Raw genomic sequence first — 57,671 nt, forward strand, 5'->3', positions numbered from 1 at the left:
GGGAGGGTCGGTCCCGGTGAATACCGGGATCAACTCCCACACTCTTTAAAAGGGTTCCAGAAATTGGAACCCTTTTTTGTTGTAACTTTATTGCAACGATTTGTTCCGCCCATGTATTACGTCTACATTTTATATTCCAAAATCAGAGATCGCTACTATGTAGGCTTTACCGGTAATTTGCTGGCGGAACGCGTAAGAAAGCATAATTCAAATCACAAAGGTTTTACTGGAAACTCTCCGGATTGGAAGATCGTTTACTACGAGATGTTCCCTGATAAAACTTCTGCAATGAAACGGGAGCGCGAAATCAAAATGAAAAAATCCAGAAACTTTATTCAGCAACTAATCTCCAACAGTGGTTCAGAGCATCCCGGCCTGTAAGCCGGGAGGGTCGGTCCCGGTGAATACCGGGATCAACTCCCACACTCTTTAAAAGGGTTCCAGCAATTGGAACCCTTTTTTGTTGTAACCTTATTGCATCGATTTGTTCTGCCCATGTATTACGTCTACATTTTATATTCCGAAATCAGAGACCGCTATTATGTCGGCTTTACCGGTAATTCGCTGGCGGAACGCCTAAGAAAGCATAATTCAAATCACAAAGGTTTCACGAGTATATCCCCCGACTGGAAGATCGTTTATACGAAGTCTTTGCCGATAAACAATCTGCCATCAAACGAACCCCGCAATTTTGCACAAGTTGTTGCAAAATTTCACTAGTTTGATTTTCAGCCGCTTTTGACAAATGTCCTATTTGGGCAACGGGCTGTTGTCCAAATAATCGAGCGATTTGTTATATGAGTGCCTCAGTTTCTCAGATTAATTAAATTGACAACAACTTTTACCATCATTTCCATCTCTTCCGGTTTGCTTTCTGCAATCATCAGCGTAAGTGCCACCAGGGCATTATCCGCGATCCGGCGGGAGCCGTCTTCTTTATAAAGCAATTTATTTTTCTCCAGGAACCAGACAAATAGAAATGCGGCAATTCTTTTGTTCCCATCACTAAAGGAGTGATCTTTTACCACGAAATACAACAGATGGGCCGCCTTTTCTTCCACGCTCCGATACAGTTCTTCTCCATCAAACGTCTGATAAATTGCAGCCAGTGATCCCCCAAAGGATTCATCCTTTTCATTGCCAAATAAGGAACTACCTCCAATTTTCTTCCGAAGACCGTTGATGGCAGACATGGCTTCTTCAAAATTGATGCGAAAAAACTCATCCTTCGTTGTTTCTTTTATTTCCAATATCTGGTGATCGTATTTATCCAGCACATCCAGCGCATAAGTATAATCCGTAATTACTTTAAGCAGGCCGCTGGCCTGATCTGAATTAAGGGGTTGGTTTTCGAGAACATTACCCAAGAGTCTAACAGTTTGTTTTAGCTGTTCCAGCTGTTGGCTTTGTTCTTTCAGTCGTTTTTCGTTAACGGCATAGCCTTTAACCAGGTATTCTTTTAGTACTTTATTGGCCCAGATACGGAATTGGGTACCTTTTGGGGATTTTACCCTGTAGCCGACTGAAATAATAACATCTAGGCTAAAAAAAGCAACAGGCCGATCCGAATTTGCAATGTGCAAATTTTGCACATTGCTTTCTCTGCTTAATTCCTGCTCCCTAAAAACATTATTTATATGTTTGGTAATCACAGATCGCTCACGATCGAATAATTGAGCAATTTGTTCCCGGCTAAGCCAAATTGTTTCTTTTTCTAATCTGACATCAATGGACGTTTGTCCATCCTGGGCCTGATAAATGACTATTTCTCCTGTTTCCATAGTTGAATTTAAAGTATTTCAGTAAAAGAATATGTGCTTTGGGAAAATGGTTTTAAAAGTAGACTGAGCATTATCCAAAATCCACCAGTGCTTTCATTCTTTCCTTTTTAGTTTGCTTGTCAAAATCGGCTAAATAATTCCCGGTTGTTTTTGTATCGGAATGGCCGAGACTTTCGGAAATAAATTCAACGTTAGCACTGCTCGCTAACAGGATTTTGAAAAAGGAATACCCATACCGAATTCCGTTGCAATCAGCTTCACGTGCTTATTTGCAACACGACTATAATACTGCACTTTATCTTTAAACAAAGCAGGATCATCTTCCATACACTAAAAAGGGTCCCGGAAACTGGAACCCTTTTTTATTGCAACGATTTGTTCTGCACATGTATTACGTCTACGACAGAAACTAGGTATTGTAAAACATCGTTTGCGAGCTGTATCACATTACCCGCAAACGATGTTAAATAAATGAATGCTACTAATTCAATACCTCAACATCCTGTGGATTTAATACAACAATCTCTGTTGGAGTTATATTTGTCAGATTGTCATTGACAGGGCAACGGTTTTCTACCGCCCTGATCCAGTCTTTTAATACTTCAGGAGAAACTTTTGCATAAGGTTTTAGTGTTACCTGAATTTTCTTAAATCCGGCCCGATCTTCAAAAGACTTTCCAAAAAGCCTGTCGGGGTTGATATCTCCGGTAACTTCAATTTCAAGCCTGTCTAACTTAAATCCCAACTCCCCTGCCAATAAATGGCCCATGACATTCAAACATCCGGCATAGCTGGCTAATAAATATTCTACGGGATTTGCACCCTGATCGGTACCACCCAATGTAGGCGGTTCGTCTATCACGAGCCTAAAGTTCCTGGCTTCTGCTACAAATTTAGTAGGATTCTTACTGACTCCTTTTACGATAAAATTTAAATCTGACATGTTTTATTTATTTAATTAAAATGAATAATGACTTATTTATTACTTAGTATATGTTGTAGGCCCTTTTAATATATATTTAGTTATTACCACATTCTCGCAGGGAGAAAAGGTCTGCATTGCCGGGTCCACTTACTGGCCTGCAGGTTGTGTATAATACGTCTACAAAAGGGGATTGCTCATATTGCTGTTTAAATATGAAAATTAAATTCAGCGTGAACAGAATCTATTTCCTTTTCAGAAAAAGGCTAGAAAATTTTTGGGGGATGATATGGTATAAACGATGCCTTACGGCATACAACAGTTGTGTGCACATTTAACAATGTCTACACAGACATGTTGAAATATAGTTATTGGGCGTGTCACTAACATTACCCTACAAATATAGTAGGATAATGTCAATTCTGAAAATTTTATTTTTTTTTACATCGTCGTCCGCCTAAACTACCACCATTAAAAGAGGTGGATTTAAGGTTGAAGTATCAACAGTCGATTCCAGTCTGGCAGTATCAAACGGCAACTTTTGTAAATTCCGTTCCACCTTCAAGACCTTTTTACCATCGAACGTTTCAACGGACGCTACAACATTTACCAACTCGAAGCACCTTCCCTGAAACTCAACAACCTGAGCGGTACTATTACTCTGAAGACTAATCGCAATAAAGGCCAACAAAGCAGTTCTTTCTGAAGAATGCCCCGGGGCCTTATTTTCTGCCTTGATACCCATCACGCTGACATGTGCGCCGGCCTTGTTTGCATATATTTTTATTGTATCATATAATCCTAACCTACGCAAGAGAATTCCAAAGGCTCATCCATTGATATTATTTGATAGAACAAGAGACTTTAATTACAGATAATGGTAAAATAACGGGTTGTCCAACTAAAAATAAAAACCTTGAAAAGGATTTTTCGCCAAGTTCCCATTCACCCAACTAACAGCATTTTTCTACCCCGTATCAAAAGCCAGAAAATCAGCACAACTTCCCAATGAATGTGAACGCGCTAAAACTAAATGAATAGCCGGCAAAGAGTATCTTGCCGAATCCTCCCGCCATTGTTTGCAGTCAGCCTGGCCAAAGCTAAGACGAGCCATCAGAAATTTGCATCGATCGGGTTGAGAAAAGTTATAAAACTAACAACTTTCCCGTGAATTCCATTTCAAGGCGAAGCCGAAAAGTAGTTATTTAATAAGAACCTAATACCGGGAATTTGCCATTTGTTAAAAATTTTTAAGCAAATTGTTGCGTTTGGTCATCAATTCCCGTTATAGGCAATATAGCCCTGCTAATTTTTTGAAATTTTTAAATTAAGCACAACCATGAAAATGATGCAATCTAAACCCGGAGCCTTCTCCGTTTCCCTGCTAGCCATGCTGACGCTTTTCACGCTGGCCTCTTGTCTCAAAGAAGAGACGCCCACTCCTGTAGCCTATCTGAATGTCGTACATGCGTCGGCAACAACGCCGGCGCTGGACTTCTCCCTCGATCAAAACAGGAAGGATTACAACAATTTTATCTACAAGACTTACACCGGTTATATAAATGCATATCCCGGAAACAGGCTCTTTAAGGCCTACAGGAAAGGAGAAAGCAACGCGCTAGTCAGCGCAAGTATCCAACTGTCAGAAAACGCCTCCTACTCGGTGTTCGTTGTCGACACAGCCAGTAAAACAGAAGCTGTGTTGGTTAGAGATAGTTCTCGGTCTGCAAGCGGCGACTCGGCAAGAGTCCGGTTTGCAAATATGAGCCCTGACGTTGCGGCGCTCGACTTCTACATTCAAGGACAGGCAGCCCCGCTGGCTACTAATGTACCGTACAAACAAGCCGGCAACTTTTTTAGCCTGAAAGCGGCCAACGACGTCATTCTTGAAGTGAAGCGTTCCGGTCATCCTGAAATTCTGGCCACCTCAGATAAGAAGAGCCTGCTAGCTGGCAATTTCTATACCATTTTTAGCTCCGGATATTCCTCATTGACCAATGATGCAAAACTGTATATCGGGGTGATGAGGCACTAAATCGTGATTCTTTTTCCCAAATAAATGTACCTATGAAACAGGATGGCCCCCTTGGGGGCCATTTTTTTATTTATACCTCAACCATATATTTTTTAGACATCCGTTCAAAAAACCTTTTCCTAACATAACTTTGTAATCACCCTGGTTTACAGGATTCAACCGAACGATGCAAAGCGATTACATCATCCTAAAAATATACTGGCGTGAAATTCAGATCATTGTACATTACGATGGCCATGCTGTCCTTGTTTGCCATCATCCTCCTAAACCTTCAGGGCTGTAAGGACAGAAAAAAGTCAACTACTAACGAAAAAGAAAGTGCCGTTGATACCACAACGTTGGACGGAAAATTATGGCTAAAGGCAAGTGCAGTCTTCCCCATCCTGCCCGACACAATGCCGGGAACATTCACCGATACCAAACAAAAAGTCGATTTGGGCAAGAAGCTTTATTTTGAAAAAGCACTTTCGATCAACAATCAGCAAGCCTGCAATAGTTGCCACCCGATAGACCGGGGATTTGCGGGAGCCGATCACGATATCACCGGCGTCGGCGCGCTGGGAAAATCGGGTAAACGCAACGACCCTTCCACGTTGAACGCCGGATTCCAGTTTGCGCAGTTTTGGGATGGCAGAGCCGGCACTTTGGAAGAACAGGCCACCAAACCTATCCTGAATCCGATTGAAATGGGCATGCCCGATAAAACAGCTGTAGAAAAAAAACTCAGGGCAATGCCCGACTATGTAGCATCCTTCAAGGCCGCATTCCCCGACCAAGAAGATCCTTTGAATTTTGACAACCTCGGCAGGGCTATTGCCGCCTTCGAACGTACCCTTGTATCCCGCGGCAAGATTGACCGATTCCTAAAAGGAGATTTGAGTGCAATGAATACCAGTGAAAAAGAAGGATTGAAAGTTTTTATTGAGACCGGATGCATTCAGTGCCATATGGGTCCCAATTTTGGCGGATTGATCTACCAGAAAATGGGACTATTCCATCCCTATGAAAACATTGAGGACCTCGGCCGTTTCGCAGTTACGGGAAATGAAGGAGATAAGTACCAGTTCAAAGTGCCTATGCTGAGAAATGTTTTGCTGACAGGACCCTATTTTCATGATGGGAGAACTGCGGATGTTGAAGTTGCCATTGAAAAAATGGCCTACATGCAGTTAAACAAAAAGCTGACTCCAAATGAAGTCAAAAGTATAAAGAATTTTCTCGGGGCTTTGTCCGATGAGAAAATCGTTTCTCAATAGACAAACTAACAATTGTCTTTAGAGTAGTTTGCAAGACTTGTGATGAGCAGTAATAAAAAAAAAGAAACCGCCTGGAAAATACCGGCGGCTTCTTCTATCCTATTTATGAAACCTCAATAGCATCAACATGCTACTGAATATCATTTGACGGGAACCGTCTGCGGATTCCGTTGAATATTTGAATTTGAAGCAAAATTTCTGCATTGCCCCCGGCCATAGCCCGGGCAATTTCCATTTCGCATGCCCTGTCCCCGGTTTACCCCGGCCTGGCCCCCGGCCTGACCGCGGTTTGCCCGCCCAACATTCTGCCCTTTACTATAGGGACAATTAGCTGTCCCGAGGTTATCGCAAACTCCATCATTATTGGCGTCTACATATCCCGGGCAATTTTTATTCAGCCCCTGCCGCTGACCCTGGCCCCTTCCCTGCTGCGCGTAACCAGTTGTATAAACCAGCCCCAGCACAAATAAAATCAAAAACGTCTTTTTCATTATATATTATTTTTAGTATTTAAAAAATCATGGCATATCAGTTCGCCCGTGACGCCCCATCCCCCGGCCGCGACCAAAGCCTCCGCCTTGAGGACCTCCCGGCAGCACTTCCTGCTCAAACAGGGGCCTGAAAGCGACTTCAAAATTGCTCATTTGATCGGGTCTGCAGACAGCCTTAATCCTCAAATAAAACCGAAATGCCTCCTGCTTCAGCCGTCCGTGCGCATCGCCTATGCCAAATGATAACCCATTGAGTTTCGCGGTATCGGCAAAGGGTTTATTCAATTCAATGAGCATTTCACGCTTTAATGAATCGATGACATGAATAATTCTCAGAGCTCCCGGTCGGAATATCCGGTTCGCCTCCCTGAATTTTTCAATCTGCTGATTATCAAAATTCAGGTTTTGCCGCAAATATCGCCCGTTGATCACAGTCCCCTTCTCATTCACGATCACCGCATCTTCCTCCAGTTTCTTCTCCTGCCAGTTATGGTAAATGATCACAATAATGGTTGTAACGTTCAGCAAAGCTAACAGCACGATTACCCAAACCAGTATCCTGTTACTACCCATCATTTATTCAGTCCCAATTTGACGATAAAAGCTCAAATTCTCTATGACCACATCATTTGCCCAAATGGCCGCTTTTTCCCGGCTGATGTGATAAGAACTACCAAGAGCAATGCCTCCTAATATGACTCCTGCGATACCCGCAGCCATCGCCCATTTTTGCCAGCCCTGCGGCTCCTGATGAACCCTCCCCTGCGGGATGTCCCCGAGCTTCGACATAATCCGCGAAACTAGCAGAGGATCGGGCTCCTGCTGTCGGTTTCGGGAAATATAACCGGACAGTATCTCGTCATCCCAGGGATTTATCATAGCTCTTTATTTGTTTAGACACCTCAATTCAAACTTTCCTACGTTTTTTCAGCTCTTTTTTTAAATGTGCTTTGGCTCTGAGTATTAGTTGTTCAACGGCGCCTTCAGAAGTACTCATTATTTCAGCAATTTCCTTTTGAGAAAACCCTTCAAATTTTGAAAGTATGAACGCAACCCGTTGTTTTTCGGGCAGCTTGTCCAGCGCTTGCTCCACTATCCCGTCCTCCTCAGCTTCTTCAAGTTTTTGTCCGGCATTTTTCTCGGCAGAGGAAAATTGAAAAAATGCTGACAAATCACCCATTAACTGCTCCCTCCTTTTCTTTCTGACAACATTGAGAGCTGTGTTGACGGTGATCCGGTAAAGCCAGGTTGAAAATGCCGATTTGCCTGAAAAGCCGGGCAGGGAATTGTAAGCTTTTAAAAAGCAGTCCTGGGTAATCTCTTCAGCTTCTTCCCGCTGGTGAACAAATCCTAGTACCGTCCGGAATACGCGGGGCGAATACTTCTCAACGATCAGCCTGAAGTTCCTTTGATTGCCATCCAAAATAGATCGTATCAGTTCATCATCCGTCATCGACTGTTATTGAGACCGGAAGCAGGACCGTGGCTTGCCGGGCACTAAAAATAAAAACTGATATGTGCCACAATATTCCGCCCCGCCCTCGGAAGTTTTATGACGTCCAGGTGTTCGTAATAATACTGGTTAAAAATATTCAGTCCAGTGAGACTTACCACCAGCCTTTGATCCTGCCAGGAAAAAGCTTTGATGATACCCGTGTTGATAACATTAAAAGCAGGCGTTGATGACTCCCCGTAGAATGCACTCACCCGGCTCTGACCTGCGGCATACACAGATTCCAGAAAAAATGTCCAATCGTTTTTGGCCTGCCATTCGGCTTTTTGGGTTGAGTGAAAGGGACTCATAAGTGGCACCGGGTTGCCATTGTTATCCGTTCCCTGCTGGTAAGTGTTAATGCTGCTCAGGCTCAGGCTTTTTACCGGATCGAAACGGGCAATCAGCTCGCCGCCCCAGATATTAGCGGAAGACAGATTCTGATACCGCTTTACTCCGTCTGCTCCCATCGTCGAGGTCATATCCCCCACCACCCCGCCGGCAATATAATTTCGAAAAAAATAACCAAAGGCTTTCAAATTTGCGTAAAAACCGGATGAATTAAAGCGGATAGATCCCTCTGTATTAAAAGCACTTTCCTTCTTAAGCGCGGGATTACCAATATACTCATAGTTATCAACACGGTTAAGGAGATATACGGAATAAAGTTCTTTCAATGTAGGAGAACGCATGGATCTGGATAGTTTTGCGGAAATCTGCCAATCAGCAGACAGGTCCCAGACAGGCTGAATGTAGGCATTCCATAAAAAATGATCCCGACTGATCGATCCACTATAAATCCCCGACAATTGGTCTTTGCCGGCCAGCGAGTAAATGGATGATTGATCAGTCCCTGCACTGGCCCCCGCCAACAGATTAAATTGATCCCTGATATGAATGTTGTCTGCTACAGACAATCCTGTCGAAAACCTTTGTGCATCGGGGATAGTCAGCATAAACATTTCCGCCCCTCCCCCTTTGAGGTACATCGTCATTTCGGCATGCCAGCGGTTCAGAAAACTCTCGATTTTAACCTGGAACCTATGATGCGTGTGCCGGTATTCTGCTTTACTGAAGAACCCGGCCGTCAGCGCCTGTCCCGGCATGTCCATGTGCATCGGAATCTGGTCCAGCGGCCTCTTGGTATCGTCCATGGCATGATCAATATAGTTGAAATAAAATTTTGATTCGATACCTGAAAGTGCGGAACCAGGGCTCTTGTATTGGTGCCCAAGCGAGACGATCTGCGCTTTGGCATACTTCACGTCCATGGTCAAAGCTGGGTAACCAATATTGTAGCCGTTATCTGTGATATAGTCACCTATAAGTGAATTTTTATCATTCCACTTGTATTTTGCACTCAGGCCGGCGTTCCATTTTTCATACTGGGAATACAGGATCCTGGCATCTTCATCCACAGAAAATCCCGTTTCTTTTGACCAGGTCCCGAAGCTGCTCAGTAAGTCCTGTTTGGCACCCCCTGGCTTGTAATTACCTGCTTTTCTGTAAATCCCATTCAGGTATAAGGCAAATTTTTTGCCACTATACTGCCAATTGGCCAGAAATTGCCTGGCACTACCATTGGTTTCAAATCCGCTTCCGACGGAAGTCTGAAAGGTTTTCACCATACCTGGTTCAGGTTCCTTCAGCATAAAATTCATGGATCCGCCGATAGTAGCAGCGCCTGCCTCGAACCCCGGACCGGTATTTAGCTTAATACTTTTCAGATTGTTCGGTTCAATATAGGATGATGCCGGATCCATTCGATCGGTACAGGCCCCAAAGATTCGCATACCGTTTATTTGCACATTGATCTGACCATCGCTCATTCCCCTGATGACTGGCTCTTGTGCAAATGCACCCCTGCTAATGATCCCCGCTCCCGGCAGAGATTCGATCAGCCGTTCAGTCCTGACCTGTCCGTCTTTCCGTCTCGTGTTATTGTGCCGGGACTGACTGTCGAAATATGCCTGAATCTCTACAACTTCCAGGTCTTTTACTTTCAGGGTGTCCTGTACAGGTAATTCCTGCGCACATGCCGGCGCGGCAAAAAGCAGGCAAAGCGTCAATTTTAAAAAGCTTCCCACAATACCATTATTTTAGTTGTAAGCCAAGAGCGGTCAGTTCTCTGAATCCTGACCCCTCTGGCTTCAGTACAGTCAAAACAAAATATCGATCATCGCGTGATCCGCGAAAGTGGATCCATCACCACTCAAGGTGAGATCAAGCCGCCAGTCACCAGTCATCGTAAAATTCACTTTCCCTTTATAATGTCCTTTTGAAGTAAACACCGGGTTCACGTTATTAGGTGAACTGTGTCCCATGGAAGGCATGGTTGGAACAAAACTCAGGTTCATACCATCAACAGCCGGAAAATCCATCATGGTATTCTTTTTATAAACGGCCACTTCCAGGTCGTTGATACCGACTTTTTGCTCGGGCTTCTGCGGATGCACTAACACGACAAAATAGGGAACTCCCTGCTGATTTTTGATCTTGCCTATCAATTTAATACTTGAAGGTGTATTTTTCACGACCACCGGAATTTCCTTCATATAAGTCTGGTTGTTATAAGTAACCGTCGCCTTTACAGACCACCCCATCATGCCATCCGTAGCCATTGAAAATGCTGCTGCGCCGGCGTAAAACTTGTCTGTAGACGAATACACGGGCTGCTCAATCGGACAACTGTGCTTCATCGTGATCATGTCCATCACGGGTAAAAGGCTGATGGACGCGTTTGTGACATCCTGCCTGGAATTGGTGTCAATCAGGGTAATATAAAGCGGATTGTATCCAACAAACAGGGAGTCATATTCCGCATACAGCGTGAGTTTAACAGGAGTTCCCGACAGTACCGTCTCGGCAATTTTCTTTTTCTTCAAAACAGGATCAACAGGTGCCGGCACTTCATTTTTTACGCAGGCAGAAAGGATAGCCAATAAAAAAATTATTATTGGGAAATGTCTTTTGAACATAATGTTGAATTTAAATTTCGGAATGGATAAGCAACCGGCATACTCAAACCGTACCCTGGGTTACGGGCGCCATTGATCAACACAAGGATGACGTTGCGGCTCTACCGGATTTTTGAAACAGGGAAAACAGACAGGTATATGGTCAGAGACAGGGGGGCCGGAATACTGGTGCGTGGATGCCTGCAGGAACATCTTCGGGCCTGCCTTCAATATGGCGGCTCAGTGCTATCAGGCGAAATTGGTTTTCAAGGGTTGCAAAGTCATTCTGATCAGACAAAGAGACTTCATTCTTTAGAGAATTGATTCTTTCAGGATTCTGCTGATCTTTTTTTTCTTCTTCCTGCAATTTCTTCATTAGCTGACATTGCCCGTTGCAATGAAGTTTTGGTCTGGCCTTGTTGATACATTTTTCCGCATAGCTGGCAGTTCGGGCGTAATAATCGGCAATATAGAAACTTTTCCCAAACGACTGCGCCAGGAAGGCTGCCAGAAAAACAACTGCAGTTATGTATTTGTATATAAGACCCTTTTTCAATATTTGGAGGCAAAGGTATTCAATAAACCGAAACAAATCTCCCTAATAAAAAATAAATGATTATTGCAGACTGATTTGACCAACCCAGACAAACAAAAAGCTAATGAAGCCCGACAAACGAGCGTGTTAAGCTACTGTTAAGCTTGCCTCCGGTATTGATGATAAAAAAAATAGCATGTAACTTAACTGGGAATTTGAAGTGAAACGGGCTAAATCCACAATAGCAATCAGATAATTGAATCGAAATTGTTATGAGATCCAATTTTGACAATACCAGGTTTTTGGAAGCAAAACAAATCGATCCATATTACTTCGCAATCGCCAGGGAAAAAGCGTCACTTGGAGCACATGTCATTTTCTAAAACTTTACTTTTATGAAAAACGGTCAGATTTCCGCATTCACCAGCAGTATGAGTTCTTATATTGATCAATTGCTACCCGGACTGGAAGAGATTTACAAAGACATACACCAGAACCCCGAGTTATCCATGCAGGAGTTCAGGACGGCAAAAATTGCAGCCGATCACCTGACCAGTTTTCAGTATGAGGTTACCACAAATGTTGGTGTGACCGGCGTTGTGGGTGTCATGAAGAATGGAGAGGGGCCCACCGTGATGTTACGCGCGGATATGGATGCGCTTCCCGTAAAGGAAGACACCGGGCTTCCGTACGCAAGCAAAAAAACAGGTCGTGATGAAGATGGTGTGGAAGTAGGTATTTCCCATACCTGTGGCCACGACCTGCACGTCACGTGGATGATTGGTGTAGCAAAGTTGTTTTCGGAACACAGGGATCAATGGAAGGGGACCCTGTTAGTTGTGTTCCAGCCGGGTGAAGAAGTTGGCCGGGGCGCTCAAAGTATGATCGACGACGGAATGATGAAGCGTTTCCCCAAACCGGAAATTATCCTGGGACAACACGTGATGGTTGGCCGAGCGGGTACCGTCGGTTACCGGAGCGGAGCGATACTCTCTGCGGGCAACAGTCTCAAAGTAAAAATTTTCGGCCGTGGGGCGCATGGTTCATCGCCTCAAACATCGATAGATCCTGTAATCATGGCCGCCGCCTCAGCCCTGCGTTTACAAACAATCGTTTCGCGGGAAATCGCACCCATTGAAAATGCTGTGCTGACAATCGGTGCATTGCAGGCCGGCACCAAAGAAAATATCATTCCTGAAGATGCCACGCTGAAGCTGAACATACGTACTTTTAATGATGGTGTCAAAGACCATATTCTTTCCGCGGTAAAACGTATTTGCTGCGCTGAGTGTGCCGCCTCAAATGCGCCGAGAGATCCGGAATTTACAACACTGGACAGCTACCCGCTGACCGAAAACGACGTCGCAGCAACCAACAGAGTTGCCGAAGCTTTTCACGAGGTTTTTGGAGACTCCGCGCATGAAACTCAACCGGCCTCGGCCAGTGAGGACTTCAGTGTTTTCGGCAGAAGCTGGAATGTACCCTATGTCTTTTGGTTTGTTGGCGGAACTGACCCGAAAATCTATGACGATGCAATAAAAAACAATAAGCTTAATTCAATTCCCAGCAACCATTCACCCAAATTTGCGCCGGTACTCAACCCAACCCTGAAGACAGGTTTTCAGGCAATGGTCACTGCTGCGGCAGCCTGGCTGGAATAATTCTCACCTATTACTATCTTTGACCAATGGGCGAACTGCACACGATTTACTATATACTGGACCTTACCGGGACATTTGCTTTTGCCATTAGTGGAGCAACAGCAGCCAGACAGCGTGGACTTGATTTGTTTGGCATCTGTGCCATCGCCTTTGTGGTGGCCTGTGGTGGAGGAATCATTCGCGATCTTTGCATCGGGGCAATTCCCCCAGCAGGCTTATCTGTTTGGTATTACCTGGCTATCGCGATGTTCGCCGCCGGTCTGACAATAGGCTTTTACCCAATTGTACAACTCCTCAACCATCCGGTACTCCTGTTTGACGCTGCGGGATTATCCATGTTCGCGGTTTCCGGAGCTCAGAAAGCGCTTTCATTCGGACACAACAACGAAGCTGCAATACTACTGGGAATTACAACCGCCGTCGGCGGAGGCGTTATGCGCGATATGCTGCTCAGCCGTGTACCCGTAATTTTGGAAAAAGAAATTTATGCTTCAGCAGCCCTCATCGGCGCATCGATCGTAGTTCTGGGAAGTTATTGGGATTGGCTCTCAAACGACTGGGTCGCCATTATTGCTCTGGTCGTAAGCTTTTCCCTGCGAATGCTTGCGCTCCGGCATCACTGGAACCTGCCCACTTTTTCAAAAGAGACAGACCAGTAGACCTGTGACAACCAGGCTTATATTACAATTGCTCGTAATTCAACATTTATCATTCCTTTCTACCCGCAGGCGGATAACGTCTAGTCTAACGTCTATTTAGCATCTAACTTCTCCATCTCCACCACCCAAAGGCCTCTTAACTGGTTTATGTCATATCCTGTAGCTTCGTCTTTCGGATACAGGTCACGCAATCTCACCCTCACAGCAGGGTTGATTTGTTTACGGGGTCCATGACAATTCAAACACAGGGAATTGGTGATTATGGGATAATATGCCCGGATCTTCCCTTGTTGTGAAGCTAGCACAGGCTGAGGTTTTTTGCCGGCGGTTATTGCAGATTGCATGTCTGTAATATAACCCTGCTCATCGGATCCGGCGCGGTTCCCGGGGTTTCTCGGCTTATCCGAAACTCTCCAAATGTGAACCGAATAGTGAGCAGACATACTGTCTGTAAGTGGGACTGCCATCACGTTACAAAACGAAATGGCATTTAAAACACCACGTGTTTTCATTGCTTCGGTGAGGTTCCTGGTCAACACAGCACCGGTCTCTGAAGCGTACCTGGCCCCGGTTTCCAGATAGATCCGACGGGAAACCGAATCTATCCGGACATCACCCGAAACCTCCCTGTCCGCTTTTTTCTTACCCGTATTTAATCCACAGGCGGACAAAAAGGTCAAAACCAGTAACACTATAACCCCGCTCTTTTTCATTCTGCGACCCTATCATTTAGAAACTGCCAATAATGGCATTGAAGTTACAATATATTTGTAACAACTGAAATAAATCAGGATATCAGGTATTGCATGTCAGCAAGACCACCCCCGTTATATACTTCATTCACACCAGATTGTTTCAGCAACCCCACAGCAGCCATACTTCTGCCACCAGACAAACAATAGACCACGATAGGCTTTTGCATTTCATCTATTTCATCCAGTCGCTGTTTTATTTCCTGCAGGGGCACATTGATTGCCCCCGGGAAGTGTCCGTCGTTGAATTCCTGGTTAGTCCTTACATCCAACAATGTGTTCTGTCCGTTTTTTACGATTTCTTTTAGATTATTCATCTTTTTTTTATACTTTATTTTATTAATAAATAGCTTTGGTTCTTTTCTTTTGTATTTCTTTTTCTATGTGGGTGATGTTCCAAAGTGAGAATCCACCTGAAAGATTAATCACGTTCGCATAACCATGCTGTTTCAAAATTCTTTGTGCCAGGTATCCCCTTAACCCAATCTCACAAAAAATGTAAAGGGTCTTGTCTTTAGGTAACTCAAATAGCCTGAGCCGGAGTTCATCAAGCGGAATATTCTTTGCCCCCGGGATTGTCTTGACAACGTGTTCCTGTGGTGTGCGAACATCCACCAGAATACCATTCTTATCATTAATATACCTGTCAAAAAAATCATCCCAGTAAGCCACTTTTAAAAGACCCCCAATCAGGTTTTCTGCGGTGAACCCGGCCATATTCACCGGATCTTTAGCAGAAGAGAAAGGTGGAGCATAGGCGTGCTCCAGCTCTGTAAGGTCGTAGATTGTCCGACCCTGCTGAACCATGGTCGCCAACAAATCGATCCGCTTGTCCACCCCCTCCATGCCGGCTACCTGAGCGCCCAGCAGTCGTCCGTCTTCCGGCGAAAAGACCAGTTGAATAGTCATTTGTTTCGCATCGGGGTAATAAGTGGCGTGGGAAGCCGAACGGGTAGTGGACACCTGGTGAGGAATCTCAAAATGTTTGAGATGTTTTGAAGCCATCCCCGTAGTAGCCACCGTGTAATCAAATACTTTTACGATCGCTGTATTAATCGATCCTTTGTAACGTTTTTTATTGCCCAGGACGATATTATCGGCACAGATCCTGCCCTGTTTATTTGCCGGACCTGCCAGAAACGTATTAGCTGGCCGGCCCGTGATGGGGTTTTCAAATTCAATAGCATCACCAACGGCGTAGATTTCCGGATCTGAGGTCTGCAAATATTCATTCACCCAGATTCCTTTGGATTTACCTATCGTTAATCCTGCTTCAGCGGCAAGCCGGGTATCAGGCCTTACACCTATGGATAATATGACGATATCCGCATCTTCCGATTCCCCATTGGTAAATTTCACACGAACGCCTTCACCCGAGGATTCAAACCCGCTGACGGTTGTGCTTAATAATAACTGTACACCTTTTGAGCGAATATGCTGCTGAACAATAGCAGCTACCGGGAAATCCACCGGCGCCATCACCTGGTCGGCCATTTCCACGATCGTTACCTGGTGACCCAAATTGTGAAGGTTTTCTGCCATTTCCAATCCGATGAAGCCTCCACCAATCACCACAGCTTTTCCCTTCTTCATCCTGTTGGCCTGTTCCTTAATCGCATCGGTATCCGGAACATTTCTGAGTGTAAATATCCCTGGCAGATCAATGCCCGGCAACGGCGGGCGGAGAGGCTCTGCACCAGGCGATAAAATAAGTTTATCATAACTCTCATCATACTCTTCCCAGGTAATGGTATTTCTCGCCCTGACCAATTTGTTGTCGCGATCAATACTCAGTACTTCGGTATTCGTCCGCACATCAATGTGAAAGCGGTTTCTGAAACCTGCCGCAGATTGCACGAACAGTTTACTTCTCTCCCGGATCACATCTCCGATATAATAGGGAAGACCGCAATTAGCGTAAGAAACATATGCTCCTTTTTCAAACATGACAATTTCAGCATGTTCATCCATTCGTCTGAGACGGGCTGCAGCACTGGCTCCGCCGGCTACAGCTCCAACAATCACAACTTTCATCTTTTAAAATTTAGGTACAAAAGAACAAACAGGTATAAAAATTATACGTGATTTTAGTTACAGTTAGTTTCGATCGCACAAAAAAAGTGCGGAATGACCCGCACCTTAAAACATCCGGCAAAATTCTTTATGAAGGATCTACTTAACTTCTTCATAGGAGATCTCTTCCACATTCTCACTATTGGCTGGCCTGCTGCGTTGCGGGACGCCGCACCCTCCTGCACCGCAACAACCTGTATTTGTAAGGCTCTGGAATATAAACAAACCCCCGAACAGACCTATCGCCCAACTATGGATCTGAAAGGACTGCCCTAACATCATTATTCCCAGGATAAGTCTGATAACCCTCAAAAAACTCCAATCTTTCAGCAATACCTTATACATAATCAGTTTATTTGAACACGAATGTATCTAACTTGGGCGGAGGCTAAAGTGATAAATGTCACAAAAAATGTTATAACAAGATGTATCTGTTCCCTGCAAAAGGTAACGTATTGTCAAACAATCATCGTCAGCTCTCAACATCATTCGCGCAGTAACCCATCCAGAAAATCTTTAAATTTCTGGCTCCCATAATCTGCAATTCCTTCATGATGATACACGGGTCTGCCCTGCTTATCCAAGACTAGTGTCGTCGGCAGCGAACCGCCAAACCACTCCTCGGGAAAAGGCCCCTGGGGCGCGTAAACCGGGAGTTCAAAATTTCTGTCTTTCATGAACGCGCCGGACTTTGCCAGGTTTCCATCCGCATCTACCAGTAAAAAGAGTATCCCCGAATTATTTTTGTAATTTTTATAAAGTGTATTTATGGAGGGCATTTCAGCAATACACGGGGGGCACCAGGTCGCCCAGAAGTTGATGAATACAACTTTCCCATCCATTGTATGTCCGTCAACTACTTCGCCTTCTGAATTATTAAGTCTGATCTTCCAATCGCTGACGGCAGTTGCCTTATCGGCTTTAACCTCGCCAGGCACACCGGGTTGAAACAAGCCCGCCGACATAAACACCTGCAAAACCTTCGCCTTAAATTCGGGGAAGACAAGGATGCTGAGTGTAAAAACTACCAGGATCCCTGAAATGATATTGGAAACAGTAAAATACTTCTTTTTGGGAATTGGATTGTCCATAATTTTCGATTGGATGGCCGCAAATTATCCAACCCGCGGATGCGAAACGGTGTCTAAAGTCACAGCGAACTACCTTTCGTTTTTTCAATAAACTTCCTGTTCAGAGCAATTTCGCCCCTTTGTTCCAGCTTCTTCAACAGTCGGGATACCACCTCGCGGGATGTATTCAGATCATTCGCTATCTCCTGATGCGTAAGTTCTATTTTATTGGAGTGAAGACTTGTGAATTGATTTTTCAGGTAAGATTCCAGCCGTTCGTCCATACTTTTGAATACAACGTTGTCAAAAACCTCCAGCAATTCTTCAAACCTGGACCGGTAGGTCTCGATCACAAAATTATACCAATCCTGGTGGTACTTCATGAGCTCATCCGTGTACTGAACGGGGATCATGATCACTACCGTATCCTCAACTGCCTTGGCTGTAACCTCACTGGTTTTTTGTCTGGAAGCGCAGAGCATGGAGAGCGCACATGCATTGCCGGGTTCGAGGTAGTACATGAATGCCTCATCGCCATATTCACTTTCCCGATAGAGTTTGATCCGTCCTTCCACCACCAGCATCGTATGTTTCAGATATTGCCCGGCCTGGATCAGGATCTCACCCCTTGAAATCTGTTTCATGAGGCTGACCCTGGCAATGAACTGTTTAAGCTCTTCGCCAAACATAAAAAACTTCTTGTTTAACAGATCCAGTATTTCCTTATTCGCCAGTTGTTCAAGGGTATTCATTGCAGTTTACAATTTGACAGAATTCTCAAGTTACGAAATTATTTCTTCCTGAAAAAAAGTCTGACGGGAACGCCGCTAAATTCAAAATTCTTCCGAAGCTGATTCTCGAGATAGTTTTTGTAGGGCGTTTTGATGTCATCCGGAAAATTACAGAAAAATGCGAAAGAGGGTGTTTCGGTGGGCAACTGCGTCACAAATTTTATTTTGATGGAATGACCTCTCACCACCGGGGCATGATGTGCTTCCACCGCTTTTAGCATCACCTCATTTAGTTTGCTGGTGGGCACCTTCCGGGACCGGTTGGCATATACGTCCAGCGCCATTTCTATGGCTTTGTAAATCCTGGTTTTTTCCAGAGCCGAAATAAAAATCACCGGAACATCGCTGAAGGGAGCCAGCCTTTGTTTCAATTCCGCTTCATAATCCCGGCTGGTATTGGTTTGTTTATTTTCTATCAGGTCCCATTTATTCACGAGGATCAGGATCCCCTTCCCCTTTCTGGCCGCGAGGCTGAAAATATTCAGGTCCTGCGCCGTGATCCCTTTCTCAGCATCCAAAAGCAGCAGGCAAACATCAGATTCGTCCAACGCTTTTATGGCGCGAATGACAGAATAGAATTCAAGATCTTCGTGGACGCGACTCTTGCGCCGGATCCCCGCGGTGTCGATTAGTATAAACTCTTTCTGAAATAAATTGTAGTGGGTATGGATGGTATCCCTGGTTGTTCCGGCGATGTCGCTAACGATAGTGCGCTCCTGCCCTACCAATGCATTCAACAGTGAGGATTTCCCCACATTAGGCTGGCCGATAATAGCAAATTTTGGCAAAGTTTCCTGTGAGGCCAATGCATTCGACTTTTCCTCTGAGATCAGTCCCGCTACCGCATCCAGCAGTTCCCCCGTTCCACTTCCACTGGCGGAAGCAATAAAATAGATATGTTCAAATCCCAGACTGTAGAACTCGGCAGCTTCCAGCATCCGGTCGTGGTTATCAACTTTGTTTACCACCAGGAAAACCGGCTTGGTACTTTTACGAAGCACCTTCGCCATAGAGTCGTCCAGATCAGTCAGACCGGTCGTGGCATCTACCATGAACAGGATGGCGTCGGCCTCATCCACAGCAATCAGCACCTGCTTGGCGATCTCCCGCTCAAAAACATCATCGCTGCCATGTACAAAACCTCCGGTATCAATTACGTTAAATGTTTTACCGTTCCAATCACTGATGCCGTACTGTCTGTCGCGCGTAACACCGCTTACATCATCAACGATGGCCTTTCTCTGTTCCAGCAAGCGGTTAAAGAGTGTACTCTTTCCTACGTTAGGCCTGCCTGTGATTGCTAGTGTGAAACCCATATCCTATTGCTGGTTTATATTTAAAAATCCAAATGAAGCTGTATCACTTCAAATTATAAAAAACATTAATTTAAAATCTCTTTAGTCCGGTTGTGATCTGTTCTTTAGAATTGCAGCGACGCTTTCGAATCTGAAATATCGATAATTTTCTCAATACCCATATTCACGTAACTGCATTTCATTTTCGCGCCATTTCGGTTTTACTTTGACAAATAATTCCAGGAAGACTTTCTGACCTATGAAGGCCTCAATATCTTTCCTGGCTGCTGTACCGATTTTCTTGACCATGCTCCCCTTCTCACCGATCAGGATCATTTTCTGCGTTTCTCTGTGGACGATGATATCGGCTACAATTTTTACCAGGGTTAGCTTCTCCTTGTATTCTCTGATCAAAACTGCTGTATGGTAGGGTACTTCGTCTTCGGAAAGCTCGTAGATCTTCTCCCTGATAATTTCTGAAACGAAAAATTTTACGGGCAGATCACTGATATCATCACCATCGTAAAAAGGAGCTCCTTCAGGCAAAAACTCAAGGATCGGCCGGATAAAATCTTCTGCCAGAACCCCCTTCAGCGCAGAAATTGAAATAGCCTTTTTGCAGTAAGACTTTTCTGAGAAGAACGCCTCAGCCTCCTTCACTCGCTCAGGCCTGGCTTTATCGGCCTTATTGATCACGACAATCGCAGGCACCTTCAGCTTTAGCGCGGCAAAGATCGCATCATTTTCCTCCCAGTCGTCCTGAATGTCAACAATCAGCAGCGCTACATCGGCATCTTCCAGCGCCGATTTAACCGCCTGCATCATTTTTTCGTGCAATTTGTATTTAGGTTCAATGATCCCCGGGGTATCTGAAAATATAATCTGGTAACCATCACCGGTGAGAATGGCTTTGATCCGGTGGCGGGTGGTCTGCACTTTTGGCGATACAATAGCCAGTTTTTCTCCCATCAGTGCGTTGAGAAGCGTACTTTTGCCCGCATTAGGCCTGCCAAATATGTTTACAAAACCAGATTTCATGTCGTACCAGAGCCTTACCGGCCGAAAACTGCAAAGGTACGCCAAGATTCCGGTATTTTTGAAATGCTGATGAGCCGGGGCAAAGTTATCCAAAGGCCGGTTCTGACCGTCAATCAGCGGACCACGGCGAACAAGTGATATATTTACACTCTTTTTGACGCATGCGCGGAACAGTCGGTGCTTTCGGGCCAACATATTCAAGGGATTTTTGAAGATAAACATATGCATCCAAAAACTTACTTCGGTTCATTCCTCGGCTTACTATTGTTTTTATCCTGTTCGGAACCAGGCAGGATGAAAGCCTCCACCAAAAACAGTGCAACTCCCAATATAGTCCTTATTCTCGCAGATGATCTTGGTTATTCGGATTTGGGTTGTTACGGCGGAGAAATCAGGACGCCTAATCTGGACGGGCTGGCAGCTAACGGAATCCGATACACGAACTTCTACAATACTTCCCGCTGCTGCCCCACGCGCGCCGCGCTGCTTACGGGGGTTTATAATCATAATGCAGGTATCGGCAAAATGACTACCGATGACGGTCTCCCCGGATACAGGGGCTTCCTGACCAACAACACGGTGACACTGGCCGAAGTACTGAAAAATGCGGGATACAGTACGGGAATGGTTGGTAAATGGCATGTAAGCAATACCATCGAGCAGCCCACGCGCGATGCACAAATGCGTTGGCTGAACCATCAGGAATCCCATCCCCTTTTCTCTCCTATCGAACAATACCCCACAAACCGCGGCTTTGAAAAATATTTTGGTAATATCTGGGGCGTGGTCGACTTTTTTGATCCTTTCAGCCTGGTTAGTGGAACCACACCTATTAATAGCGTCTCCAGGGATTATTATCATACAAATGCTATCAGCGACACGGCAGTAAAATATATCGATGAATTCAGCAGGGACAACAAACCATTCTTCCTTTACGTAGCTGAAACGGCTCCTCACTGGCCTTTACACGCCCTGCCGGAAGATATTAAAAAATACGAGAATACCTACCAGGTTGGATGGGATGCAATCCGGGAAGCACGTTATAAAAAGATGATTGATCTCGGACTTATCGACCCAGCCACCACAAAACTTTCTCCTCGTATCCTGGATGATCTGTCGTGGCAGGACAATCCGGATAAAGTGTGGGACGCCCGTGCAATGGCGGTTCACGCGGCAATGGTGGACAGGATGGATCAGGGCATCGGCAGGATCATAGAGGCTTTAAAAAGAAACGGGCAACTGGATAATACGCTGATCATTTTTTTAAGCGATAATGGTGCAAGCCCGGAAAATGCCATGGCCTACGGCCCCGGTTTCGACAGGCCAGGTGCCACGAGGGACGGAAAACAAATCGCCTATCCCGTTCAAAAAAAGGTGCTGCCCGGACCTCAGACCACTTTCGCGTCGATTGGGGAACGATGGGCAAATGTCGCCAACACTCCCTACCGGTTTGCAAAGGCATCATCTTACGAAGGAGGCATCCGTACGCCTATGATTGCGTACTGGCCAAGGGGGATCAAAACTAGAGGTACTATCTCCCGTGCCATGGGTCATGTCATGGATTTCATGGCCACATTTGTACAATTGGCAAATACTTCCTATCCGGCAACTTTCAATGGGAACCCAGTGCCGCCCACCCAGGGGCTAAGCCTCGTACCATCTTTTTTGAATACAAATGCCAGTGGGCACACCGTCTTATACAATGAGCATTTCGGCGCTAAATACGTACGTGATGGCCAATGGAAGCTGGTTGCGCAACCTAACCAACCCTGGAAATTATACAAGATCAGTGATGACGAGACCGAACTGAACGATATGACCGGAAATTATCCCAATGAGGCCAAAAGACTCGAGCAATCCTGGGATCAATGGGCAAAAAACAACCGGGTTTTCCCTAAAGTGAAATAGAACCACATGTACAAAATGTCCATTCCGGATCACGCCGACCCTCCGGGCAGGTCACCACGGGGACAGACAAAAAAAGAAGATCGGCGACCCGTTGCCACGAAAAGCTATAATACATCGATTTTCTATAATTTTGCGCTTAATGGCTAAGGTGTTTTATAAAATATTACTCGTCATTGTAGCTATTTCTTTCTTTATGTCCGCAGAAGAGATTAACCCCTTCAACGGACACGACACCTTTTTTGACCAGTACGACACTTATGTCAGGACGGAGCAGATCTCCCTCGACTTCCATGGATTTGCCACGGACGTCAACGACATCGACAGTATGACTTTTTACACGTCTGCTTATTTCCTTCTCCCTGGACAATATGAACCTGCTAGGACAAATGAACCAGTCGAAAATATACCTTTTTACCCCCCAAAACGCTTCCTTCTAAATGCGGTTCTACGGATTTAGATGCGATTGATTATCTGCAGGCAATGGGTAATAGTATCTCACATAGAGAATCATTCACCACTCATTCCCCTCATCACGAGGTCAAATTATATCATCCAATCCTTGGACCTGTGTCTTCAATTACGATCTATAATAAACAACCAGCGCATTACTTTCGGGCTACCGATATAAATCAACCTCGTTTTAAGATCAGGCAAGGCAAAGAAACGTGAGGGTGACCGTTGACCGATCCGAAAGAGCCGTATTTCTCCAACGTTGGTTATTCGGAATCCATCTTCTGATTACCGGCTCAGGCCATGGCTTCTCTACCCGGGACCAGTTAAAATTGCTAGGTAAAATAAATTCAGCTCCCAGCTACCAAATTATTGGCACACCTGGGTGAAAATAATAGTTGATTTTAAAACATAATAACTATGAACGTCTTTGACAGGATCATTCATTTCTCCGTTTACCACAAAGTTATCATTGGATTTCTAACGCTTGCGCTAATCGTCTGGGGCATTTATTCAGCCATGCATCTACCCCTGGATGCACAACCCGATATCACCAACAACCAGGTTCAGATCATTACGAACGCTCCGGCGCTCGGGGCCCAGGAAGTGGAGCAATACATCACTGCCCCCATCGAACTGGCATTAGCCAATGTACCGAAAGTTATTGAAAGGCGTTCCATTTCAAGATCTGGTTTGTCGGTGGTGACCGTTGTATTCCACGACAAGGCCGATATCTACTGGGCGAGACAGCAGGTTGCTGAACATCTGAAAGAAGCGGAATCTATCATCCCGGCAGGATCGGGCTCACCGACTATGTCACCAATTTCTACAGGTCTCGGCGAGATTTATCAATACGTGATCAAACCGAAGCCGGGCTTTGAAGGGAAATATAATCCAACAGAACTTCGGACCATCCAGGATTGGGTGGTTGCGCGGCAATTGGCAGGCGTGCCGGGGGTTGCTGAAATCAATGGCTGGGGAGGTTTTGTGAAACAATACGAGGTAGCGGTGGACAATGAGAAACTTAATGCGATGGGCGTTACTATTCCTGAGCTCTTCAAGGCGTTACAGAATAATAATGAGAATGCAGGCGGTTCATATATTGAACAGCAGGACAACGCTTACTTCATCCGAGGCCTGGGTCAGGTTCAATCCCTCACCGATATCGAAAAAATCGTCATAAAGAATGTGCAGGGAATTCCGGTCCTGGTCCGCGATGTATCAACAGTACAATATGGATCTGCCACACGTTACGGCGCGGTAACCCTTGACGGAAAAGGAGAAGCAGTAGCCGGTATGGTGCTGATGCTGAAAGGTGAGAATTTCAATGAAGTTATCAAGAGCGTGAAGACCAGGATGGAACAGGTGCAACACTCCTTGCCTGAGGGGCTAACCATTGAACCGTTTATTGTCAGAACGGACCTGGTAGGCCGGGCCATAAGTACGGTGAAACACAATTTAGTCGAAGGGGCACTCATCGTGATCTTTATTCTTGTGCTCCTTTTAGGTAATCTACGGGCTGGTTTGATCGTCGCATCAGTTATTCCTTTGTCGATGCTGTTTGCTATTTCAATGATGTACCAGTTTGACATATCAGGCAATCTCATGAGCCTGGGGGCGATTGATTTTGGATTGATTGTAGACGGAGCTGTGATTATTGTTGAAGCCTCCCTGCATCACCTGGTCCACGGAACAAACAAACTTAAATTGACCAAAGCTGAAATGGATCAGGAGGTGTATCATTCGGCATCAAAAATCAGGACTTCTGCGGCCTTTGGCGAAATCATTATCCTAATAGTTTATCTGCCCATACTGGCGCTGACGGGTATTGAGGGAAAAATGTTCCGACCCATGGCAATGACCGTCTCCTTCGCCATACTCGGCGCGTTTATACTTTCGCTTACCTATGTGCCAATGATCAGTGCCTTGTTCTTAAACCGCAATATCAACCGCAAACAAGGTATTGCAGATAAGATCATGAAGCGAATTCAAAACTTGTACTTGCCGGTACTGAATCAAGCGCTAAAAATCAAATGGACGGTAGTAGTCCTGTCTGTCATGTTATTACTTATCGCTATATTCATTTTCCGCAGAATGGGGGGCGAATTTATACCCACACTTGAAGAAGGTGACTTTGCCGTGGAGTTGAGGCTGGGACAAGGGACTTCACTTTCCAGAACTATTGAAATTTTCTCTAAAACCGAAAACCTGCTTAAACAACGTATCCCTGAAATTAAAACGGTCGTGACAAAAGTCGGAACCGCGGAAATTCCCACAGATCCCATGCCTATTGAGGGAGGGGATATGATGTTGGCGATGAAACCAAAAGAGGAATGGACCACGGCGTCCACGCAGGCAGAAATGATAGAAAAAATAGAGGAGACGCTCAAGGCTATCCCGGGTCTTTCCGGTGAAGTTTCACAACCGATGCAAATGCGTTTCAATGAACTGATTTCAGGAGTTAAGCAGGATGTCGCGGTAAAAGTGTTTGGCGAAAATATTGACGAATTGGTGAAGCAGTCCAACAAAATTGCTTCTCTTATCGCTAAAGTGGATGGTGTAACCAATCCCTACGTCGAAAAAGTAAACGGCATCCCCCAGATCCTGGTAACCTATGACCGCGACAAGATCGCGCAATACGGATTAAACATTTCCGATGTGAACATGATACTAAAAACAGCATATGCCGGAAATGTGGCGGGGGTCGTATTTGAGGGCGAAAAACGTTTTGATATGGTTATTCGTCTCCGGAAGGACTTAAGAAATAACATGAGTGAAATTCACAATTTGTATATTCCGCTGCCTGATGGGGGGAAAATACCGCTTGGCGAGGTGACCAATGTCACTCTACGAAACGCACCCGTACAGGTTTCCAGAGAAAACGGAAAGCGCAGGATCTACGTGGGCTTCAATGTAAGGGGGCGGGATGTGGAAAGTGTGGTTAAAGAAATTCAGGCGTTGATTAGTCAGCACATCAAACTTCCACCAGAATACTACATCACTTATGGGGGTCAGTTTGAAAATCTTCTGGCGGCAAAAAAGCGCCTGTCGATTGCAGTCCCGGCGGCACTCTTACTTATTATGTTCCTATTATATTTCACGTTCAACTCCGTAAAACAAAGCCTTTTAATTTTTACAGCAGTGCCAATGGCTGCTATCGGTGGAGTCTTTGCATTATTATTGAGGGGCATGCCATTCAGTATTTCGGCCGGTATAGGATTTATTGCATTATTTGGTGTGGCTGTGCTAAATGGCATCGTCTTGATCAGCCAGTTCAACCATTTGGAGGAGGAAGGTATCAGTGACATCTATGAGCGAGTCCGTAAGGGGACATCAATCCGCTTGCGCCCCGTGATACTTACTGCTTCGGTGGCGTCCCTTGGCTTCCTGCCCATGGCGTTATCAACCTCAGCAGGTGCGGAGGTTCAGAAGCCACTGGCCACGGTTGTGATTGGGGGGCTGATTACAGCCACCTTTCTGACACTGATCGTATTGCCTGTGTTATACATCCTTTTCTCGGGCAGGCAAAAACGAACAAGGTTAAATAAAACAGTCAGCCTGCCTATACTCCTGTTGGTCTTTGCAAGTGCAATGCTAACCAGCAATCAGAGTTACGGCCAGGCAAGAACGATTACACTACAGTAAGCTGTCAATACGGCTCTACAGAACAACCTTCAGGTTAAAGGTAGCAATCTTTCTGTCCGCCAGCAGACCGAGCTGCAGAAAACCGCTCTCGACATTGGCAAGACGGAGTTCAGCCTCCAAAACACCCCCTCAAACAGTGCGGAACCGGGCAACAACGTAACCGTTCTTCAACCTTTCGCCTTCCCGACTGTGTACAAAAACAATTCAAAATTGTTGCACAACGAAACGCTGCTTTCGGAAAGGCAACGGGATTTGTTGGTTTTCGATATCACCAGACAAGTGAAGCTGGCCTATACTCAATTCCAATTCTCTTTTGAAAGGATCAAACTGCTGAAGGAACTGGACAGCGTCTATGCAAAGTTCAGGCAGCGCGCGGAACTCCGGCAGCAAACCGGGGAAACATCGAACCTCGAGAAATATGCTGCACAAAGCAGATACTCCGAGATACAATTACAGATCAGACAGGGATTGATTGATAAAAATTCTGCGCAACTCGCCATGCAACAATTATTAAACACCAGAGATGACCTGGTCCCTGCTGACACGGTCCTCATTAAAATTGCTCCGGATTTCATGATAGATACTACCCTTTCCACACACCCTCAGACTAAATTCTATAATCAACAGGTCAGTGTGGCCAACGCAGCATTTCAACTGGAAAAAAGCCGGATGCTGCCGGATTTTAACATAGGAACCACGGCCTATCCGATGCGCGGTGTCTCTTCAGCTACAGGCAACCTGGGTGTCCAGGTCGGAATGAACTTTCCATTGTTTTATGGGGCGCAAAAAGCCAGGATACGTGCCGCGAGAACCAACACGCTTCTGATGGAAACGCAGGCACAATCAGCAAAGCTAAATCTGCAGACCCAATACAGTACGCAGTACAACGAATACCTAAAACAAAAAGAGGGACTGGATTATTATGAGCAGGTCGGTAATAAACAGGCGAATGAAATCATTCGAATTTCACAAATTAGTTACAAGCTGGGTGAAATTGGGTATATAGAATATATTCAAAATTTAACGATGGCCTTCGATACGAAGATGAAGTATCTGGAGTCGCTGAATAATTATAATCAGGCTATCATTCGACTGAATTATATTAACACGGGCAATAATTAATTAAATAAATGAACAGATTTTCATTTTATCCGCAACAAATTTTTATCTTTTGCAGGCACTGCAAAACCTGGATTGAATTTACTTTTCCCAGACCAGCAGGCTTACCAAACTAAAACAACATAAAATAAAACACATGCGTATATCAACTAAAATACAGGTATCATTCACGCTTGTTTTCGTCATATTCACCCTACTCTTCTCTTCCTGTGGGCAGTCAAAAACGAAGAAAGCAGGTCCGGTGGAAACGACAGTCTCCGATACCACGAAAAAAGACGAAGGTATTGCTGAGATCACTGCGGAGCAGATGGCTGCGGTTGGGATCGAGTTGGGAAAAATTGAAGAAAGAAATATCGCAAGCGCGATAAAAGCAAATGGTCAGCTAGCCGTACCGCCACAAAACAAAGCTGTTGTCAATGCGCTGGTCGGCGGTGTGATCAGGAGAATTACAGTCGTTGAAGGTCAGGAGATCCGAAAAGGACAGGTGGTGGCGACCATCGAAAATCCAGACTTTGTAAAACTGCAGCAAGACTACCTGACCTCAAAAGACAACCTGGTATTTCTGTCGCAGGAGTACCAACGTCAGAAGACATTAAAGGATGCCGATGCGGGCATTGGGAAAGTGTACCAGCAAGCATCAGCCAATTATGCGGCAGAACAATCAAAACTCAGGACGCTGGAAGCGCAACTCAGGCAGATTCATGTAAATCCCGCGACCGTTAGCCGCGGCACGCTGGCCACGCTGGTCCCGGTTCTCGCTCCGATAAGCGGTACTGTCGGAAAAATCCGGTTAAGCGTGGGAACCTATACCGATGCGGCGAGCCCGATAATGGATATCGTAAATAACAGCACGGTGTATGCCGATTTGCAAGTATTTGAAAATGATATCCCCAGGGTAAGAAAAGGACAGAGAGTAGTATTGGCGCTTAGTAACCAGCCGGAAAAGGAACTTACCGGGACGGTTTATGGGATTGGAAAATCCTTGGACCCGTCGAGTAAATCGGTGGCGCTGCATGCAACGGTAAACAATGTAGCAAAATTAAGCCTTGTTGCGGGGCAGTATGTCAATGCTCTCATAGAGACGGCCAGACAAGTTGTCCCTGCCGTTCCTGAAGATGCTATCGTCAAAGCCAATGACAAAACTTATATCTATGTTTTTGAGGGGACGGAAACGGAGCCAGTAAAAAATGATCCGGTAAAGGACGGACCTGAGGCAAGAAAATTCCGGGAAAAATATCGTTTCAAAATGACAGAGATCGTGACCGGTTCAAGGGAACTGGGTTTCGTAGGAATCAAACTACTCTCAGAATTGAAGCCCAATGCGAAAATAGTTACCAGAGGCGCCTTTTATATCTATTCCAGTATGCAAAATATTGAAACGGATGATTTGTAGGACAGCCTCCGCACAAATATAAGTGTGCAATTCAAACCCATTCGGTAGTTCAGCAAAGGCCGATAATTAATCTTTTAGAAACACATCACCTGATCGATCAGTTTGTTGGCCCGGATATTCACCTGGGGAATAACCATTTGGATATTGTGATCACGCAAATAACCAGATTCTTTTATATTAAATCCCCTGGCTATGACCATATCGATATTCCGGGATGCAAGTGTTTTTGCGGCCTGGTAGCCGGAATCGTCATTTTTTGCATTTTCAGTATTCTCAATAAACAACTGCTCTTTTGTCCTGGTATCACAGATGCAAAACCAGTTTGCTTTCCCGAAATGAGACTCCACAGAGGACTCCAGGTCTTTATCCAAACAGGCAATTGCAACCCTCATAATTGTTTAATTTAATTTTTGTAAAGAGATTTGACAAAACGGGCAAATCGCTCCCGAAGACGAAGTGATGGTAAAAGTGATTCCGCAGCTTCTGCACTCATACCAATTGGCCACATTGATATTATTTTCGCCAAAATAGATTTCGTGACCTTCGATAAATGCCTTTGCAATTTTGTTCATTACACTCTTGTGCATTCTGCGTAGATACTTCTCTGAAATATTTAACATATGTGCCGCCTCTTTTTCAGAAAAGTGTGCTGACTCGCAAAGGGCCAGCACTTCGTATTCTCTGTACGAAATAACAACGTCGTCAGTCCTCCTGTTGCTCTGCATTCCCAGCGGCCGGAAACCGTTAAAGGCCGGGAACCTTTGTACATAACCATCTTTTTTGAAATATGTCATGATTCAAACTGTTTTAGCGACGTGACCGGGCGGAACAGGTGCGAGACTGATATTCGTCCGCCGCTTATATTTCCTCCACTTCGACAACCTTGGCCCAGATTTCGGCATATTGTATGACCAGGTATTTCTTATCTTCAAATTCGATTTCATTTCCGTTAAACGGATTGTAAATAACCAAATCGCCAATCGCTACTTCCGCATTAGCAATATTGCTCATGCCGGCCACCCGCGCAATATTCTTCTTTTCCCTCGCGGTTTCAGGTATGATGATACCGCCGGCTGTGGTCTGCTCCCGGACGTCATCAGTTATGTCTAAAAGTAAATTCTGGTTTACGGGTTGTATTTCTTTCATTTGTCTATTATTAAAACACAGTTAAAAATATTATCCTTTTATTGCGAGTAATTCATTGATCCTGGCCTTGTTAAAACCGACGATAATCTCACCGTCAATTTCTGTCTGGGGCACTCCCATCTGGCCGCTTCGCCTCACTAACTGTTCAGCAGCCTGCTGATCCCTTGAAATGTCGATGTCCGTAAACATAATCCGGTTTTGCCTGAGGTAACCTTTTAACGCGTTACACCAGGTGCAGGTTGGTGAAGTATAAATGGTGACATTCTTTTGACTTTTTTGCTGATTTTTGGCTTCCTGGAAGTAAACCGATTCTTCAAACAGGTTCTTATAAACGGTTTCTTCACTGCATCCCTTATAAAGATTTTTGATCTTGTCGTTGTTAAATTCTATCAGCGTGGGTACCGAGGTAATGCCATAAGCTGAGTGAATATCGCGGACTTCAGTGACGTCAGCTTCATACAAATTCAGGCTGCTGACTGTCTCAGATGCTTTTTCGAGATTTTTATGAGCACAGTCACTGATCTTGCCTCCTTTTTTATAGAGCAGTAAAAATGCTTTTTCCTTATTTGAGATTTCAGCCAATAATTGCGATAATGATTCTACTTTTTTCATCGGGATACTTTTAGTTTTAGGCGTTCACAAGGCAAATGTAACCTGTCCGGAAGGCGGCATATCGTAACTTTGATCACATTCAACTTGCAGGAATTGTCCTTCGGTCGGGTCTCAGGGTCAAAAGTCTGCCAAAAGGTTTTGCGGGAACCGAAAAAAGTTGTATATTTGCACCGCGAGGTAGAGCAGCGGTAGCTCGTCGGGCTCATAACCCGAAGGTCGGTGGTTCGAACCCACCCTTCGCAACCAGTAAGGGATGATTCTCAGGAGTCATCCTTTTTTGTTTGCCTCTATTCGACTCCAGCCCGGGAAGCAAGCTGATTTCAAATGATTGGCTACCAAAGTTTTCAGAAAAAAGCTCAAATAAGTCTATTTTGGCGCTGAGCATAACGCAGATTTATAAAAAAAATTGAATCTTTTGTTTACATTTGGTCCGGTGCCAAATGATAAAATACGATATTTAGTTCAACGGATTGCTGAGTCGGATGAAAATGAATCTTTCGACGAACTCTTTCGGCATTTTTTTCCCGGTATGTTGTCTTATGGTAAATTGCTAGTGAATGATGAATCTATTGTAAAGGATTTGATTCAGGATATCTTTCTGAAATTATGGATTAATCGGCGAACATTAGCTACAATAAGCAATCTACCGGGGTATCTTTATGTGTCATTGAAACATAATTCAGCTAATTATCTCAAAATCCAAAGAAAACGCATCTCATCTGATTCGGAAGCGTTGGGCGAATCATTTTCGATAAGCTCCACAGATCCTGAAGAATTAGTTATAGAAAAAGAAGAACAAAAGAAAATTGAAGACACCATAAATTCCTTGCCTAAAAAATGCAGAATGATTTTTAGGCTGATTAAAGAGGAAGGCTTAAAATATAAAGAAGTAGCCGGACTTCTGGATATATCGGTAAAAACGGTAGAGGCCCACATGACATTCGCCTATAGCCGAATTGTTGAATGTTTCGAAGAGCTATATCCATCCAAAACCACTACCCCCTTTTTACGCAAAAAAACTGGCAGCAAATAAAAAAAACAAAAACTAAGGGTTTTTAGGATTTCTGCACTCTTACTGAAGAACACTACGGTCACATGAGCAGGAGCCATTTCATTGAATTGTTGCGAAAAAACGAATCTGGGATCATTTCTCTTCAGGAGCAACAAGAACTATTAGAACTCATTAGTGAGAACGAGCAATTTAAAACCATTTTGGACTCTTTGAGGCTTTTAAAGGGTAAAACGTCATACTTTAACCAGGATGACTTGGAAGCGACGGAAGAGGAACTTAGCAGGCTAAAAGAAAAAATAAAAGATTATGAAAATAATCAGGTAAGATCTTCTGGTAAAGTAGTAGTAATCAAACGATTAGGACTAATAGCTGCAAGCATTTTGATTATCGTTTTTGTGGGATATTGGTTTTTAATGTCAAGAAATGGCTTAAAGAATCCCGGAAATTCAAAATTCGAAAGCGTTTTTACTACTAAACGCGGATCAAAATCAACTTTATTACTGCCAGATGGATCAAAAGTCGTTATCAATTCAGCATCCAGACTGGTATATGATAAACATTTCGGTGAAAATACTAGAGACGTATATCTGGAAGGAGAGGCTTATTTTGACGTAATCAAAAATGTAGGACGCCCTTTTATTGTACACACAGAGACAATGGACATTAAGGTCTTAGGAACAGCTTTCAATGTGCGGGCTTATAAAAATGAAATAAATACGGAGGCAACTTTGGTGAGAGGGGCTGTAGACGTGCTATTAAAAAATAAGAATAATGAAAAAATCACTTTGTCCCCGAATGAGAAACTGGTAGTTCAGAATTCCTACTCCACAAGAGATACATCTGGAAAAACAACGGGTAATATACCTCAGTTTTCGTTGTTGAAAATCGTCCCAAGTACAATTGATTCCGGAATTATCGAAACCCAATGGACCAAAAATAAATTAAAGTTTGAGCAGGAGAAATTAATAGATATGATCCCGATTTTGGAAAATTGGTATGGAGTGAAATTTAAAATTTCTCACACACCAGTTTTACAGCGAAAATTCACTTGCACGATCGAAAACGAAAAACTCGTTGATGTATTAGAATCCTTTCGTCTGTCATCAGGGTTGAGATATAAGATTGATAATGAGAGCGTTACAATTTATTAAAAAACAATACTAATTTAAACTACTTGCAAATGAAAGAAACTTGAGTACCCTACCAACAAAATGGCGGAAAATGCTTGTAACATATTCCGCCCACGATAATGACTTTAAAAAAATTGCCACCAGCAATATTCTATCATCAAAATCTTAACGAATTTATGAAAAAGATTGATTGCCTTGCTGTTTTTAGGCGGGGAAATTTGATTATCAAATACATACTGATAATGAAGCTCACTGTTTTTCTAATATTTTTAACTTCCTTCCACTGTATTGCCATTAATAGCTCCTCACAGAAACGAATAAACCTGGATTTAAGAAACAAATCGATTATTACTGTTATCAAGGCTATAGAACTTGATTATGAATACAGGTTTTTTTATACAGATAGCGTTGCGATGAACAAGCAGAAAGTCGACTTGTATGCCAAAGATGCATCTATAGACTATGTCATGCAACAGTTACTGCACACTACCCAGTTCTCCTATAAAAAAATAAATGATGGTTTTTTTGTCATTATCGGCAAAAACATCTTTGCTGATTTACCCATACGAGGCAGCGTAACTGATAATCTTGGCAATCCTATTGCCGGAGCAAGTGTCATTGAAAAAGCAACAACAAACGGAACCATCACTTCAGAAAATGGAAGTTTTTTATTAAATGTAAAAGATGATAACGCGGTGTTAGTTATTTCAAGAGTAGGTTATCAAAACATTGAAGTAGCCATTAAAGAAAACACCAACCCCTCTATTGTTCTTACTTCTATCGATCAAAAAATGGAGGAGGTGGTTGTTGTAGGATACGGATCCCAACGAAAAGTGGACCTAACTGGTGCAGTATCGTCTGTATCCGTAAACGATATGACAAAGAGACAAGTCGCCCAGACTTCGTTAGCACTACAAGGATTAATTCCAGGCGTTTCAGTTACACAAAGGAGCGGCCAGCCTGGGGCAGACGGCGGCACTATTAGCATTAGGGGAAAAACCACACTAGGAAACAATAATGCCCTTATATTGGTTGACGGAATCGAAATGGGAATTAATAATATCGATGCAAATATGATCGAGTCGATTTCCGTGTTAAAAGATGCCGCTTCGGCGGCGATCTATGGCTCGCGTGCAGCCAACGGTGTAATACTTATTACAACGAAACGAGCTAAGGTTGACAAGTTCAGCGTCTCATATGATGGGTATGTTGGAAAACAGAGCCCCATCGATTTGCCTCACATGGTGAATGCGATTGATCACATGCGGATGACTAATCAAGCTTACACAAACCTCGGTAAGTCCCCGTTATATTCAGAGGCATATATCAGTGAGTATATAAAAAATATGGGGACTGACCCAGATAAATATCCCGATACCGATTGGATTGGGCAGACCTTAACGAACAATGGGTTGATTCAGAATCACTATGTTACCTTAAGTGGCGGTTCAAAACGAGTACGAACAATAGCAAATATCGGATACCTGGATCAGAATGGAATTATTGAAAATTCAAATTTCAAAAGATATACAGTCCGTTTGAATAACGATCTCGAAATATCCACCAAACTTCGTGCGCAGATAGATGCTCACCTTGCGATGACAAAGCGGCTTGCTCCTTCCCGGGGCGACGCCTTCCATTGGATGGGCAGGATTCCAGCTAATCAGGCAGGAAGACTTTCAACTGGCCAATGGGGTGAGGGTTGGAACGGTGATAATCCTATAGCATTTACCAATGACGGAGGATTACAAAAAGTAGATAACCCTTCCGCGACGCTCAATTTTAAGTTGATCTATAAGCCAACGGATTGGTTAACCCTGAATGGAAGCTATTCTCCTAATTATTACGAAACCCATTATAATTCCTTTGCCAAAGTCGTACAAACATATAAGTATGATGGCTCACCTTATTACCGAGCCCCTCAGAAAAGTTCACTTGTTGATCAGACAGACAGATATATGAGAAACCTCCTTACCGCAACCGCAACTTTTGAAAAAACATTTAAGGAACATGGCGTAAAGTTGCTCGTGGGGTACCAGCAGGAAGATTTAAAGAATACCGGTTTACAGGGTTATAGAGAGAACTTTCCGTTTCCTGATTATCCAATCTTAGGCGCAGGTGGAGAAGATAACCAAAAGGCTAATGGGTGGGCCTCTGACTGGGCCTTACAATCATATTTTGGAAGGTTAAATTATGACTTCCTTGATAAGTATCTATTTGAAGCTAATATCAGATATGACGGATCTTCAAGATTTGCAAAAGGACATAAGTGGGGAGTATTCCCATCTTTTTCCGCAGGATGGAGAATTTCCGAAGAATCTTTTTGGAATTCCCTGAAAGATGTGATAAGCGATCTTAAGATCCGCGGATCATGGGGACAGTTGGGTAATCAAAATATAGGGAATAATTATCCTTTTTCTTCCGACCTGAATCTCGGGCTGAAGTACGTATTTAATAAACAGGTTTCTTCAGGCGCAGGAATAACAAACATGGCTAATCCATCCATTACCTGGGAAACAACTACCGTAACTAATATTGGCATGGATTTGACGTTCTGGAGGAAAATTAATGTGACAGCCGATTATTATAAAAAATTGACAGATGATATTTTACTCCCTTTAAATATTCCTTTAATTATTGGGATGGGCGCGCCACAACAGAATGCCGGGAAAGTTGAAAACAGAGGCTGGGATCTGGGCATCATTTACAATGATAATATCAAGAAATTTAACTATCGCGTTGCCTTTAATCTATCCGATGTTAGAAATAAGATCATTGATATTAAGGGAATAAACGAAACGGGGTTAACAGTTAACAGAGAGGGGCAGGAGATGTATTCCCTTTTTGGATTGGAAGCAATTGGCTATATCCAACCTGAAGACTATGATGCCTCCGGCAAATATTTGTTCGCGACCCAGTATGGCGCCTTTGGACCAGGAGACATTAAGTATAAGGATCAGAATGGTGACGGCGTAATTAATTCATCAGACAGAGTCATTATCGGAACGACTATACCCAGATATACCTTTGGCTTCTCATTTTTTGGAGAATACAAGAACATCGATTTAAATATATTATTACAGGGCATCGGCAAAGCTAATGGTTACCTCTATGGGCAAGGTATCCAGACATTCGTTGAAGGTGGTACTGTTCAGGAGCAACACAAAAATAACTGGACGCCGGAAAACAGAAATGCGAAATTCCCACGACTTGCTTTTAATGAAACAAATAATATGCAGAATTCGTCCTTTTGGATGAAAAATGCAGCTTATATGCGTTTAAAGAATATTCAGGTAGGCTACACTCTCCCCAATTCTCTTTTATCAAGGAACGCTGTGAACCAATTACGGTTGTATGTAAGCGCTGATAACCTTTTCACCTTAGATCGCTTCTGGGACGGATTTGACGTAGAAGCTCCGGTGGGAAATGGGGGATTTTATCCTCAATTAAAAACTATAAGTATGGGGGTAAATGTGAAATTTTAAAACACATAAACGTAAAAACAATGAAACAATTAACAATATATTTTTTGGTGACTTGCGTTTGCCTTTCCTGTTCTCGTTATCTGGAAAAGTATCCTTTAAATGCGCCCTCAGATCAGACTTTCCTGGCAAGTGAGACCGAAATGAATATGGCACTCGCTGGTTGCTATACCGCGCTTTGGACAAATCATGAAACGATGACATTTTTCCTGGCATTAGAAGAAGCGTCCGATATTGGATATGATAGAAATACTAATGCCCTGCAATCAATTGCCCAGGGATCAGCGGACGCCACAAACGGAACCGCTCAAAATTATTGGGCCTCGTTTTATCAGGGAATCGCCAAATGTAATTATCTGATACAAAATATGCAAAGAGGAAAAGCTTCCGTAGCCGACGCCACTTATAATCGAATCAAAGCAGAAGCCATGTTTTTGAGGGCGCTGTATTATTCCTATTTAATTGAATTATACGGAGATGTTCCCTTGGTAGACAAAGTACTAACACTAGAAACCTCCCAACAAGCCAGAACGCCAAAAGCTCAGATAGTAGACTTTATTTTAAAAGAATTAACCGAAGCGGCAGTTAACCTGCCAGTTGCTAACAATCCAACATCAGGTCACGCAACTAAAGGTGCAGCCTTGGCTATTAAAGCGAGGACGGCACTATATAATGAAAGGTGGAACGACGCAATCTCGGCCAGCTCGGAGGTAATGAAACTTGAAGGAAGCCAATATAGTCTTGAAAACAGCTATCCAAAACTATTCAGGGACGAAGGTCAAAATTCCAAAGAGATTATCTTTTCCGTTCAATACCTTATCGGTACCCAAGTGCATTCATTGTACCGTCTCTTCGGCTCCAGAAATGCTCTTGCACACACAAATAAAAAACCTGCTTACCAGCTCGCAGATTCCTGGGAATGTACAGATGGGTTACCAATCGACAAGTCTCCGCTATTCAATCCCAAAAAACCTTTCGATAATCGTGACCCCAGACTTGGCTATACGCTCGCGGTACCTGGTTCTGAGTTTCTGGGATTTCAGTTTGAAACACATGGCGATAGCCTGATGTGCTGGAATTATCTCACAGGAAAACGAGTCAAAAATCTAGAAGCAACACATGCTTATGCAACTTTTACCGGGTTATGCTGGCGAAAATATGCAAACGTTGAGAACAGATTAGACATGAATAACTGTGAGACAAATACGATCCTGATCAGGTATGCTGAAGTCCTCCTAACGTATGCTGAAGCTAAAATAAAAGCGGGCCAGATTGATGAATCCATACTGGCCGCGATAAATAAAGTGCGCCAACGACCTTCAGTTAATATGCCCCCCCTTACTACGCTGGATCCAGAAAAATTGTTACACGCGGTCTACAGAGAACGCAAATATGAATTCGCAGGTGAGGGGCTACGCCTGTTTGACATAAGAAGATGGAAAATAGCGGAAGTTGTTATGAACCAGCCTCTATTGGGCCGAATGAAAAAAGCCTATCCAGACAAAGCTCCCAGGATTGATGATTATGGTTCGGCATTTTATGAAGGGATCCCGATCGCAACTCAAGGCGAATCTGCAGACTTTAAAATGAGGCTTGTAGACCGAAGAGTTTTTAATAAAGCGAAAGATTATCTGTGGCCGATTCCTTACATTGAAAGACAGACTAACCCTAAATTGACACAGAATCCAGGTTGGGAATAATTTCAAGAACATTAAAATGATCGTTGTATGAATTTCAGATATTACATTTTATTATTTGTATCATTATTACTATATAAGTTAGATGCCGTTTCTCAAGGGCAGAAAACCTACGATATTGTAGTTTACGGAGGTACGTCCGCCGGTATTTCTGCCGCTATTCAAAGTTCCAGAATGGGTAAAAAAGTGGCATTAATTGAGCCAACCAATAGGATCGGAGGCCTGACAACAGGTGGCCTTGGCCAAACTGATATTGGGAATAAGTATGTAATCGGGGGGATTTCACGGGAGTTTTATCAGAGGATCCGCCGATTTTATGATAACCCCAAAAACTGGAAATGGCAAAAACGAGAGGAATACATGGATGACGGACAAACAAGGACGGAAAAGGGAGAAGATGCCATGTGGACTTTTGAGCCATCGGCTGCGCTGACGGTTTACAAAGATATGTTAGCATCAGAAAACGTCGAATTGATCTATAATCAGAAATTGAACCGAAAAAATGGCGTGAAAAAAGATGGAATTCGTATCGTTTCTATTGAAATGGAAAACGGGATCGTTTATTCAGGCAAAATGTTCATCGATGCTACCTATGAAGGTGATTTAATGGCGTCCGCAGGAGTAACTTACAGTGTAGGACGGGAGTCGAACCATGAATTCGGAGAAACCTTAAATGGGGTACAAGCAAACAAAATTGGAAGAACGCTTAAATGGACGATCTCTCGAAATGGATTTAACCACAATTTTATAGATCGTGTTGACCCGTATAAAATTAAAGGTGACCCTAAAAGCGGGCTATTACCATATATCAAGAATGGCAGACCAGGCGTCGATGGTGAGGGCGATAAAGATATTCAGGCGTATTGCTTTAGGATGACCTTGACCGATCACCCTGATAATCGAATACCTTTTAGAAAACCCGCTAATTACAATGACTTGAATTATGAATTACTATTTAGAAATTACGAAGCAGCGCCAGGACCGATTGAAAAGATGTATTCTTACGGGGACCCATTAATTCCCTGGATTAATTCCCGAATGCCTAACCGTAAGACCGACACAAACAATCAAAAGGGCTTTTCAACTGATTTTATCGGTCAAAATCACGATTATCCCGAAGGAAGTTATGAAGAACGGGAAAAAATCAGACAAGCACATCGTGATTATCAGCAGGGCCTGATGTGGACACTGGCAAATCACCCAAGAATTCCGCAGAAAGTCAGGGAGGCAATGTCCAAGTGGGGAACTTGTAAAGATGAGTATGAGAATGGAAGAGATGGATGGCAACAGCAACTCTACATCAGGGAAGCCAGGAGGATGAAAAGTGATTATATAATGACCCAAAGGAACTGTGAACGGATAGATACTGTGGACGATCCAATCGGAATGGGTGCCTATGGTATGGATTCCCACCATGTTAATCGCTATGTTGATGTTAATGGATACGTACAGAACGAAGGAAATGTAGAGGCACCTGTGCCATACCCATATCCTATTAGCTACCGCTCTATCATACCAAAGAGATCTGAATGTGTAAACTTGTTAGTTCCAGTTTGCGTGAGTGCAACTCACATAGCATTTGGTTCAATACGTATGGAACCAGTTTTTATGGTGTTAGGACAATCAGCCGCTACGGCAGCGTCCCTGGCAATTGACAGCAAAAAAACGGTGCAGGACCTGGACTATAACGTTTTAAAATCAAAAATCCTTGCCGATAAACAAATCCTGGAAGTAGAAATAAAATGATAATAACATATGAGTAAAGTTTTCATTCTATGGCTATTGATCGTCCCCTCTTTATCCTGGGGAACGAAGTCATTTCATAGTGCTGATGTAATTATTTACGGAGGAACAGCCGCTGCAGTCATTGCAGGCGTTGAAGTAGCAAGATCGGGAAAATCAGTAATAATAGTCTCGCCGGATAAGCATTTGGGTGGGTTAACCTCGGGAGGGTTAGGATTTACGGATACGGGGGATAAATCAGTGATCGGCGGGTTGGCACGGGAATTCTATCATAAGATTTGGTTGCATTATAATATGGATAAGGCCTGGAAATGGCAGAAAAAATCGGAGTACGGGAATAAAGGGCAAGGTACACCGGCAATTGACGGCGAAAACCGAACAATGTGGATTTTCGAACCACACGTAGCCGAGAAGGTATTTGAAGATTTCATAAGAGATTATAAAATTACTGTATATAGAGATGAATGGTTAGACAGGGAAGCAGGTGTAAAAACTCAGAATAAAAAGATCACGTCCATTTCAACACTTTCAGGAAAAGTCTTTCAAGGGAAAGTTTTTATTGATGCTACGTACGAAGGTGATCTAATGGCAGCGTCAAATGTCAAATATACTGTTGGAAGGGAAGCCTGTTCAGTTTATAATGAAAAATGGAATGGAGTCCAGAATGGCGTATATCATCATGGTCATTATTTTAAATCGAAAATCGATCCCTACGTGGTACCTGGCAAGGCTGAAAGCGGACTCTTGCCTTTCATTTCATCGGCAAAAATTGCACCTAATTGTTCAGGAGATAATAAAATTCAGGCCTATTGTTTTCGTCTATGTATGAGCAACTGTAAAGAAAACCTGCGTCCATTTGAAAAACCTGAAAGATATGATCCCGACAAATATGAATTATTGGCCAGGGTGTTTGCGAGTGGCTGGAATGAATGGTTCTCTAAATTTGATGTCATTCCAAATAAGAAAACTGATACGAATAATCACGGCCCATTCAGTAGTGATTATATTGGTATGAACTATGATTATCCCGACGCCAATTATGAAAGGAGGAGAGAAATAATCGAAGATCATAAAAATTATCAAAAGGGGTTGTTGTACTTTGTATCTCATGATAAACGTGTGCCGGAGAAGATTCGCCAGGAAATGCAAGCGTGGGGATTAGCAAAAGATGAGTTCGTTGATAATGATAATTGGCCTCATCAACTTTATATTAGGGAAGCCCGCAGAATGAAAGGAGTTTATGTGACCACAGAAAATGACGTTCTTGGAACAAGAGTAGTACCAGACCCTATCGGCATGGGATCCTATACCATGGACTCACATAATATTCAAAGATTTGTAAACGATGAGGGATTTGTACAGAATGAGGGTGATGTGGGCATACATCCGGGTAAGCCTTATCAGATCTCGTACGGTTCAATCATCCCCAAAAAAGAAGAGTGTGTTAATCTAGTCGTACCCGTCTGCGTTAGCGCGAGTCATATCGCCTATGGGTCCATTCGGATGGAACCCGTTTTCATGATTTTAGGTCAATCTTCTGGTGTCGCTGCCGTACTGGCAATCAATAATAAAACATCTGTCCAAGATGTTCCTTACAACCGACTCAAAAAAAATCTTTTTTCGAAAGGGCAAATTTTAGAGAGCGCATTTCAGAACTAATTAACATCTCGGTGAAAAGGAGTCTTTCCTGGCAGGTGCCGACAAACCTTGAGCTTAAATCGCAAAGTGAAATAGATGCTTCGTCGATGTTTCGTTAACGTGATCTATTCTATACACACCATTTAAATCGTTATTCAATGGAGGCCCTAAATGGCGCTAATGCACTTACCCTTGTCTTTGTCGCTTTGTTGGTTTTCGCCATCGCGTATAGGTATTATGGAATATTTATAGCGCGCAAAGTATTAAAACTAAATGCTAATAACCCAACACCAGCCATTGAATTCTCAGACGGTAAGGATTATGTTCCAACAAACAAGAACGTCTTGTTCGGACACCACTTCGCGGCAATTGCGGCAGCCGGACCGCTGGTAGGGCCAGTTCTAGCGGCTCAATTCGGGTATTTGCCTGGGGCGTTATGGATTTTGATCGGTTGTGTTCTGGGAGGCGGCGTTCACGACATGGTAGTTTTGTTTGCTTCGGTCCGTCATAAAGGTCAGAGTCTAGCTTCAATTGCTGGCAAAGAAATAGGCAACGGGACGGGGCTAATCGCAGGATTTGCAATTCTTTTCATTTTAGTTTTAACATTGGCAGGACTCTCGCTGGCATGTGTCAGTGCCATGCATGAAGCATCGTGGTCCCTGTTTACGGTTATAGCAACGATGCCAATAGCGATAATAATGGGGTTGATTATGCGATTCCGAAAAAAGGGAGTCGCACTAGCAAGCATTGTTGGTGTCGTTTTACTGATCTCGTCTATTATTGGCGGCCATGAACTTATCCAAATACCCATGATCGGTCGTGTTTTTCATTGGAAATTAGAAACGATATCAATAGCAATAGCTATTTACGGTTTTTTAGCTTCTGTGTTGCCCGTTTGGTTGCTACTGGTGCCCAGAGACTATTTGTCAACCTATCTAAAAATCGGAACTATACTAATGCTGGCAATTGGTGTAATCTTAGTCCACCCAACGATTCAAATGCCTGCAATGACCAAGTTTATCAATGGCGGAGGCCCGGTAATTGGTGGTCCGGTTCTACCATTCATTTTTATTGTTATAGCATGTGGCGCTATATCTGGCTTTCATGCTATTATAGCTACTGGTACTACGCCGAAAATGCTGACAAATGAAAAAGAGATACTCTTCGTTGGATATGGGGCAATGTTAGTAGAGGGATTTGTTGCATTAATGGCATTAATAGCTGCTTGTACGCTCATCCCGGGCGACTACTTCGCTATAAATACGCCAAAAGAGACATATGATATTTTCCTTTCGCAAAATCCGAATTTAAAAGTTTCGGACTTAGATTATTTCAGTGAAAAGATCGGCATCGACTTATATGGCCGGACAGGAGGGGCTGTTTCGCTTGCCGTTGGAATGGCGCATATATTTAATAAAATAAAATTCATGGATGATGTTATGGCATATTGGTACAATTTTGCAATCATGTTCGAAGCCGTGTTCATCCTAACTGCTATTGATGCCGGAACGAGAGTAGGGAGATTTTTTCTGCAAGAAATGTTTGGGAAAGTCATACCCCGATTCAATGATAAGAACTGGGTACCCGGTATAATTTTTACAAGTTTTATTTTTACATTTTCTTGGGGTTACCTGGTTTATACTGGAAATGTCAGTAGCATTTGGCCATTGTTCGGTATCAGCAACCAACTTTTAGCGGCGTGTGCGTTGATCGTTTGTACGACCATGTTGATTAGATTAAATAGGAAAGGCTACGCGTTGGTTTCGGCTATTCCGGGTGTTTTTATGGCGACCATTACGTTTTGGGCGGGTTACGAACAAATTAAGAATGTCTACCTTCCAAAGCAACAATACTTATTAGCTGTTTTAGCATTTTCAGCCATGTTGTTGATGTTTTTCGTTTTTCTGAATACTTTTAAAAAATGGCGAGAGCTACTAAAAATTAATGCAACCCAAATTGATGTCTGTGGCGAGCTTGTGAAAGAATTAGTTGAAAGATGAAATATTTATTAACTTTGCGGCCGTCCAGATTTTAAGGACCTGGACAAAACTTCAGTGTTTCCCGGGGTGCAGATCTCGACAGTTGTCGATTGAAGCTGAGATAATACCCGCAAACCTGATCAGGGTAATGCCTGCGCAGGGAAGGAATAATTCAAATCCCTTCTTTTTTCAGCATTTCCCTCTCATTTTTTTAACATTTTAATGAAAAAACAAATGAAGAGGAATTTTTTGACCGCCTGCCTCGTTATGGCAGCTGCAACATCTTTTGCTCAGAAAGACAGTGTTCTGACTGACAGCTTTCACATCCTGGCGCCCGTAGAAGTCAGGGCCACCAGAGTAAATGAGAAATCACCTTTTGCCGCGAGTAACATCAGCTCCCCCGAAATTCAGAAAAAGAACCTGGGTCAGGGCCTGCCGGGCTTGCTCGACCAGGTCCCTTCCGTCGTTGTAAGCTCAGATGACGGCGTTGGCGTGGGGTACTCCTCACTCAGGATCCGGGGTACAGATATTACCCGGATCAACGTGACTTTTAATGGCATCCCCGTCAACGACCCGGAATCTCAGGGAACATTTTTCGTTGATATCCCGGATCTGGGATCATCCACCGGATCCATCCAGGTTCAGCGCGGCGTGGGCTCCTCCACCAACGGCCCGGGTGCCTTTGGAGCTTCGGTGAACATCTCAAACCTGGATCAACAAAAAGCCGCGGGCGCGTCTATCAGCTCGGCTTACGGATCGTTTAATACCTGGAAAAACACGCTGCTCGCCCATACAGGCCTGCTGAATAACGGCTTCCAGTTCGACCTCAGGTTGTCCAAACTGAACTCGGACGGATATATCGACCGGGCATTCTCCGACCTGAAATCACTACATTTCATTTCGGGCTGGAGATCGGCCAATGAAAAAACAGCGATTAAATTTAACCTGATGACAGGCAAGGAAAGAACCGGCCAGGCGTGGAACGGGATTGGTACTTCCTATACTGATAAATCGGCTCCGGTAGATTATGAAAAGCAACTGGATGCAATCGGCCGCACAACGAACACCCTGGGAAAAATCAGCGATAACAAATACTATAACGACCAGACTGACAATTACCAGCAGGATTATTACCAGCTATTTATCAATCAAAAATTCGGTGAAAGCTGGACCGCCAACATCAGCGGATTTCTAACCCGCGGAAAGGGATATTATAATGAATATAAAGCCGGGGAAACTTTCTCTGATTATGGACTACCAGATACGCTCACCATCGGCAACCAACACTTTACTACAACAAACCTCACCAGGCAGCTCTGGCTGGACAACTTTTATTACGGATCAGTCTTTTCAGCCAATTACAGCAAGAAAAACACAGGGATCAGTCTGGGCGGAGCTCTTACCCGATATGACGGCAGACACTATGGATATGTCAAATGGGCGGAAATGGGCTTTCCATTGGATTACCGCTGGTACCGTCTTACTTCCCTCAAAAAAGATGTCAATTTTTTTGCAAAGCTGGAACAACAGATTCTTTCTGGATTCTTTGCCTTTGGCGATCTGCAAGTGCGGGATGTGGATTATCTGATCCACGGCTTTCGGACAAACCCCGGTATCGAATCGGACAACCATTATACCTTTTTTAACCCCAAGGTCGGCCTAAGCTATTTGATCAAACATGCTTATAACAGAAGCAGCAAGGTCTATACGTCATTTGCAGTTGCCAATAAGGAACCAAACCGGGATGATTTTGAAGCCTCAACGGCTAACAAACCAAAAGCGGAAAGACTACAGGACATCGAGGTTGGTTACAACTTCCAGTCTTCCGGGTTTCAGGCGGGCATCAACGGATACTACATGAAATACAAAGATCAGCTTATACTCACCGGGAAGATAAATGATGTAGGCGCCTATGTACGTACCAATGTGGAGAACAGCTACCGGGCCGGAATCGAAATGACCGCATCTTTAAAACCTGCCAACTGGATCCAGGTCCAGGGAAATGCCACGCTCAGCCAAAATAAGATCAGCGATTTGACGCAATACGCAGACAACTATGATCAGGGCGGACAGATTGAGGAGCATTTACACAAAACCGACATTGCATTTTCACCTAATACCATCGCGGGCGCGACCGTTACATTCGAACCCTTTACCGCCACCTCACAGAAAAATCATTTTTTTCTGGACCTGGTCGAAAAGTATGTGAGCCGTCAATACCTGGACAACGCATCTAACAGACTAAGGAGTATCAACCCGTACTCATTAAGCGACGTCAGACTAAGATATCACCGATCAGGGAAATTATTTAAAGAATCGAGTTTTATTTTAATGGTAAACAACCTTTTTGATAAGAAATACGAAAACAACGGTTACACTTACTCTTACCGGTACGGCGGAACAATGACCACGGAAAATTACTATTTCCCGCAGGCAGGGATCAACTGGAATTTTGGTGTAACGCTTGGGTTCTGATGTTACTTCTTACCAAAAGTAGATTCTTCCCAGGAATCGGTCCGAAAGGGTGAAGCAGGCAACTGAGCGCCATTAAAGAGATTAACATCAGGATTATCGGCCCAACCGTAGCGAACCGAAACCGGTTCCTTTACCTGGGACGAAGACACAAGCACGTCTTTTCCTGAGATCTTTGCATCGGCCCAATAGAACCTGCGATCCTTTCCGGCAATACTAAATCCATGAAGCGATCCGCCCCTGGCCTGAAGCCCATCTGCATGATCAAAATGAATACGGATGGCATCACCTTCTACTTTAGCCGACCGGTATAAAGGACCCGAATATTCATTCCCTTTATGATAGACTTTATTCAATGCAATCAAAGCGAGCCGCTTACCCACATCCTGCTTGTCCTTGGGATGAATATCAAGCGCATCCCCGATGTCAATGGTTACGGCCAACCCAGACCTGGAGAGCGTTTCAGCCGTCAAAAGCTGGGCTTCCCTAAGTTCTGCCCAGGCGGAAGGCCCAGGATTTTCTGCCCTCTTCATAAAATTGGCGAGCTGAACAATATAGAACGGAAAGTCGCCGATTCCGAATTTCTGCCGCCAGTCGGTGATCATCGCAGGCAGTAAAGTCCTGTATTGATAGGCTCTTGGCGCATTACCCTCGCCCTGATACCAGATAGTTCCGCGAATGGTGTAGTGAATAATTGGATTGATCATTGCATTATACAATACGGCTGGCCTGTTTGGGGTTGATGGATCCGCCGGCCGCGGCGGAACTTCTTTCATTGAAAAAGAAGGCTGATATACCCAGGTCCCCGCAAGACTGATCTTATCACCTTTTTTATTTTTGATAAACATATCTGCAGCATCACCATATATTCCCCCGCCTCCGCCGGTATCGAAAACCCTGACCGCAATTGTATTTTCACCTTTTTTGACCAGGCTACCTGGTACTTTGTATACTCTGGCCGTGCTGTAAAGATTTGTGGCACCGATCTGATGACCATTGAACCAGGTAATATCCTGGTCGTCTACAGGACCCAGGCTCAATACCAGATCTTCCCCATTCCAGGATTCCGGAACCCGGATCTGCTTCCTGAACCAAACAACACCGTCGTAATCCGGCAGCCCTGCATTCTCCCAAAGCACCGGCAGGTTCATCGTTTTCCACGCTGAAACATCCAGGTTACCAGCGGCCCATCCGGGATTCCCTCCCTTAAAACCTGGATCCTTTTGTTTCAGGTTATTTTCCCAGCTTTTTAGCGCTGCCGGAAAATCAATTGTGGCCGCGCTAACTGGCGAATTGTGTATTGCCGTGGCTGCAGCCGCAAAATCAGGGAGCGATCTGAGGGTTTCAAAGCTCGTCCAGGCCTCGGCAATAGTACCTCCCCAGGATGAATGGATCAGCCCGATGGGGATCTTCGTTTTCTCATAAATTTCCCGTGCGAAAAAATAAGCCACGGCCGAAAACTCAGGTATCGTCGCAGGTGAGCAAGATTCCCAACCCCCGTTTCGCACAGCCAGATCGTCAATCGGACGATCTGCAGTCTTGTGAATTGCCTGCAATAACCGGATCTGCGGGTAGTTAGCCTTATCTGTTTCTTCCTGGAAATGATTGATCCTGCCCCAGCCGGCGAGCGGCATCTCCATGTTTGACTGACCGGAACAAAGCCACACTTCTCCAATCATTACGTTCTTAAAAACAATCCTGTTCTTTTCAGTTATCGTTATCGTAAATGGCCCTCCGAAGGAAGGTGTCGGTAGTTTCGTTCGCCAATCGCCTTTTCCATCGGCTTTCACCCGGACGGTCTTACCATTCCAGGAAGTAAATACACTGATCGTCCTTCCGGGATCAGCTTTACCCCAGATGCCGGCAGCAGACTGCTGTTGCAAGACCATATTATCACTAAAAATGGCGGGTAACCAAACTTTTGCTCCTGTTTCAAGCTGAACAAAGCACAATGCTGTCAGAGCAATCCAATTGAAAACAAATCGTCTCATATGCATGCAGATTTAGATTGCAAAGTTAGGGGCAAATCTTTCGAAGAACTGCAAAAGTCTGTGACGAAAATTGAAATTAATTGATGACGGCTGCGCCAACCGTAAACCAAACAGTTAGCCCAGTGAGAACTTGCTGGTTGCGTGGTATGTCTTGTTATAGATGAACAGGCAGGACCCGCCCTTTATTTTATCAATAATGGGTTCTGCCAGCACGAGTGGAATGGCCGGGCATCCATGACTTCTTCCGAGGTAACCCTGTTCATCAATGAACGCCTGACTCACATACGATGCGCCGTGCATGACGATCGCCCTTTTCTGGGCCTTGTCATTAACTCCCGGCTCTACGCCGTTTAACCGAAGTGACAAACCATGACTGCCAGAATAGGTCTGGCTGGTGATGTAGAATCCAAGGCTACTTTTCAGAGAAGAAGGCTTGTTGCTAAACGATTCCGCCCATTCCTTACCTGAATTCCTACCGTGAGCAGCCCAGGTATTGAAGATCACAACTGCATGCTTAACATCCACCACATATAGCCTTTTATTTATACTTGGCTGGTCAAAATCGATGATGGTAAGCAAAGAATCATTTTGCAGCAATCCTTCTGACTTCATTTCGGTGAATCCGTTAATAGCGGCTGCAAAAGCAACTTCTGACAGCCCCCATTCATCGAGGCCGATACTGTCGTATATCGCTTCCGCGTATGCGGATATCCCAGCCCCGGGATTCTGATGACGGACGTGTTGGATTGATTTGTGTTTCAACCCTGTATGATTTGCAGTCCATGAAATATTCGTCACTGCGAAACTAAATAATAGGAACAGATTCAACCTCAAACTCAGGTGCATAGTAATTCGTCAATTCTCTTGTTAAGTTAAATTTCCCGGGTTGGAGCGCCAAAGGCGGGCCGGGCAAGTCTTTTAGTTAACGGCTGACAAAATGCAATATTGCCCACGCCGGGGAACTTTAACAAATTAGCCTAAATCATCTTTCAAAATCGTTAGAACAGAATATCTTGATGAAAATCACGCGTTAACATTTTGGAGAAATATCCTGCAGGAAATGCTAATGAAGCGTACCAGGATGATTAGAACGGCAAATCAAATCATCTGCGGCAGGATTTGATTCACTGACGGGCTGATACATCTCAAACGATTAAACAATGGAAGATTCGCCCCTGAAAGCTGAGATTAGGCGGTTTCATTTACATTTGTATTCCGCTTAATAATTATGGTATGACTCAGATGACTTGTCTCATTGTGGATGATAACAAGATTGCCAGAAGCACCCTTCGAAAGCTTGCTTCACAGGTGAAAGACCTGACCGTCATCGGGGAATGTGAAAATGGGTTTGAAGCACATCAAATCCTGATGGAGCAACCCGTTGACATCCTGTTGCTAGACATCGAGATGAAGGATATGACGGGACTTGAGCTTACAAAAAACCTGGGTGAGAAAAAACCTGTGATCATTTTCATAACCTCGAAAAAAGATTACGCGATTGAAGCATTTGAACTGAGCGTAGCTGATTATATTGTCAAACCTGTTCAGCCTGCCAGATTCCTGCTTGCAATGGATAAAGCCAGGGAAATTCTACAAAGCCGGACAGAACAACTGTCAGTCAGCGGCGATGAATTTATCTTTATCCGCGACTCCAATATTGTCAAGCGACTGAAAATCTCAGAAATTCTTTACGCGGAGGCCATGGGAGACTATGTAAAAATCTACACGTCTAAAAAATTTTTTGCCATACATAATACGCTGAAATCGGTTGAAGACCGGTTACCCGCTTCTAAATTCATCAGGGTGCACCGCTCCTACCTGGTGGCAATTGACAAGATCGATTCTATTGAGCAGGGCGCACTGATTATCGATGGTCGGCCCGTACCGGTGGCAGATACATACCGAAATGTACTCAACCGAAGACTGAATATTCTTTAGACAGCTAAAAATCACCCGCTAACGCCTCCCCTCGTTTACCGATGGAATTTGCCATTTTAGCGATTGAAAACACAGCAGGAACACTGCTATCTTACTTTCGTCTTAAAATAGGCTCTTGTCGTCTATTTTAAGATATGGGGATGGTTAACCGGAAAAAAATAGGGATCCTTTTGATTTGTTCTGTCCTGCTGGCAGTATTAACCTACGCTTTGCTCTATGAAATCTACTTCCTAAAGAAAAATCTGGCGATCGTCCTGCTTTCCATTGCCATAGTCTCAGACCTTATCGTATTCGTCCGCACTTTTTGGGGTATTACAACCAATTCAAAATGACCGGACCTGATATCAGCAGTATATTTTATCCCCGAAATGTAACAAATTAGAAAATTTCTTAGGTTTGGTATTATCTCCCGCGTATGATTCCGAAATTCAGATACCTGCTGGTAGTTATTTTCCTGCTATCTATCACGCTGATTGTATTCCTGCAATTCAACTCCAATAAAAGTATTAACCAACTCATTTCGGGCAATAAGGACCTGATGGGATTTCAGCGGGTCAAGAGAGAACTACAGAACCTCCAGAAAAATGTACTGGCAGTGGATGCTGGAACCCGGGCAGAAGTCATCAAAGGAGCCGTGTCAAAAGCACACAAGAAACATACTGAAAGTGATTTAAAACATATTGAAAGCTCGCTGAACATCATCGACTCCCTTGAGACTGATCCGGCTGTTGCCAATCTGCAGACACAACTCCGGGGACTTGTTAATCAAAAAATTGCCATTAACCGGCTGATCATTGAAACACTTAACGCAAAAGGGAAAGAAGCAGCAGAGAAACTGACAGGGAGCCCTCGTGCTATTGAACTCGCTGATTCGATCAGATTACTAGCGAAGGAAATTGATGATAAACAGTCCGTGAACGTGAAGTTGTCGATTGATGACGCGAATAAAGATGGCCAGACAGCGAAAGCACTCGGTACAATCCTGGCGCTAATTGCAGCGCTCGCATCCGTTTTCATTTTCGGATATATCACTTATAAGATGCTCGATCAGCAAAGACTCATCGGAAGACTCAATGAATCTGAATCCAAGGCCAGAGAATCCGCCAAGATCAAAGAGAATTTCCTGGCAAATATGAGCCATGAGATCAGGACGCCGTTAAATGCCATTATCGGTTTCACTAACCTCCTGAAACGAAGAGAACTGGATGAGGAAGCAGGAAAATATGTTAGCTACATCCAAAAAGCGGGCGATGGCCTTTTGCATATCGTGAATGATATCCTGGACCTTTCGAAACTAGAAGCCGGAATGATGCGAATCGAGTCGGAGCCGTTTCACCCAAGAGAAATACTACAGACTGTTTTTGATATTTATGAACCGAAAGCGATTGACAAAGGGATTGCTTTACATATCGGGACAGACCAAACAGTACCCCTCGTACTGAAAGGAGACGCCGCCAGATTCAGTCAAATCCTTTCTAACCTGATTGTAAATGCACTGAAATTTACAGAGAAGGGAAAAGTGGATATCCGGGTAGATAAAATGTCAGAAACCGCGGATGAGGTGGTTTTGCTGACTACTATTTCTGATACGGGCATTGGCGTACACCCCAGAGAAATGAACGCTATATTCGAGCGGTTCCACCAGGCAGATGAAGCCGCTACCAGACGTTATGGTGGCACCGGGCTTGGGCTGTCGATCGTAAGGGACCTCGTGAAGACGATGAATGGGAAGATCACTGTTGAAAGCGAGGAGGGAAAGGGAAGCCGGTTCTTTCTGGAACTTCCCTTCAAAAAAAGTGACACTTCCGAAGTTCCTGCCATCAGCCAGATGCCCGAAAATTCAAATCGAAGGACACATAGCAAAAAGGTCCTTGTCGTGGAAGACAATGAAATCAACCAAATGCTGGTGACAAAACTCCTGCTTACCCAGGGTATTGAATCAGACGTGGCCAACGATGGTGCAACCGCCATTTCGATGATTAAGGAAAGAAATTACGACCTCATCCTCATGGACATCCAGATGCCGGGTATGGACGGCTACACCACCACCAGGATCATCAGGTCTGAGTTGGGTTCCAACATTCCCATTATTGCCATGACGGCTCACGCGATGTCCCAGGAGAAAGAAAAATGTATTCGTGGCGGTATGAACGACTATTTAGCAAAGCCGGTTGATGAAACTGATCTGTTTAATATGCTTTCCCATTATCTCTCAGATCCGGAAGAGGGTCTGAAAAATAGGGCAGATACGCGACACGAATCTGATTATAAAACTATCAAATTGGATTACCTGTTCAGTATCAGTCAGGGCGATCAGGAATACGAAAGGTCAGTAACGAATCAATTCCTGATCAGTCTCCCGCAAGATTTAGAACTTATGTCGAAGGCTTTGCAAGATAGCAATATGGAAGAACTTAAATCGCTTGCTCATCGTCTAAAGAGCACGATTTCCATCATGGGTCTAGATGATAAATTAAAGACATTGCTTGATGAAATGGAGACCGGGCCGTTGCAGGAAGCGCTCCCCGAAAGGATGGCTACCCTGAACAGGATCGGTCAGGACGCCCTGCGTGAAGCGAAAATATTTCTAGCATCCATCTCCGGATAAAAACAGCGCTACCTCGTATCAATTATCTAAATCTGACACGCCCAAACTAAAACGGTATAAAACAATTTGGCCACTGCAGGATAAGATTTTTTAATCCGGAATTTTCAAATCACCCGGAGGCAAGCCCTTTTCTAAAAAAAACGCGGGTTTAATAGCGGTCGCTTTCATTCCGGGGGCACTTCTACGGGTTGTAGTATCCCTCAGTTTACATTAAGTTAATATACGGGTAACATTCTCTTAATATACTCAAAATAGCTTCGCAAAAAATTTTAAACATGACCAGATTTTTTCGAGGGCTGATTTTGCTTATGGGTATTTCTTTATTTAGCCCCGCACTCCTGAATGCTCAGGAAACAACAGCTACCTTTTCAGGTAGAGTGACAGATAATAAGGACAATGCCATAGGTTCAGCAACGATCACCATCAAACATGAACCAACGGGTTTTGAAACTTCCACACAAACGAACAGCAGAGGTTTATTTACAATCCCGAATTTAAGGCCGGGCGGCCCTTATACCGTCACCTTTTCTTTCGTAGGATTCGAAAAAAAGGAATTCAGGGAAGTGACCCTCACCCTCGGGAACAATCCCGATATTCAGGTAGTCCTGAACCCCAGCAATACCAGTCTGGAGGAGGTTGTAGTTACAACCAGCCGGAGAAGGCAGTTGGGTGGACTGACTGTAGACAGAAATAAGATGAACCTCCTTCCTTCCATTGGCCGTAGTATTACGGACTTCACCAGGCTGACACCTCAATCCAATAACAACTCCTATGCAGGAACAAATTTCAGGTATAACAACCTTACGATTGACGGCGCAATCAACAACGATGCCATCGGTTTCAGCAACTCTTTTGGTGGTGTCAGCGGTGGCGGGCAATCAGGCGCAGCAGGATCTGGCACGCGGACAAACCCTTACGGTCTGGACGTTATTCAGGAAGTACAGGTGCAGCTTTCACCCTATGATGTAAAACTGGGAAATTTCACCGGAGGATCTGTTAACGCCGTTACCAAAAGCGGGACCAATACATTCCACGGATCTGTTTACGGATACGGACGCAACTCGGCACTGACAGGCAAAAGCGTTGACGGTGCAAAAACAAAAATGGGATCCGAATTTTACGACTATCAATGGGGACTTACAACGAGCGGACCTATCGTAAAAAATAAAGCATTCTATATTTTAAACTATGAGCAAACCCGCAGGCAGGAACCCTCATTTTATAATGCCGGTGATCCGGGAGCTGCCATCAGTGCAGGTGACGCATCTGCTATCGCTAATTTTCTGAAAAGTAAATTCAACTACGATGTTGGCTCCTACATGGGCGCTTACAAAATATTCACAAGAAGTGACAAATTATTTGGTCGCTTTGATTTTAACCTGAACAGCAAAAATACACTTACCCTCCGCGGCATCTACACGAACGGATGGGGTAATAACCTGGAACGGACTTCAACAAACTTTCAGTTTGGTTCTACCGATTTCACCCAATACACCAAGAACCTGAATCTGACAACAGAACTTAAAACAAAATTTTCAAATACGCTTAACAACCAATTCAATGTCAGCTATGTCAATGTGCACGAATACAGGGATTTTCCAGGTACTCTTTCACCGTTCATGGACATTGGCGGCGGAGCAGCATGGGCAGGTACCTGGCGTGAGGCTTCCATCTATAATATGAAACAGCAAACGATTGAGCTGAGCGATAATCTTACCTGGACCAAAGATATTCATAAGTTTACCCTTGGTACACATAATGAGTTTTATAAACTGACCTATGGATTTATCAACTCCTGGAACGGACGTTGGGAATATAAGAACCTGGCAGACTTTCTTGCAGAAAAACCCAGCCGGATCCGTGGTGCGTATTCCATAAGCCCTAATCACCCCAACACACGGGATGACCTCTATGGAAATCCGCCCAACCCCTATAACGTTAACCTGACCAGCTTATACCTGCAGGATGAGATCTCGGTGACAAACCAATTCAAATTGACACCAGGCCTGCGCCTCGATTATCCTTTCCTGAACAAGCAAATCCCCGTAGACAAGGATTTTGCAACAGCAAAGAATAACCATTCACACCCGACCTATTCCAACACGCCTTTTAATGAATTTACCAACAAGTGGCTGGGTACGCCCACGCTTTCACCGCGTATCGGTTTTAACTGGAACGTGAACGGTGATGGAAATCTGATAGTAAGAGGAGGATCTGGAATATTTGTCGGACGGATGCCATTTGCATGGCTTGGTTATGCAGAGACCCTCACAGGAGACATCTATAACAATATTGACTTCAGGCCAAGCGCCTCCAATACAAAGGGCGGAAATGTGTCTGTACCATTGGCAATAAATCCGCTGAACCTGATGGACACTATTAACGCGCACGCACTTCCTTCAGCGAATGCAGTGAATACCCGTGAGGTAGACGTTATCGACAATCATTTTAAACTCCCCAAGATATGGAGATCTAACCTGGCTGCCGATATTAAGTTTGGACCGGGATATAAACTAACACTCGACGCGATGTACACCAAGACCCTGAAGGATGTTAAATTCCAGCAGATCAACATCAGGGACAGCGTACAATACTTCAACAGTGGCCCGAATGAGTCGCCTGTTTATGTTGGCGGCAAGCTCAACAGCCAGTATTCCAATGTCTATTTGCTCACCAATACCGACAAGGGATATCGTTATAACCTGACAGCCGAGTTGAGCAAATCTTCATTCACTCCGCATAAATTTGTCACCAATTGGAGTGTCGCCTATACTTATGGGGTAAGTAAAGACATCAGTAATGGTATCAGGAATTCATTCCAGTCAAACTTTGAGGTGAACCCGGCAATCATTCCCAATGACGCGCAATTATCCTATTCCAACTTTGATCTGCGTCACCGCTTCGTAGGTTCCTTTACCGGAAGTATGCACTGGAATGAGTCTAATATTTCTTCTATCGCATTCTTTTATGCCGGACAATCCGGTAATCCTTACACAGTGGTTTATAATTCAGGAGGTAACCCTTTTGGAAATGCAGCTAACTCAAACCTGCCCTACATTCCCAAGGACCAGAACGATATAAAGCTGGCCGACTATACGCGCCACGGAAGCACTTACACAGCCGCTCAACAATGGGCTGACCTGAACAAGCTGATCGATGGAGATGCTTATCTTAAAACCAGGAGAGGTAAATACGCAGAAAGGAATGGCCTCAGAACCCCATGGAATCATAGTCTGGATATGAAAGTCATGCACGAGTTCAAATTAGGAAAAAACAACAACCATTCACTTCAACTGAGCCTGGATGTTCTGAATGTCCTTAACCTGATCAACAACGACTGGGGTCATATTTACTTCGTTACGAACATCAATAACTATACGGTCAACCTGCTGACCTTTGTTAAGGATGCAAACGGCGTGAACCCCGGCAAACCAAGTTCAGGATATCAGCCAACGTTCAATTTCAATAAGCCGACTGGATTGAACGACCACTATTATACCGTGGATCCGCTGAACAGCCGTTGGCAAGGTCAGTTTGGTATCAAATATAGTTTCTAGCCAGTCGACTGCCTGATCACCAATAAGACAGGCAACTAGCTAAAGAAGATAGCACCAGGGTTAGTTCGCTAGCCACTACACATAATACAAAAGGCGTCATCAATAAAATTACTGATGGCGCCTTTTTTCTGTTCGCGGGGTTTCTGCTGAACCGTTTGCATTTGAAGATCGTTTATCTGGTGCACTTTTCGCCAACAGGGGAAATTACGCACATGGAAACAAAACGGTATATGGGAGATAAAGTTCGCGAGACCTGGATTGGCAAAACCTCTGCTTACCAGGAAATAAACGGGGTACAGGTCCCGACAATGATTGAAGCCATCTATCAATTAACAGAAGGTGATTACAGCTATGCCAGGTTTCATATAACTGAAATCGACTATGGAATCCCACATTTATTTTAGACGATTTAAATAATCCCCGCTCTTCAAGCATTTTGCAGCAATGCGGATTCATTCTGAACCCTTTGTCCTCCTACAGTGAAGTGAATAAGTAATTAGCAAACATGAATTACTGAATATCAGTGTGAAAGATCTAAATAAATTAATTGATTTGTTTTTTGAGTTTTTTTGTGTTATTTTTAATAAATAGATCATCGCGATTTAACGATAAGTAATCTATCTTTAGAAAAAAGACGTTTCTACGCACTCCCTTGTCAAACCTTTTCATTCACTCAAAACCCTGAAACATGTACCCAGACAAAAACATTGAGAATCTCAAAGTCACTTCAGGAGAAAGGACTTACCACATCGAAGTCAAGCTTGCAAAAAACGGATCAAAATATCTAAAGGTCAGCGAAAGCAAGCAAATGGAAAATGGTCTTCATGAACGGCATCAGATCATGGTCTTTCAACAGGATATTCACCTGATTGTTGAAGCATTCCGAAAGGCCCTCCAGCATTTTCCAGAGCACAGGTTACAGACGGATCCAGTTGCTTAAGAGTGAAAACGCGCAGCATTCTGCCGGCATTGCATGGCGATGGGTTTAGCAGCCCCGCTGAGCTATGCCGGTTCTTTTTTTGCGTTATGTCGCTCAGTTAATTCCTCAGTAAGACTTTTCACTTGCCAGTCGAGTTAGTAAATTCTGCCCTGACCGCAGGCAGCAAAAAGAAAAATTTTGGAATTAATGTTCCAACATCTTACCTTCAAGTTGCGGACTTACCGGTACAACATCACCGGTAGTCCTCTCGAAAAAATATTCATACCATGTTCGCACATGGGTGCTGAATCAACAAGACAATTTTTGCAACCTAAAAAACACAACGATGGCACTTAAAACAGCAGTCGGTATGATCGCCGAAGACAACCTGGCAAAAAGGCTTTAAAAATTCACCAGTTAGTGA

General features: G+C 44.0%; 48 protein-coding genes, 1 tRNA gene and 1 riboswitch. Of the genes, 25 read left to right on the forward strand and 24 right to left on the reverse strand.

The window, feature by feature from the left end; translation table 11 throughout:
- Positions 1-381 (forward strand): GIY-YIG nuclease family protein (locus tag AC3WS5_RS08360; RefSeq protein ID WP_492466843.1); only part of this gene is annotated, 381 nt, incomplete at its 5' end.
- 114 nt (positions 382-495) lie between these two features.
- A complete protein-coding gene (locus AC3WS5_RS08365) occupies positions 496-720 on the forward strand; it encodes a GIY-YIG nuclease family protein (RefSeq protein WP_492466844.1) in 225 nt (74 codons plus the stop codon).
- Between the two features lie 86 nt (positions 721-806).
- Here AC3WS5_RS08365 and AC3WS5_RS08370 read toward each other — a convergent pair whose 3' ends face one another.
- The 3 genes from AC3WS5_RS08370 to AC3WS5_RS08380 form a co-directional block, all read right to left on the reverse strand.
- Entirely contained in the window at positions 807-1,781 is a 975-nt protein-coding gene (locus AC3WS5_RS08370; RefSeq protein ID WP_492466845.1) for a virulence RhuM family protein/type II toxin-antitoxin system death-on-curing family toxin, read from the reverse strand.
- Positions 1,782-2,262: 481 nt separating this feature from the next.
- Positions 2,263-2,724, reverse strand: a complete 462-nt coding sequence (locus tag AC3WS5_RS08375; RefSeq protein WP_492466846.1) for an OsmC family protein — start codon at positions 2,722-2,724, stop codon at positions 2,263-2,265.
- Positions 2,725-3,160: 436 nt separating this feature from the next.
- Positions 3,161-3,448: a hypothetical protein gene (locus AC3WS5_RS08380; protein ID WP_492466847.1), complete on the reverse strand. Its 288-nt coding sequence runs from the start codon at positions 3,446-3,448 to the stop codon at positions 3,161-3,163.
- A gap of 594 nt (positions 3,449-4,042) precedes the next feature.
- On the opposite strand from AC3WS5_RS08380, the gene AC3WS5_RS08385 reads away from it, so the two are divergent.
- Positions 4,043-4,738 carry a DUF4397 domain-containing protein gene (locus AC3WS5_RS08385; protein ID WP_492466848.1) on the forward strand — a complete coding sequence of 232 codons (696 nt, stop codon included), beginning with the start codon at positions 4,043-4,045 and terminating at the stop codon, positions 4,736-4,738.
- A 203-nt stretch (positions 4,739-4,941) separates the two neighbouring features.
- A complete protein-coding gene (locus AC3WS5_RS08390; RefSeq protein WP_492466849.1) occupies positions 4,942-5,994 on the forward strand; it encodes a cytochrome-c peroxidase in 1,053 nt (350 codons plus the stop codon).
- Between the two features lie 140 nt (positions 5,995-6,134).
- Here the strand turns inward: AC3WS5_RS08390 and AC3WS5_RS08395 are convergent, their stop codons facing one another.
- From AC3WS5_RS08395 to AC3WS5_RS08425, 7 genes are all read right to left on the reverse strand, one after another.
- A complete protein-coding gene (locus tag AC3WS5_RS08395) occupies positions 6,135-6,485 on the reverse strand; it encodes a hypothetical protein (protein WP_492466850.1) in 351 nt (116 codons plus the stop codon).
- A gap of 27 nt (positions 6,486-6,512) precedes the next feature.
- Positions 6,513-7,061 carry a hypothetical protein gene (locus tag AC3WS5_RS08400; RefSeq protein ID WP_492466851.1) on the reverse strand — a complete coding sequence of 183 codons (549 nt, stop codon included), beginning with the start codon at positions 7,059-7,061 and terminating at the stop codon, positions 6,513-6,515.
- The gene (locus AC3WS5_RS08405; RefSeq protein ID WP_492466852.1) at positions 7,062-7,364 is read right to left on the reverse strand and encodes a hypothetical protein; all 303 of its coding nucleotides are present in this window, start codon (positions 7,362-7,364) and stop codon (positions 7,062-7,064) included.
- A 28-nt stretch (positions 7,365-7,392) separates the two neighbouring features.
- The gene (locus tag AC3WS5_RS08410) at positions 7,393-7,938 is read right to left on the reverse strand and encodes an RNA polymerase sigma factor (RefSeq protein WP_492466853.1); all 546 of its coding nucleotides are present in this window, start codon (positions 7,936-7,938) and stop codon (positions 7,393-7,395) included.
- Between the two features lie 44 nt (positions 7,939-7,982).
- Positions 7,983-10,064 carry a TonB-dependent receptor gene (locus AC3WS5_RS08415; RefSeq protein ID WP_492466854.1) on the reverse strand — a complete coding sequence of 694 codons (2,082 nt, stop codon included), beginning with the start codon at positions 10,062-10,064 and terminating at the stop codon, positions 7,983-7,985.
- Positions 10,065-10,136: 72 nt separating this feature from the next.
- Positions 10,137-10,955: a FixH family protein gene (locus AC3WS5_RS08420; RefSeq protein ID WP_492466855.1), complete on the reverse strand. Its 819-nt coding sequence runs from the start codon at positions 10,953-10,955 to the stop codon at positions 10,137-10,139.
- Between the two features lie 142 nt (positions 10,956-11,097).
- Positions 11,098-11,490 (reverse strand): hypothetical protein, encoded by a 393-nt coding sequence (locus tag AC3WS5_RS08425; RefSeq protein ID WP_492466856.1) that lies wholly within the window; start codon positions 11,488-11,490, stop codon positions 11,098-11,100.
- 374 nt (positions 11,491-11,864) lie between these two features.
- Between AC3WS5_RS08425 and AC3WS5_RS08430 the strand changes: the two genes are divergently transcribed.
- On the forward strand, positions 11,865-13,130 hold the full coding sequence (locus tag AC3WS5_RS08430; protein ID WP_492466857.1) for an amidohydrolase: 1,266 nt from the start codon (positions 11,865-11,867) through the stop codon (positions 13,128-13,130).
- Between the two features lie 26 nt (positions 13,131-13,156).
- Positions 13,157-13,789 carry a trimeric intracellular cation channel family protein gene (locus tag AC3WS5_RS08435; RefSeq protein WP_492466858.1) on the forward strand — a complete coding sequence of 211 codons (633 nt, stop codon included), beginning with the start codon at positions 13,157-13,159 and terminating at the stop codon, positions 13,787-13,789.
- Positions 13,790-13,881: 92 nt separating this feature from the next.
- Here AC3WS5_RS08435 and AC3WS5_RS08440 read toward each other — a convergent pair whose 3' ends face one another.
- The 8 genes from AC3WS5_RS08440 to era all read right to left on the reverse strand — a co-directional run bounded on the left by AC3WS5_RS08440 (position 13,882) and on the right by era (position 20,853).
- The gene (locus AC3WS5_RS08440) at positions 13,882-14,502 is read right to left on the reverse strand and encodes a c-type heme family protein (RefSeq protein ID WP_492466859.1); all 621 of its coding nucleotides are present in this window, start codon (positions 14,500-14,502) and stop codon (positions 13,882-13,884) included.
- A gap of 74 nt (positions 14,503-14,576) precedes the next feature.
- Entirely contained in the window at positions 14,577-14,858 is a 282-nt protein-coding gene (locus tag AC3WS5_RS08445; protein WP_492466860.1) for a rhodanese-like domain-containing protein, read from the reverse strand.
- A gap of 22 nt (positions 14,859-14,880) precedes the next feature.
- Positions 14,881-16,575, reverse strand: coding sequence for an FAD-dependent oxidoreductase (locus AC3WS5_RS08450; protein WP_492466861.1), 1,695 nt, complete (start codon positions 16,573-16,575; stop codon positions 14,881-14,883).
- A gap of 138 nt (positions 16,576-16,713) precedes the next feature.
- Complete coding sequence (locus AC3WS5_RS08455; RefSeq protein WP_492466862.1) at positions 16,714-16,959, reverse strand: hypothetical protein; 246 nt, start codon at positions 16,957-16,959, stop codon at positions 16,714-16,716.
- A 140-nt stretch (positions 16,960-17,099) separates the two neighbouring features.
- Complete coding sequence (locus AC3WS5_RS08460) at positions 17,100-17,705, reverse strand: TlpA family protein disulfide reductase (RefSeq protein WP_492466863.1); 606 nt, start codon at positions 17,703-17,705, stop codon at positions 17,100-17,102.
- 59 nt (positions 17,706-17,764) lie between these two features.
- Positions 17,765-18,436, reverse strand: a complete 672-nt coding sequence (locus AC3WS5_RS08465) for a Crp/Fnr family transcriptional regulator (RefSeq protein WP_492466864.1) — start codon at positions 18,434-18,436, stop codon at positions 17,765-17,767.
- A gap of 38 nt (positions 18,437-18,474) precedes the next feature.
- The gene (der, locus tag AC3WS5_RS08470) at positions 18,475-19,791 is read right to left on the reverse strand and encodes a ribosome biogenesis GTPase Der (protein ID WP_492466865.1); all 1,317 of its coding nucleotides are present in this window, start codon (positions 19,789-19,791) and stop codon (positions 18,475-18,477) included.
- 150 nt (positions 19,792-19,941) lie between these two features.
- Positions 19,942-20,853, reverse strand: coding sequence for a GTPase Era (gene era, locus AC3WS5_RS08475; RefSeq protein ID WP_492466866.1), 912 nt, complete (start codon positions 20,851-20,853; stop codon positions 19,942-19,944).
- Between the two features lie 177 nt (positions 20,854-21,030).
- Here era and AC3WS5_RS08480 point away from each other — a divergent pair, with 177 nt between their 5' ends.
- The 5 genes from AC3WS5_RS08480 (at position 21,031) to AC3WS5_RS08500 (ending at position 29,323) form a co-directional block, all read left to right on the forward strand.
- Complete coding sequence (locus AC3WS5_RS08480) at positions 21,031-22,716, forward strand: arylsulfatase (protein ID WP_492466867.1); 1,686 nt, start codon at positions 21,031-21,033, stop codon at positions 22,714-22,716.
- Between the two features lie 139 nt (positions 22,717-22,855).
- Positions 22,856-23,173 (forward strand): hypothetical protein, encoded by a 318-nt coding sequence (locus AC3WS5_RS08485; protein ID WP_492466868.1) that lies wholly within the window; start codon positions 22,856-22,858, stop codon positions 23,171-23,173.
- A 413-nt stretch (positions 23,174-23,586) separates the two neighbouring features.
- Positions 23,587-26,811 carry an efflux RND transporter permease subunit gene (locus AC3WS5_RS08490; RefSeq protein ID WP_492466869.1) on the forward strand — a complete coding sequence of 1,075 codons (3,225 nt, stop codon included), beginning with the start codon at positions 23,587-23,589 and terminating at the stop codon, positions 26,809-26,811.
- Between the two features lie 210 nt (positions 26,812-27,021).
- Positions 27,022-27,933 (forward strand): TolC family protein, encoded by a 912-nt coding sequence (locus AC3WS5_RS08495; protein WP_492466870.1) that lies wholly within the window; start codon positions 27,022-27,024, stop codon positions 27,931-27,933.
- A gap of 133 nt (positions 27,934-28,066) precedes the next feature.
- The gene (locus tag AC3WS5_RS08500) at positions 28,067-29,323 is read left to right on the forward strand and encodes an efflux RND transporter periplasmic adaptor subunit (protein WP_492466871.1); all 1,257 of its coding nucleotides are present in this window, start codon (positions 28,067-28,069) and stop codon (positions 29,321-29,323) included.
- A 74-nt stretch (positions 29,324-29,397) separates the two neighbouring features.
- On the opposite strand, the gene AC3WS5_RS08505 is transcribed toward AC3WS5_RS08500, so the two are convergent.
- The 4 genes from AC3WS5_RS08505 to AC3WS5_RS08520 all read right to left on the reverse strand — a co-directional run bounded on the left by AC3WS5_RS08505 (position 29,398) and on the right by AC3WS5_RS08520 (position 31,081).
- Positions 29,398-29,715 carry a NifB/NifX family molybdenum-iron cluster-binding protein gene (locus AC3WS5_RS08505; RefSeq protein ID WP_492466872.1) on the reverse strand — a complete coding sequence of 106 codons (318 nt, stop codon included), beginning with the start codon at positions 29,713-29,715 and terminating at the stop codon, positions 29,398-29,400.
- 6 nt (positions 29,716-29,721) lie between these two features.
- A complete protein-coding gene (locus AC3WS5_RS08510) occupies positions 29,722-30,117 on the reverse strand; it encodes a DUF134 domain-containing protein (protein WP_492466873.1) in 396 nt (131 codons plus the stop codon).
- Positions 30,118-30,181: 64 nt separating this feature from the next.
- Positions 30,182-30,469 carry a co-chaperone GroES gene (locus AC3WS5_RS08515; RefSeq protein WP_492466874.1) on the reverse strand — a complete coding sequence of 96 codons (288 nt, stop codon included), beginning with the start codon at positions 30,467-30,469 and terminating at the stop codon, positions 30,182-30,184.
- A gap of 30 nt (positions 30,470-30,499) precedes the next feature.
- Positions 30,500-31,081, reverse strand: coding sequence for a glutaredoxin domain-containing protein (locus AC3WS5_RS08520; protein WP_492466875.1), 582 nt, complete (start codon positions 31,079-31,081; stop codon positions 30,500-30,502).
- A 171-nt stretch (positions 31,082-31,252) separates the two neighbouring features.
- Here AC3WS5_RS08520 and AC3WS5_RS08525 point away from each other — a divergent pair.
- The 9 genes from AC3WS5_RS08525 (at position 31,253) to AC3WS5_RS08565 (ending at position 46,237) form a co-directional block, all read left to right on the forward strand.
- Positions 31,253-31,327 (forward strand) — tRNA-Met (locus tag AC3WS5_RS08525).
- A 169-nt stretch (positions 31,328-31,496) separates the two neighbouring features.
- On the forward strand, positions 31,497-32,114 hold the full coding sequence (locus AC3WS5_RS08530; RefSeq protein ID WP_492466876.1) for an RNA polymerase sigma-70 factor: 618 nt from the start codon (positions 31,497-31,499) through the stop codon (positions 32,112-32,114).
- 62 nt (positions 32,115-32,176) lie between these two features.
- Positions 32,177-33,244, forward strand: coding sequence for a FecR family protein (locus tag AC3WS5_RS08535; protein WP_492466877.1), 1,068 nt, complete (start codon positions 32,177-32,179; stop codon positions 33,242-33,244).
- A gap of 98 nt (positions 33,245-33,342) precedes the next feature.
- Positions 33,343-36,708 carry a TonB-dependent receptor gene (locus AC3WS5_RS08540; protein WP_492466878.1) on the forward strand — a complete coding sequence of 1,122 codons (3,366 nt, stop codon included), beginning with the start codon at positions 33,343-33,345 and terminating at the stop codon, positions 36,706-36,708.
- Positions 36,709-36,728: 20 nt separating this feature from the next.
- Positions 36,729-38,405 (forward strand): RagB/SusD family nutrient uptake outer membrane protein, encoded by a 1,677-nt coding sequence (locus AC3WS5_RS08545; protein ID WP_492466879.1) that lies wholly within the window; start codon positions 36,729-36,731, stop codon positions 38,403-38,405.
- A 27-nt stretch (positions 38,406-38,432) separates the two neighbouring features.
- Positions 38,433-40,148 carry an FAD-dependent oxidoreductase gene (locus AC3WS5_RS08550; protein ID WP_492466880.1) on the forward strand — a complete coding sequence of 572 codons (1,716 nt, stop codon included), beginning with the start codon at positions 38,433-38,435 and terminating at the stop codon, positions 40,146-40,148.
- A 9-nt stretch (positions 40,149-40,157) separates the two neighbouring features.
- Positions 40,158-41,804 carry an FAD-dependent oxidoreductase gene (locus AC3WS5_RS08555; protein WP_492466881.1) on the forward strand — a complete coding sequence of 549 codons (1,647 nt, stop codon included), beginning with the start codon at positions 40,158-40,160 and terminating at the stop codon, positions 41,802-41,804.
- A gap of 137 nt (positions 41,805-41,941) precedes the next feature.
- Positions 41,942-43,783, forward strand: coding sequence for a carbon starvation CstA family protein (locus AC3WS5_RS08560; RefSeq protein ID WP_492466882.1), 1,842 nt, complete (start codon positions 41,942-41,944; stop codon positions 43,781-43,783).
- Positions 43,784-43,835: 52 nt separating this feature from the next.
- A riboswitch (TPP riboswitch) is annotated at positions 43,836-43,942 on the forward strand.
- Between the two features lie 54 nt (positions 43,943-43,996).
- Positions 43,997-46,237: a TonB-dependent receptor gene (locus AC3WS5_RS08565; RefSeq protein ID WP_492466883.1), complete on the forward strand. Its 2,241-nt coding sequence runs from the start codon at positions 43,997-43,999 to the stop codon at positions 46,235-46,237.
- Between the two features lie 2 nt (positions 46,238-46,239).
- Here the strand turns inward: AC3WS5_RS08565 and AC3WS5_RS08570 are convergent, their stop codons facing one another.
- Both AC3WS5_RS08570 and AC3WS5_RS08575 read right to left on the reverse strand, forming a co-directional pair.
- Complete coding sequence (locus AC3WS5_RS08570) at positions 46,240-48,225, reverse strand: sialate O-acetylesterase (protein ID WP_492466884.1); 1,986 nt, start codon at positions 48,223-48,225, stop codon at positions 46,240-46,242.
- Positions 48,226-48,339: 114 nt separating this feature from the next.
- Positions 48,340-48,987 (reverse strand): murein L,D-transpeptidase catalytic domain family protein, encoded by a 648-nt coding sequence (locus tag AC3WS5_RS08575; RefSeq protein ID WP_492466885.1) that lies wholly within the window; start codon positions 48,985-48,987, stop codon positions 48,340-48,342.
- A 471-nt stretch (positions 48,988-49,458) separates the two neighbouring features.
- Between AC3WS5_RS08575 and AC3WS5_RS08580 the strand changes: the two genes are divergently transcribed.
- The 5 genes from AC3WS5_RS08580 (at position 49,459) to AC3WS5_RS08600 (ending at position 57,268) form a co-directional block, all read left to right on the forward strand.
- A complete protein-coding gene (locus AC3WS5_RS08580) occupies positions 49,459-50,163 on the forward strand; it encodes a LytR/AlgR family response regulator transcription factor (RefSeq protein ID WP_492466886.1) in 705 nt (234 codons plus the stop codon).
- A 415-nt stretch (positions 50,164-50,578) separates the two neighbouring features.
- Positions 50,579-52,771, forward strand: coding sequence for a response regulator (locus AC3WS5_RS08585; RefSeq protein ID WP_492466887.1), 2,193 nt, complete (start codon positions 50,579-50,581; stop codon positions 52,769-52,771).
- 275 nt (positions 52,772-53,046) lie between these two features.
- Entirely contained in the window at positions 53,047-56,328 is a 3,282-nt protein-coding gene (locus AC3WS5_RS08590) for a TonB-dependent receptor (RefSeq protein ID WP_492466888.1), read from the forward strand.
- 161 nt (positions 56,329-56,489) lie between these two features.
- Positions 56,490-56,732, forward strand: a complete 243-nt coding sequence (locus AC3WS5_RS08595) for a DUF6920 family protein (protein ID WP_492466889.1) — start codon at positions 56,490-56,492, stop codon at positions 56,730-56,732.
- Positions 56,733-57,016: 284 nt separating this feature from the next.
- Positions 57,017-57,268 (forward strand): DUF3276 family protein, encoded by a 252-nt coding sequence (locus tag AC3WS5_RS08600; protein WP_492466890.1) that lies wholly within the window; start codon positions 57,017-57,019, stop codon positions 57,266-57,268.
- The last annotated feature ends 403 nt before the right edge of the window (positions 57,269-57,671 follow it).

This window comes from Niabella sp. CPT15-335-S11 (assembly GCF_058792415.1).

What these genes read in the sequence shown, in the direction of transcription:
- AC3WS5_RS08385 (WP_492466848.1), top strand. Translation starts at nt 4,043, where the DNA reads ATGAAAATGATGCAATCTAAACCCGGAGCCTTCTCCGTTTCCCTGCTA.
- AC3WS5_RS08585 (WP_492466887.1), top strand. Translation starts at nt 50,579, where the DNA reads ATGATTCCGAAATTCAGATACCTGCTGGTAGTTATTTTCCTGCTATCT.
- AC3WS5_RS08365 (WP_492466844.1), top strand. Translation starts at nt 496, where the DNA reads ATGTATTACGTCTACATTTTATATTCCGAAATCAGAGACCGCTATTAT.
- AC3WS5_RS08440 (WP_492466859.1), bottom strand. Translation starts at nt 14,502, where the DNA reads ATGAAAAAGAGCGGGGTTATAGTGTTACTGGTTTTGACCTTTTTGTCC.
- AC3WS5_RS08540 (WP_492466878.1), top strand. Translation starts at nt 33,343, where the DNA reads ATGACTTTAAAAAAATTGCCACCAGCAATATTCTATCATCAAAATCTT.
- AC3WS5_RS08375 (WP_492466846.1), bottom strand. Translation starts at nt 2,724, where the DNA reads ATGTCAGATTTAAATTTTATCGTAAAAGGAGTCAGTAAGAATCCTACT.
- AC3WS5_RS08400 (WP_492466851.1), bottom strand. Translation starts at nt 7,061, where the DNA reads ATGATGGGTAGTAACAGGATACTGGTTTGGGTAATCGTGCTGTTAGCT.
- AC3WS5_RS08410 (WP_492466853.1), bottom strand. Translation starts at nt 7,938, where the DNA reads ATGACGGATGATGAACTGATACGATCTATTTTGGATGGCAATCAAAGG.
- AC3WS5_RS08435 (WP_492466858.1), top strand. Translation starts at nt 13,157, where the DNA reads ATGGGCGAACTGCACACGATTTACTATATACTGGACCTTACCGGGACA.
- der (WP_492466865.1), bottom strand. Translation starts at nt 19,791, where the DNA reads ATGGGTTTCACACTAGCAATCACAGGCAGGCCTAACGTAGGAAAGAGT.
- AC3WS5_RS08520 (WP_492466875.1), bottom strand. Translation starts at nt 31,081, where the DNA reads ATGAAAAAAGTAGAATCATTATCGCAATTATTGGCTGAAATCTCAAAT.
- AC3WS5_RS08560 (WP_492466882.1), top strand. Translation starts at nt 41,942, where the DNA reads ATGGAGGCCCTAAATGGCGCTAATGCACTTACCCTTGTCTTTGTCGCT.
- AC3WS5_RS08580 (WP_492466886.1), top strand. Translation starts at nt 49,459, where the DNA reads ATGACTCAGATGACTTGTCTCATTGTGGATGATAACAAGATTGCCAGA.
- AC3WS5_RS08380 (WP_492466847.1), bottom strand. Translation starts at nt 3,448, where the DNA reads ATGGGTATCAAGGCAGAAAATAAGGCCCCGGGGCATTCTTCAGAAAGA.
- AC3WS5_RS08480 (WP_492466867.1), top strand. Translation starts at nt 21,031, where the DNA reads ATGCATCCAAAAACTTACTTCGGTTCATTCCTCGGCTTACTATTGTTT.
- AC3WS5_RS08445 (WP_492466860.1), bottom strand. Translation starts at nt 14,858, where the DNA reads ATGAATAATCTAAAAGAAATCGTAAAAAACGGACAGAACACATTGTTG.
- AC3WS5_RS08535 (WP_492466877.1), top strand. Translation starts at nt 32,177, where the DNA reads ATGAGCAGGAGCCATTTCATTGAATTGTTGCGAAAAAACGAATCTGGG.
- AC3WS5_RS08460 (WP_492466863.1), bottom strand. Translation starts at nt 17,705, where the DNA reads ATGGACAATCCAATTCCCAAAAAGAAGTATTTTACTGTTTCCAATATC.
- AC3WS5_RS08490 (WP_492466869.1), top strand. Translation starts at nt 23,587, where the DNA reads ATGAACGTCTTTGACAGGATCATTCATTTCTCCGTTTACCACAAAGTT.
- AC3WS5_RS08550 (WP_492466880.1), top strand. Translation starts at nt 38,433, where the DNA reads ATGAATTTCAGATATTACATTTTATTATTTGTATCATTATTACTATAT.
- AC3WS5_RS08450 (WP_492466861.1), bottom strand. Translation starts at nt 16,575, where the DNA reads ATGAAAGTTGTGATTGTTGGAGCTGTAGCCGGCGGAGCCAGTGCTGCA.
- AC3WS5_RS08370 (WP_492466845.1), bottom strand. Translation starts at nt 1,781, where the DNA reads ATGGAAACAGGAGAAATAGTCATTTATCAGGCCCAGGATGGACAAACG.
- AC3WS5_RS08545 (WP_492466879.1), top strand. Translation starts at nt 36,729, where the DNA reads ATGAAACAATTAACAATATATTTTTTGGTGACTTGCGTTTGCCTTTCC.
- AC3WS5_RS08570 (WP_492466884.1), bottom strand. Translation starts at nt 48,225, where the DNA reads ATGAGACGATTTGTTTTCAATTGGATTGCTCTGACAGCATTGTGCTTT.
- AC3WS5_RS08515 (WP_492466874.1), bottom strand. Translation starts at nt 30,469, where the DNA reads ATGAAAGAAATACAACCCGTAAACCAGAATTTACTTTTAGACATAACT.
- AC3WS5_RS08465 (WP_492466864.1), bottom strand. Translation starts at nt 18,436, where the DNA reads ATGAATACCCTTGAACAACTGGCGAATAAGGAAATACTGGATCTGTTA.
- AC3WS5_RS08430 (WP_492466857.1), top strand. Translation starts at nt 11,865, where the DNA reads ATGAAAAACGGTCAGATTTCCGCATTCACCAGCAGTATGAGTTCTTAT.
- AC3WS5_RS08455 (WP_492466862.1), bottom strand. Translation starts at nt 16,959, where the DNA reads ATGTATAAGGTATTGCTGAAAGATTGGAGTTTTTTGAGGGTTATCAGA.
- AC3WS5_RS08510 (WP_492466873.1), bottom strand. Translation starts at nt 30,117, where the DNA reads ATGACATATTTCAAAAAAGATGGTTATGTACAAAGGTTCCCGGCCTTT.
- AC3WS5_RS08395 (WP_492466850.1), bottom strand. Translation starts at nt 6,485, where the DNA reads ATGAAAAAGACGTTTTTGATTTTATTTGTGCTGGGGCTGGTTTATACA.
- AC3WS5_RS08420 (WP_492466855.1), bottom strand. Translation starts at nt 10,955, where the DNA reads ATGTTCAAAAGACATTTCCCAATAATAATTTTTTTATTGGCTATCCTT.
- AC3WS5_RS08555 (WP_492466881.1), top strand. Translation starts at nt 40,158, where the DNA reads ATGAGTAAAGTTTTCATTCTATGGCTATTGATCGTCCCCTCTTTATCC.
- AC3WS5_RS08600 (WP_492466890.1), top strand. Translation starts at nt 57,017, where the DNA reads ATGTACCCAGACAAAAACATTGAGAATCTCAAAGTCACTTCAGGAGAA.
- AC3WS5_RS08405 (WP_492466852.1), bottom strand. Translation starts at nt 7,364, where the DNA reads ATGATAAATCCCTGGGATGACGAGATACTGTCCGGTTATATTTCCCGA.
- AC3WS5_RS08485 (WP_492466868.1), top strand. Translation starts at nt 22,856, where the DNA reads ATGGCTAAGGTGTTTTATAAAATATTACTCGTCATTGTAGCTATTTCT.
- AC3WS5_RS08505 (WP_492466872.1), bottom strand. Translation starts at nt 29,715, where the DNA reads ATGAGGGTTGCAATTGCCTGTTTGGATAAAGACCTGGAGTCCTCTGTG.
- AC3WS5_RS08500 (WP_492466871.1), top strand. Translation starts at nt 28,067, where the DNA reads ATGCGTATATCAACTAAAATACAGGTATCATTCACGCTTGTTTTCGTC.
- AC3WS5_RS08590 (WP_492466888.1), top strand. Translation starts at nt 53,047, where the DNA reads ATGACCAGATTTTTTCGAGGGCTGATTTTGCTTATGGGTATTTCTTTA.
- AC3WS5_RS08565 (WP_492466883.1), top strand. Translation starts at nt 43,997, where the DNA reads ATGAAGAGGAATTTTTTGACCGCCTGCCTCGTTATGGCAGCTGCAACA.